General features: G+C 72.2%; 46 protein-coding genes (1 of these 46 cut by a window edge). 26 read left to right on the forward strand and 20 right to left on the reverse strand.

The window, feature by feature from the left end; all coding sequences use genetic code 11:
• From O0S08_RS39500 to O0S08_RS39520, 5 genes are all read right to left on the reverse strand, one after another.
• Positions 1 to 1,078 carry the 5' portion of a DUF4139 domain-containing protein gene (locus O0S08_RS39500; protein ID WP_269034652.1) on the reverse strand. 1,223 nt of this gene lie to the left of the window's left edge, so the window shows 1,078 of its 2,301 coding nt (coding positions 1-1,078); its start codon is at positions 1,076 to 1,078; its stop codon lies off the left edge, out of view.
• 196 nt (positions 1,079 to 1,274) lie between these two features.
• Positions 1,275 to 3,428: a catalase gene (locus tag O0S08_RS39505; protein ID WP_269034653.1), complete on the reverse strand. Its 2,154-nt coding sequence runs from the start codon at positions 3,426 to 3,428 to the stop codon at positions 1,275 to 1,277.
• 186 nt (positions 3,429 to 3,614) lie between these two features.
• Positions 3,615 to 4,676, reverse strand: a complete 1,062-nt coding sequence (locus tag O0S08_RS39510) for an agmatine deiminase family protein (protein ID WP_269034654.1) — start codon at positions 4,674 to 4,676, stop codon at positions 3,615 to 3,617.
• A 38-nt stretch (positions 4,677 to 4,714) separates the two neighbouring features.
• On the reverse strand, positions 4,715 to 5,131 hold the full coding sequence (locus tag O0S08_RS39515) for a molybdopterin-dependent oxidoreductase (protein WP_269034655.1): 417 nt from the start codon (positions 5,129 to 5,131) through the stop codon (positions 4,715 to 4,717).
• Between the two features lie 37 nt (positions 5,132 to 5,168).
• Positions 5,169 to 5,507 (reverse strand): hypothetical protein, encoded by a 339-nt coding sequence (locus tag O0S08_RS39520; RefSeq protein WP_269034656.1) that lies wholly within the window; start codon positions 5,505 to 5,507, stop codon positions 5,169 to 5,171.
• Positions 5,508 to 5,623: 116 nt separating this feature from the next.
• Between O0S08_RS39520 and O0S08_RS39525 the strand changes: the two genes are divergently transcribed.
• The 4 genes from O0S08_RS39525 to O0S08_RS39540 all read left to right on the forward strand — a co-directional run bounded on the left by O0S08_RS39525 (position 5,624) and on the right by O0S08_RS39540 (position 12,750).
• Complete coding sequence (locus tag O0S08_RS39525; protein WP_269034657.1) at positions 5,624 to 7,765, forward strand: hypothetical protein; 2,142 nt, start codon at positions 5,624 to 5,626, stop codon at positions 7,763 to 7,765.
• Between the two features lie 291 nt (positions 7,766 to 8,056).
• The gene (locus O0S08_RS39530; protein WP_269034658.1) at positions 8,057 to 10,201 is read left to right on the forward strand and encodes a hypothetical protein; all 2,145 of its coding nucleotides are present in this window, start codon (positions 8,057 to 8,059) and stop codon (positions 10,199 to 10,201) included.
• 287 nt (positions 10,202 to 10,488) lie between these two features.
• Complete coding sequence (locus O0S08_RS39535; protein WP_269034659.1) at positions 10,489 to 11,466, forward strand: YCF48-related protein; 978 nt, start codon at positions 10,489 to 10,491, stop codon at positions 11,464 to 11,466.
• Between the two features lie 78 nt (positions 11,467 to 11,544).
• On the forward strand, positions 11,545 to 12,750 hold the full coding sequence (locus O0S08_RS39540) for a cytochrome P450 (RefSeq protein ID WP_269034660.1): 1,206 nt from the start codon (positions 11,545 to 11,547) through the stop codon (positions 12,748 to 12,750).
• A gap of 327 nt (positions 12,751 to 13,077) precedes the next feature.
• On the opposite strand, the gene O0S08_RS39545 is transcribed toward O0S08_RS39540, so the two are convergent.
• From O0S08_RS39545 to O0S08_RS39555, 3 genes are all read right to left on the reverse strand, one after another.
• Positions 13,078 to 14,001: an MYXO-CTERM sorting domain-containing protein gene (locus O0S08_RS39545; protein WP_269034661.1), complete on the reverse strand. Its 924-nt coding sequence runs from the start codon at positions 13,999 to 14,001 to the stop codon at positions 13,078 to 13,080.
• Between the two features lie 124 nt (positions 14,002 to 14,125).
• Positions 14,126 to 15,130, reverse strand: coding sequence for a hypothetical protein (locus tag O0S08_RS39550; protein ID WP_269034662.1), 1,005 nt, complete (start codon positions 15,128 to 15,130; stop codon positions 14,126 to 14,128).
• 66 nt (positions 15,131 to 15,196) lie between these two features.
• Positions 15,197 to 16,603: an adenylate/guanylate cyclase domain-containing protein gene (locus tag O0S08_RS39555; RefSeq protein ID WP_269034663.1), complete on the reverse strand. Its 1,407-nt coding sequence runs from the start codon at positions 16,601 to 16,603 to the stop codon at positions 15,197 to 15,199.
• 144 nt (positions 16,604 to 16,747) lie between these two features.
• On the opposite strand from O0S08_RS39555, the gene O0S08_RS39560 reads away from it, so the two are divergent.
• The 3 genes from O0S08_RS39560 (at position 16,748) to O0S08_RS39570 (ending at position 19,690) form a co-directional block, all read left to right on the forward strand.
• Positions 16,748 to 17,932, forward strand: a complete 1,185-nt coding sequence (locus O0S08_RS39560) for a vWA domain-containing protein (RefSeq protein ID WP_269034664.1) — start codon at positions 16,748 to 16,750, stop codon at positions 17,930 to 17,932.
• Between the two features lie 253 nt (positions 17,933 to 18,185).
• A complete protein-coding gene (locus O0S08_RS39565; protein ID WP_269034665.1) occupies positions 18,186 to 18,773 on the forward strand; it encodes an OmpA family protein in 588 nt (195 codons plus the stop codon).
• Positions 18,774 to 18,847: 74 nt separating this feature from the next.
• On the forward strand, positions 18,848 to 19,690 hold the full coding sequence (locus tag O0S08_RS39570; RefSeq protein ID WP_269034666.1) for a BON domain-containing protein: 843 nt from the start codon (positions 18,848 to 18,850) through the stop codon (positions 19,688 to 19,690).
• A 54-nt stretch (positions 19,691 to 19,744) separates the two neighbouring features.
• Here O0S08_RS39570 and O0S08_RS39575 read toward each other — a convergent pair whose 3' ends face one another.
• Complete coding sequence (locus tag O0S08_RS39575) at positions 19,745 to 21,160, reverse strand: DUF4215 domain-containing protein (RefSeq protein ID WP_269034667.1); 1,416 nt, start codon at positions 21,158 to 21,160, stop codon at positions 19,745 to 19,747.
• Between the two features lie 275 nt (positions 21,161 to 21,435).
• Here O0S08_RS39575 and O0S08_RS39580 point away from each other — a divergent pair, with 275 nt between their 5' ends.
• A complete protein-coding gene (locus O0S08_RS39580) occupies positions 21,436 to 23,496 on the forward strand; it encodes a cation:proton antiporter domain-containing protein (protein ID WP_269034668.1) in 2,061 nt (686 codons plus the stop codon).
• Between the two features lie 29 nt (positions 23,497 to 23,525).
• Here O0S08_RS39580 and O0S08_RS39585 read toward each other — a convergent pair whose 3' ends face one another.
• Positions 23,526 to 23,777, reverse strand: a complete 252-nt coding sequence (locus tag O0S08_RS39585; protein ID WP_269034669.1) for a hypothetical protein — start codon at positions 23,775 to 23,777, stop codon at positions 23,526 to 23,528.
• Between the two features lie 127 nt (positions 23,778 to 23,904).
• Here O0S08_RS39585 and O0S08_RS39590 point away from each other — a divergent pair, with 127 nt between their 5' ends.
• The 4 genes from O0S08_RS39590 to O0S08_RS39605 are packed head-to-tail and all read left to right on the forward strand — an operon-like array spanning position 23,905 to position 27,662.
• Positions 23,905 to 24,984: a hypothetical protein gene (locus O0S08_RS39590; RefSeq protein ID WP_269034670.1), complete on the forward strand. Its 1,080-nt coding sequence runs from the start codon at positions 23,905 to 23,907 to the stop codon at positions 24,982 to 24,984.
• Positions 24,981 to 25,580, forward strand: a complete 600-nt coding sequence (locus tag O0S08_RS39595) for an RNA polymerase sigma factor (protein ID WP_269034671.1) — start codon at positions 24,981 to 24,983, stop codon at positions 25,578 to 25,580. Before O0S08_RS39590 ends, O0S08_RS39595 begins: the two co-directional genes overlap by 4 nt.
• Positions 25,564 to 26,334, forward strand: coding sequence for a tetratricopeptide repeat protein (locus tag O0S08_RS39600; protein WP_269034672.1), 771 nt, complete (start codon positions 25,564 to 25,566; stop codon positions 26,332 to 26,334). Before O0S08_RS39595 ends, O0S08_RS39600 begins: the two co-directional genes overlap by 17 nt.
• Positions 26,331 to 27,662, forward strand: coding sequence for a hypothetical protein (locus tag O0S08_RS39605; RefSeq protein WP_269034673.1), 1,332 nt, complete (start codon positions 26,331 to 26,333; stop codon positions 27,660 to 27,662). The genes O0S08_RS39600 and O0S08_RS39605 overlap by 4 nt, the downstream gene beginning before the upstream one ends.
• A gap of 86 nt (positions 27,663 to 27,748) precedes the next feature.
• Here the strand turns inward: O0S08_RS39605 and O0S08_RS39610 are convergent, their stop codons facing one another.
• From O0S08_RS39610 to O0S08_RS39630, 5 genes are all read right to left on the reverse strand, one after another.
• Positions 27,749 to 28,864, reverse strand: coding sequence for a hypothetical protein (locus O0S08_RS39610; RefSeq protein ID WP_269034674.1), 1,116 nt, complete (start codon positions 28,862 to 28,864; stop codon positions 27,749 to 27,751).
• On the reverse strand, positions 28,861 to 29,847 hold the full coding sequence (locus tag O0S08_RS39615) for a hypothetical protein (protein WP_269034675.1): 987 nt from the start codon (positions 29,845 to 29,847) through the stop codon (positions 28,861 to 28,863). The genes O0S08_RS39610 and O0S08_RS39615 overlap by 4 nt, the downstream gene beginning before the upstream one ends.
• A 302-nt stretch (positions 29,848 to 30,149) precedes the next feature.
• Complete coding sequence (locus O0S08_RS39620; protein WP_269034676.1) at positions 30,150 to 31,004, reverse strand: nucleoside phosphorylase; 855 nt, start codon at positions 31,002 to 31,004, stop codon at positions 30,150 to 30,152.
• A complete protein-coding gene (gene deoC / locus O0S08_RS39625) occupies positions 31,001 to 31,714 on the reverse strand; it encodes a deoxyribose-phosphate aldolase (RefSeq protein WP_269034677.1) in 714 nt (237 codons plus the stop codon). The genes O0S08_RS39620 and deoC overlap by 4 nt, the downstream gene beginning before the upstream one ends.
• A 5-nt stretch (positions 31,715 to 31,719) precedes the next feature.
• Positions 31,720 to 32,130, reverse strand: coding sequence for a hypothetical protein (locus tag O0S08_RS39630; RefSeq protein ID WP_269034678.1), 411 nt, complete (start codon positions 32,128 to 32,130; stop codon positions 31,720 to 31,722).
• Positions 32,131 to 32,214: 84 nt separating this feature from the next.
• On the opposite strand from O0S08_RS39630, the gene O0S08_RS39635 reads away from it, so the two are divergent.
• Complete coding sequence (locus O0S08_RS39635; protein ID WP_269034679.1) at positions 32,215 to 32,655, forward strand: hypothetical protein; 441 nt, start codon at positions 32,215 to 32,217, stop codon at positions 32,653 to 32,655.
• Positions 32,656 to 32,724: 69 nt separating this feature from the next.
• Here the strand turns inward: O0S08_RS39635 and O0S08_RS39640 are convergent, their stop codons facing one another.
• Positions 32,725 to 33,705, reverse strand: coding sequence for a hypothetical protein (locus tag O0S08_RS39640; protein WP_269034680.1), 981 nt, complete (start codon positions 33,703 to 33,705; stop codon positions 32,725 to 32,727).
• A 163-nt stretch (positions 33,706 to 33,868) separates the two neighbouring features.
• On the opposite strand from O0S08_RS39640, the gene O0S08_RS39645 reads away from it, so the two are divergent.
• The gene (locus O0S08_RS39645) at positions 33,869 to 35,239 is read left to right on the forward strand and encodes a tetratricopeptide repeat protein (RefSeq protein ID WP_269034681.1); all 1,371 of its coding nucleotides are present in this window, start codon (positions 33,869 to 33,871) and stop codon (positions 35,237 to 35,239) included.
• Positions 35,240 to 35,450: 211 nt separating this feature from the next.
• Positions 35,451 to 36,044 carry a hypothetical protein gene (locus O0S08_RS39650; protein ID WP_269034682.1) on the forward strand — a complete coding sequence of 198 codons (594 nt, stop codon included), beginning with the start codon at positions 35,451 to 35,453 and terminating at the stop codon, positions 36,042 to 36,044.
• Between the two features lie 12 nt (positions 36,045 to 36,056).
• On the opposite strand, the gene O0S08_RS39655 is transcribed toward O0S08_RS39650, so the two are convergent.
• Positions 36,057 to 36,890, reverse strand: coding sequence for a hypothetical protein (locus O0S08_RS39655; RefSeq protein ID WP_269034683.1), 834 nt, complete (start codon positions 36,888 to 36,890; stop codon positions 36,057 to 36,059).
• A 247-nt stretch (positions 36,891 to 37,137) separates the two neighbouring features.
• On the opposite strand from O0S08_RS39655, the gene O0S08_RS39660 reads away from it, so the two are divergent.
• The 10 genes from O0S08_RS39660 to O0S08_RS39705 all read left to right on the forward strand — a co-directional run bounded on the left by O0S08_RS39660 (position 37,138) and on the right by O0S08_RS39705 (position 55,184).
• Complete coding sequence (locus O0S08_RS39660; protein WP_269034684.1) at positions 37,138 to 41,019, forward strand: VIT domain-containing protein; 3,882 nt, start codon at positions 37,138 to 37,140, stop codon at positions 41,017 to 41,019.
• A 31-nt stretch (positions 41,020 to 41,050) separates the two neighbouring features.
• Positions 41,051 to 41,998, forward strand: a complete 948-nt coding sequence (locus O0S08_RS39665; RefSeq protein ID WP_269034685.1) for a tetratricopeptide repeat protein — start codon at positions 41,051 to 41,053, stop codon at positions 41,996 to 41,998.
• A 640-nt stretch (positions 41,999 to 42,638) separates the two neighbouring features.
• On the forward strand, positions 42,639 to 43,697 hold the full coding sequence (locus tag O0S08_RS39670; protein WP_269034686.1) for a prolipoprotein diacylglyceryl transferase: 1,059 nt from the start codon (positions 42,639 to 42,641) through the stop codon (positions 43,695 to 43,697).
• Positions 43,698 to 44,077: 380 nt separating this feature from the next.
• The gene (locus tag O0S08_RS39675) at positions 44,078 to 45,604 is read left to right on the forward strand and encodes a hypothetical protein (RefSeq protein ID WP_269034687.1); all 1,527 of its coding nucleotides are present in this window, start codon (positions 44,078 to 44,080) and stop codon (positions 45,602 to 45,604) included.
• A gap of 25 nt (positions 45,605 to 45,629) precedes the next feature.
• Positions 45,630 to 47,159: a hypothetical protein gene (locus tag O0S08_RS39680; RefSeq protein ID WP_269034688.1), complete on the forward strand. Its 1,530-nt coding sequence runs from the start codon at positions 45,630 to 45,632 to the stop codon at positions 47,157 to 47,159.
• A 15-nt stretch (positions 47,160 to 47,174) separates the two neighbouring features.
• Complete coding sequence (locus O0S08_RS39685) at positions 47,175 to 48,647, forward strand: hypothetical protein (RefSeq protein ID WP_269034689.1); 1,473 nt, start codon at positions 47,175 to 47,177, stop codon at positions 48,645 to 48,647.
• A gap of 489 nt (positions 48,648 to 49,136) precedes the next feature.
• On the forward strand, positions 49,137 to 50,819 hold the full coding sequence (locus tag O0S08_RS39690; protein ID WP_269034690.1) for a peptide chain release factor 3: 1,683 nt from the start codon (positions 49,137 to 49,139) through the stop codon (positions 50,817 to 50,819).
• A gap of 428 nt (positions 50,820 to 51,247) precedes the next feature.
• Entirely contained in the window at positions 51,248 to 54,046 is a 2,799-nt protein-coding gene (locus tag O0S08_RS39695; RefSeq protein ID WP_269034691.1) for a serine/threonine-protein kinase, read from the forward strand.
• A 60-nt stretch (positions 54,047 to 54,106) separates the two neighbouring features.
• Positions 54,107 to 54,586 (forward strand): hypothetical protein, encoded by a 480-nt coding sequence (locus O0S08_RS39700; RefSeq protein ID WP_269034692.1) that lies wholly within the window; start codon positions 54,107 to 54,109, stop codon positions 54,584 to 54,586.
• Positions 54,587 to 54,671: 85 nt separating this feature from the next.
• Positions 54,672 to 55,184 (forward strand): type II toxin-antitoxin system RatA family toxin, encoded by a 513-nt coding sequence (locus O0S08_RS39705; protein ID WP_269034693.1) that lies wholly within the window; start codon positions 54,672 to 54,674, stop codon positions 55,182 to 55,184.
• Between the two features lie 9 nt (positions 55,185 to 55,193).
• On the opposite strand, the gene O0S08_RS39710 is transcribed toward O0S08_RS39705, so the two are convergent.
• Genes O0S08_RS39710 through O0S08_RS39720 form a run of 3 tightly spaced genes read right to left on the reverse strand, consistent with a single transcriptional unit; the run spans position 55,194 to position 56,900 of the window.
• Positions 55,194 to 55,493: a TIR domain-containing protein gene (locus tag O0S08_RS39710; RefSeq protein WP_269034694.1), complete on the reverse strand. Its 300-nt coding sequence runs from the start codon at positions 55,491 to 55,493 to the stop codon at positions 55,194 to 55,196.
• On the reverse strand, positions 55,486 to 55,935 hold the full coding sequence (locus O0S08_RS39715; RefSeq protein WP_269034695.1) for a hypothetical protein: 450 nt from the start codon (positions 55,933 to 55,935) through the stop codon (positions 55,486 to 55,488). Before O0S08_RS39715 ends, O0S08_RS39710 begins: the two co-directional genes overlap by 8 nt.
• A gap of 20 nt (positions 55,936 to 55,955) precedes the next feature.
• On the reverse strand, positions 55,956 to 56,900 hold the full coding sequence (locus O0S08_RS39720) for a S1 family peptidase (protein WP_269034696.1): 945 nt from the start codon (positions 56,898 to 56,900) through the stop codon (positions 55,956 to 55,958).
• 119 nt (positions 56,901 to 57,019) lie between these two features.
• On the opposite strand from O0S08_RS39720, the gene O0S08_RS39725 reads away from it, so the two are divergent.
• Positions 57,020 to 57,508 (forward strand): redoxin domain-containing protein, encoded by a 489-nt coding sequence (locus O0S08_RS39725; RefSeq protein ID WP_269034697.1) that lies wholly within the window; start codon positions 57,020 to 57,022, stop codon positions 57,506 to 57,508.
• Positions 57,509 to 57,671: the final 163 nt, after the last annotated feature.

Here is a 57,671-nt window from a genome sequence, read left to right on the forward strand (position 1 = left end):
GCTGCGGGCTGATCATCCCGCTCTGCGTCCTCTCGGTCGGCATGTCGGCGAGCAGCGTGTCGATCTCCCCCGCGACCTCGCGGTCCCACTCGTCGCTGGGCGCCGGCTCGGACGCGGCCGACTTGCGCCTCGGCGGTCCGCCGCCGGCGAGGAAGCGATCGTAGTCGGCGTACAGCTCGCCCGCGCCGGCGGGAGGCGCCCGCCAGCCGCGGCGCTGCGGCGGAGGTTGACGGCGACCGATCCGCAGCGCCTGCATCTCCGGCAGCTCGACCCATCGCTGGGCGTCGGCGGTCGCCAGAGTGAGGCGCACGCCGGTCCAGTCCTCGCCGCTGTCCTGGGCCACCACCGCGCGCACGGCCACGGTCGCCCTCGCCATGTCGCGGGTCAGGCTCACCGCGTAGGCCGGGGCCCAGCGGGCGCCGGGCACCATGTACTCGAGGATCACGCGCACCGGCGCCGTCGGCACCTCGTGCGCGCGCAGGCTGATGAGCGCCGCCTTGCGCAGCTCGTGCGGCTTGGCCTGGCGCGCCTTCGAGGCCGCCTTGCGGCGGGCCTCGAGGTGTTCACGGCGCTCCTCGGCCTCGCGCTGGTCGACGCGGAGCTGCTGCAGCTGCCCGTCGAGCGCCGCGATCTGCTGCTGCTGGAACTCGATCAGCGACAACCTCGCGGCCGTCGGCGACGGCAGCGGTGGTTGGCCGCGCTTGTTGGCGGGGCGCTCGTACACCTGCAGCCGCTCGAGCCGGGCGCGCTGCGCCTCGAGGTGGGCGCGGCGGTCGGCGAGCGAGCGGACCTCGCGGCGGGCCTGCTTGAGCTCCGCGTCGTCGGGCGGCGGCAGGGCCGGGTCGGGCACCGCGAGGTCGAGCGCGATCCGCAGGTCCATCGCCACCGGCAGCTCGCCGCCCTCGCCCTCGACGCGCACGCGGACCGAGCCGTCGTCGAGGCTGAGCGGCAGCCCGAGCACCTTGACCTGCGGCGGCACCGGCTGCGCCGCCAGCAAGATCGCCGAGCGACAGACCAGCGCGCCCTGGCGATACACCGTGACCGAATCGATCCGCGAGGTCAGGACGGGGACGTTCATAGGCCGGCGGATTTTAGCCCCGTCTTCGCCGGCTCGCGCCGGCTCGCCGACGCCCCGCCCGGAGCCGCGCCGAATCGTCGTTCCCCGCGGTCTCACAGGCCTCGCGTGGGCGCGGCCGCAAACGCTCGCGGCGGCGCGCATCCGCCACGCGGGCGAGCGCGAGCCGCAGCGCGGCCGCGCTCGTCCGCGCCGGCGATCACGCCGGCACGCGCGCCACGTTCTTGCGGTCCCAGTGGCGGTGGGCCGCGATTGCCTTGACGAACTGCTGCGCCACCTGCTGCACGTCGGCCGGCTTGCGCGCGCCGACCACACCTGGCTCTTTGAGCAGGTCGGCCTCCGACCCGCCCGGCGGCACGATGCCGCTGGCGAGCAGCACGTCGAGGCCGTCGCCGGTGGCGGCGATCGCCTTGTAGTGGGCGAACGCCTCGGCCACGAAGTGGAGCGCCACGCCCTCCTTCTTCAGCGCGGCCGCGCTGTCGGCCCCGCCTGGCACGTAGACCGCGTCGTAGAGCACCGACGCCGCCGTGCGCAGCGACTGCTGGGGCGCGAGCGGCTTGCCGTCGCTGCGCTTGACCGGGGCCATCGTCGGCGCCACCACCTCGACGATCGCGCCGCCGGCGGTGAGGGCCGACTTGATCGCGTCGACCTGGGCGCCGTCGACCCCGTCGGCGACGAGCACGGCGATCTGTCGCGACTCGATGGTGTCCTTGACGGTGTCGGCCATGCTGAGCTCGGGCGCCTTGACGTCGTCGTAGTCCCGGCGCTGGCCGGGCGGCGAGGTCACGCCGTACTTGGCCCACTCGGCCTTGAGGCGCTTCATCGCCGCGGCCTGGTCGTCGACGGTGAGGCCGAGGTTCTTGGCCACGCGCTCGGCCAGCTGCACGTCGACCTGGGTCAGCAGGTCGACCATGCGCTTGCGGACCATCACCGCCTGGACCTTGCTGAGCTCGAAGCTGAACGCGTCGACGACGTGCTGCTTCTCGGGCTCCGACTGGTTGCGCCAGAACAGCTCGGCCTGGCCGAAGTGGTCGCCGAACCGCGGGCTGCGCTCACGGACCTTCTTGCCCTCCATCTTCTCGGGGTAGGTGTTGAAGCCCTTGGCGCCGGCGTGGAACGGGCAGCCCTTCGCCAGCGAGTTCGGCGAGTAGGCCACGGGCCCCTTGTTGATCATGTGGCGCATGTGCCCGTCGCGCTGATTGTTGTCGATCGCGTTCTCGGGGCGGTTGATCGGCAGCTCGTGGAAGTTCGGGCTGCCGAGGCGGGACAGCTGGGTGTCGAGGTACGAGAACAGCCGGCCCTGCAGCAGCGGGTCCTCGGAGAAGTCGATGCCCGGCACCACGTGCGACGGGCAGAACGCCACCTGCTCGGTCTCGGCGAAGAAGTTGTCGGGGTTGCGGTCGAGCACCAGGCGGCCGACCTTCTGCAGCGGCACCATCTGCTCCGGCCACACCTTGGTCGGGTCGAGCACGTCGAACGGGAACTTGCCCTCCTCGCCCTCGGGGATGGTCTGGACGGCGAATTCCCACTCGGGGTACTGCCCGCGCTCGATCGCCTGCCACAGGTCGAGGCGGTGGTAGTCGGAGTTCTTGCCGCTGATCTTCTGCGCCTCGTCCCACACCACCGAGTGCACGCCGAGCTTCGGCTTCCAGTGGAACTTGACGAAGTGGGCCTTGCCGTCCTCGTCGAGCAGGCGGAACGTGTTGACGCCGAAGCCCTCGACCATGCGCAGGCTGCGGGGAATCGCCCGGTCCGACATCACCCACATGAGCATGTGCATGCTCTCGGGGGTCAGCGACACGAAGTCCCAGAACGTGTCGTGGGCCGAGGCTGCTTGCGGGATCTCGTTGTCCTGCTCCGGCTTCACCGCGTGGATGACGTCCGGGAACTTGGTCGCGTCCTGAATGAAGAAGACCGGGATGTTGTTGCCGACCAGGTCGTAGATACCGTCCTCGGTGTAGAACTTGACCGCGAAGCCGCGCACGTCGCGGGCCAGGTCGGTCGAGCCGCGCGAGCCGGCGACCGTCGAGAAGCGGACGAACACCTTCGTCTTCTGCCCGACCTTGCGCAGGAACTTCGCGGTCGTCAGCTTCTTCAGCGAGTTCGTGACCTCGAAGTAACCGTGGGCCCCCTCGCCGCGGGCGTGGACCACCCGCTCGGGTATCCGCTCGTGATCGAAGTGGGTGATCTTCTCGCGCAGGATGAAGTCTTCGAGCAGCGTCGGGCCGCGGGCGCCTCCCCTCAGCGAGTTGTTGTCGTCGCCGACCGCGACCCCCTGATTGGTCGTCAAGTCGGGGCAATTGCCGGGGCCACGCGGCGCCTCGTCCTTCTCGTTGCGATCGTCCGTCGACATCTCGTCGTCCTCCCTTGGGCCGTCCGTGCTGCGACGCGACGGCCGCCCTCCTTAGCACCCCCGTCGATCGGTGCAACCGCGCCCGCCGCGAACGACGCCCGCCGAGACGCCCGACGCGGGCCTGCGAGGCGGCGCGCAGTCGAACGTCGGCGCCCGCCGACGACGGACGACCTGTCCTTCAGGACATCAGCCTGCAGTGGTGGGACCGACGACCAGCGGCCGCGGCAGCTGCATCGTCAGGCAATGGAGGCTGCCGCCCTGCTCGATGAGCGGCAGGCAATCGACGCCGACCACCTCGCGCCCGGGAAACGCCCCGGCGATGCGCGCCAGCGCCTCTTCGTCGGCCGGGTCGGCATACGTGGGCACCAGCACCGCGCCGTCGATGACGAGGAAGTTGGCGTAGGTCGCGGGCAGGCGCCGCTCGCCGCCGACGTCGAAGCGCGGGCGCGGCCACGGCAGCGGCACCAGCTCGTAGGGTTCCCCGGCCAGCGTGCGCAGCGCGGCCAGCTCGGCGGCCATCGCCTGCAGCTCCTCCCAGTGGGAGTCGGCGCGGTCGGTGCAGCTCTGGTACGCGATCGTGCGGGCGTCGCAGAAGCGAGCCAGGGTGTCGATGTGCCCGTCGGTGTCGTCGCCCTCGAGCCAGCCGCGGCGCAGCCACAGCACCCGCGACGCGCCGAGGTGGCGGCGCAGCGCCGCCTCGATCGCCGGCGCGTCGAGCCCGCTGCGGTGGTCCGACAGCAGGCAGCGCTCGGTCGTCAGGATCGTGCCGGCCCCGTCGGACTCGACGCTGCCGCCCTCGAGCACCAGCGGCACGATCTCGAGCGGCGCCGCGCCGAAGGCCCCGAGCGCGTGCAGGCGCTGCGGGATCACGTCGTCCTGGGCCGCGGCGAACTTGCCGCCCCAGCCGTTGAACACGAAGTCGAGCACCCGCGGCGCCCCGTCGACCATCACCGTCAGCGGCCCGTGGTCGCGGGCCCAGGTGTCGTCGCAGGCGACCGCGTGCAGCACCGCGCGGGCGTCGTCGACCCCCGCGCGGCGCAGCAGCCCGCGCACGTGGCCGGCCAGCGCCGCGTCGTGGCACGCGATCACCACCACCTCGCGCAGCGCCACCTGGCGCGCGATCTCGACGAACACCGGCTCGACCGCGCGGAGCGTCGGCCCCCAGTCGCTGCCCGCGTGCGGCCACGTCAGCAGCACCCCGGCCTGCGGCGCCCACTCGGCCGGCAGCACACGTGTCTCTTCAACCATGTCCCTTCGCCCCTGTCCCTTGAAACATGTCTCTTCGCTCAGAGGGTCGCCGCCGCCGGGGTCGCCCGCAGCGCCACGACCTGCTTGACCGACAGCCCCGGCGACCCGGGCACGACCAGCCGCAGCGGCCCCTCGCCGGGCGGCAGGCCGAGCGCGACGATCACGTCGTCGCGCCCGACGGTGGCCGCGTTCACCGTCTGCTTGTAGCCGTCGGCGCCGACCACCTCGACGTCGAACCCGGCCGGGATCCCGGCGACCAGCAGCGCCTCGCGCAGGAGCGGCCCGGCGTAGCGCCTGTCGCCGACGCGGACCTCGACCTGCGGCAGCTCGGCCAGGCGCGCGACCGGCAGCGACTCGGAGCGCGCGGCGGTCTGCACCTCGAGCGCGCCGGCCGGCGCGGCGGAGCAAGCGGAAGCTGCGAGCGCGACGGCGAGGACGAGCGAGGGGCGGAGCATCCGCGCGAGCATATCCGCGCCCCGCGCGCGCGACAAGTCAGTCGACGCGCTCGATCGCGGTGCAGTCGCTCGTCACCTGCGCCTTCTGCTTGCCCTGGATCGGCTGGTACGTCGCCAGCAGCTCGCCGTCCTTGCCGAGCAGGAAGATCTGTTCGGCGCCGCCCGTGATCGTCTCGCGCGCAGCGTTGAGCAGCAGGACCTTGCGCCCGCTGCCGGCCGCGGCACCGACCTCGACCGTGACGTCGTTGCCGCAGGCGTTGAAGATCGACACGTGGAACTCGCTGACCGCCGACGACGGCGGCGGCGCGCTCGTGGTGCTCGGCTTGTCGCACCCGAACACGCACAGCAGCAGGGGGATGATCAGGGCCAGTCGCATGGGTAGATCCTCTCGCGCCACACTCTATCAATTCGCCTCGCCGCGCGCTGGGTCTCGCAGGACCACCAGCCGCAGGCCCCTTGACGCCCGCCGCGCCCGCGCGTCTCTTGAGCGGCATGCATTCGTTACGGACCGTCGTACCGCGCCTGTCGCTCCTCCTGTGTCTCCCGCTCGTCGCCTGCGGCGACTCGAGCGGCAACGTCACCGACTCCGGCCCCGGCACCACCGCCGGACCTGCCACGCTCACCGAGCCCACCGGCCCCGGCCCCACCACCACCAGCGCCGGCCCCACCACCGACACCCCCACGACCTCGGCGAGCACTCTCGGCACCGACACCGCCACCGGCACCGAGACCGCGGCCGACACCGTCGCCACCGACACCTCGCCCGGCACCGACAGCACTGACGGCACCGTCACCGACACCACCGGCCCGCAGACCACCACCGGCACCGACACCGGCAACGGCGTCCTCGACATCAACCCCAAGGACATCACCCTCGAGATCATCGACGGCGCCATCATCACCCAGGCTTACACCGCCACTTACAACGGCGTCGACGTCACCGGCGACGTCGCCTGGAGCTACAACAAGCCCGAGATCGGCGAGATCCAGCTCAACGCCGAGTTCATCCCCACCGGCGCCATGGGCGGCACCGGCACCCTCAAGGCCACCTACCAGGCCGCCCAGGCCGAGACCTCCGTCTCCGTCAAGATCATCAAGAAGATCGACCCCGGCATGATGGAGCCCGGGTGGGGCAACCCCGTCGGCCCCGACCCGTCGATGACGATCGTCTACCCGTACAACGAGACGGTCTTCCCGCTCAAGGTCGCCGCCCCGGTCGTCCAGTGGAACAACGTGCAGAACGGCGACCAGTACAAGCTGCACATCAGCGAGCAGTTCTACGACTACACCATCTACTTCTCCACCAACGTCCCGGCGCGCCACCTCATCGACGCCGCCGAGTGGATCGCGATCTCCGAGTCCGGCCAGGGCGCCCAGAGCGACCCGATCAGCTTCGAGCTCCAGCGCAAGAGCGGCAACAACGTCTACGAGTCCGTCAAGCAGACCTGGCGCATGGCCCAGGCCCGCCTCCCGGGCCGCGTCTACTACTGGGAGCTGCCGAGCCAGTGCGGCGGCGGCAACGGCCGCGTCCTCAGCATCAAGCCCAGCGAGGCCCAGGCCAACGAGTTCTTCCAGCCCGGCTTCTGCTGGGGCTGTCACACCGTCAGCCGCGACGGCCGCACCGTCGCCGCGGTCGCCGACAACGGCAACATCCCGTTCCCGACCTTCACCATCGACATCTCGCAGGAGCCCGGCGTCTACGGCAACATCCAGCCGCAGCCCGGCCGCGGCGGCACCTTCAGCGCCTTCAACCACGACGGCACCAAGCTGCTGCAGTCCAACGACCCGATCGACGCCATCAACTCGGTGCTGCGGGTGATCGACACCATGAACGGCGCGATCCTCAACCCGAACGTGCTGCAGCCCGGCTGCGGCGAGCCGGCCTGGTCGCCCGACGGCCTCAAGATCGCCGCCACCTGCGGCTACGAAGACGCCGGCTGGACCTTCGACGCCAACAACGCCGACCTCGTCGTCGCCGACGTCAACCCCGACGGCATCACCGTCAGCAACCAGAAGGTCATCGTCCCCAAGGCCAACGGCGCCGGCCGCCCAGCCTACCCGAACTTCTCGCCCGGCAACGAGTGGCTGGTGTTCGGCCGCCCGACCCAGGGCTCGCGCTCGACCGGTAACGGCAAGCTGTTCCTCGTCGGCGTCGAGGGCAACGACCTCGTCACCCTCGAGAAGGCCAGCTCCGACAACAAGAGCTTCAACCCGACCTTCGCCCCCCTCCGCGCCGGCGGCTACTTCTGGGTCGTCTTCATGTCCCGCCGCGACTACGGCAACACCCTCGTCGGCGCCAACCGCCAGCAGCTGTGGATCACCGCCATCAACGATCCGCCGAACGCCGGCACCGACCCGTCCAACCCGCCCTTCTACGTCCGCGGCCAGGAGGACTGCGCCCTCTCCGAGAACGCCTACTTCGCCCCCGACCCCTGCATCGAGGAGCCCAACAAGGTCTGCGAGTCCGGCATCGACTGCTGCTCCGGCCACTGCATCCAGATGGGCGAGCTCAAGGTCTGCGGCGAGAAGGGCCCCTGCTCCGAGGCCGGCAACGCCTGCGAGTCCGACGCCGACTGCTGTGAGCCCGGCACCCCCTGCGTCGACGGCTATTGCCAGCAGATCTTCCCGCAGTGATAGGATATGTCCTTCGGGACATATCACTCCACCCGCGACCGTCGACGTGGGGACACGTCGACGGTCGCGCCCTGTCCCACCATCCCGGACCGTCGACGCCTGCGATGATTTCGCGCCCGCGCCGATCGAGGAAGATACCGTCGCCTACAGGTGGATCCTCTCGTCTGCGTGTGCCGTGTCGCCCGGTCACGCGCGCTCTGCGGGGCGGTTTCGGACCTGCGCCCGTGCACTGCCCCGAATAACAGCCGGCTCCGCTTGACGGCCGCTCGACCTACGCGTCTCTTGGGCGGCATGCATTCGTTACGGACCGTCGTACCGCGCCTGTCGCTCGTCCTGTGTCTCCCGGTCGCCGCCTGCGGCGATTCGAACGGCAACGTCACCGACTCCGGCCCCGGCACCACCGCCGGACCTGCCACGCTCACCGAGCCCACCGGCCCCGGCCCCACCACCACCAGCGCCGGCCCCACCACCGACACCCCCACGACCTCGGCGAGCACTCTCGGCACCGACACCGCCACCGGCACCGAGACCGCGGCCGACACCGTCGCCACCGACACCTCGCCCGGCACCGACAGCACTGACGGCACCGTCACCGACACCACCGGCCCGCAGACCACCACCGGCACCGACACCGGCAACGGCGTCCTCGACATCAACCCCAAGGACATCACCCTCGAGATCATCGACGGCGCGATCGTCACCCAGGCCTACACCGCCACTTACAACGGCGTCGACGTCACCGGCGACGTCGCCTGGAGCTACAACAAGCCCGAGATCGGCGAGATCCAGCTCAACGCCGAGTTCATCCCCACCGGCGCCATGGGCGGCACCGGCACCCTCAAGGCCACCTACCAGGCCGCCCAGGCCGAGACCTCCGTCTCCGTCAAGATCATCAAGAAGATCGACCCCGGCATGATGGAGCCCGGGTGGGGCAACCCCGTCGGCCCCGACCCGTCGATGACGATCGTCTACCCGTACAACGAGACGGTCTTCCCGCTCAAGGTCGCCGCCCCGGTCGTCCAGTGGAACAACGTGCAGAACGGCGACCAGTACAAGCTGCACATCAGCGAGCAGTTCTACGACTACACCATCTACTTCTCCACCAACGTCCCGGCGCGCCACCTCATCGACGCCGCCGAGTGGATCGCCATCTCCGAGTCCGGCCAGGGCGCCCAGAGCGACCCGATCAACTTCGAGCTCCAGCGCAAGAGCGGCAACAACGTCTACGAGTCGGTCAAGCAGACCTGGCGCATGGCCCAGGCCCGCCTCCCGGGCCGCGTCTACTACTGGGAGCTGCCGAGCCAGTGCGGCGGCGGCAACGGCCGCGTCCTCAGCATCAAGCCCAGCGAGGCCCAGGCCAACGAGTTCTTCCAGCCCGGCTTCTGCTGGGGCTGTCACACCGTCAGCCGCGACGGTCGCAGCGTCGCCGCGGTCGTCGACAACGGCAACTCCCCGTTCCCCGCGTTCACCATCGACGTCTCGCAGGAGCCGGCGGTCCAGGGCAGCATCGCCCCCCAGCCCGGCCGCGGCGGCACCTTCAGCGCCTTCAACCACGACGGCACCAAGCTGCTCCTGTCGAACAACACTGGCGGCAACGCCAACTCCTCGGTGCTGCAGATCCTCGACAGCATGAACGGGTCGGTCCTCAACCCGAACGTGCTGCAGCCCGGCTGCGGCGAGCCGGCCTGGTCGCCCGACGGCACCAAGATCGCCGCCACCTGCGGCTACCCCAACGGCGGCTGGACCTTCGACGCCAACAACGCCGACCTCGTCGTCGCCGACGTCAACCCCGATGGCATCACCGTCACCAACCAGAAGGTCATCGTCCCCAAGGGCGCCGACGTCGGCCGCCCGGCCTACCCGAACTTCTCGCCCGGCAACGAGTGGCTGGTGTTCGGCCGCCCGACCCAGGGCTCGCGCTCGACCGGCAACGGCAAGCTGTTCCTGGTCGGCGTCGACGGCAACGACCAGGTGATGCTCGAGAAGGCCAGCTCCGACAACAAGAGCTTCAACCCGACCTTCGCCCCCCTCCGCGCCGGCGGCTACTTCTGGGTCGTCTTCATGTCCCGCCGCGACTACGGCAACACCCTGGTCGGCGCCAACCGCCAGCAGCTGTGGATCACCGCCATCAACGACCCGCCGAACGCCGGCACCGACCCGTCCAACCCGCCCTTCTACGTCCGCGGCCAGGAGGACTGCGCCCTCTCCGAGAACGCCTACTTCGCCCCCGACCCCTGCATCGAGGAGCCCAACAAGGTCTGCGAGTCCGGCATCGACTGCTGCTCCGGCCACTGCATCCAGATGGGCGAGCTCAAGGTCTGCGGCGAGAAGGGCCCCTGCTCCGAGGCCGGCAACGCCTGCGAGTCCGACGCCGACTGCTGTGAACCCGGCACGCCCTGCATCGACGGCTACTGCCAGCAGGTCTTCCCGCAGTGATGATAGATGTCCTTCGGGACATCCAGGATGAATCCACGACACCGAGACCGCCGGCACTGCGCCGGCGGTCTCGGTGTCTTTAATATCCACAAAGACATGTCCAAATGGACAGTTGATAAAACGTCGGGCGCTCCTCACCGGCCGCTCACCGCCACGCAAGCGCGCTCGCCGGGCGCTGTCGACGGTCCCTCGCGGCGTCCTGGCGGGCCCTTGGAGGGACGGGCCGATCGTGCGAAGCTCTCCGATCGAAGGCCAGGCCCATGAGAAGCAAGCCGTCCGTCGCAGCCTTGTCCACGCTCCTGGCGCTTACCTTCGTGCCGGGCCTCGGCTGCGGCGGCGAGGACTGCGACTTCTGGAAATCCGCCTCGCAGGACCGGCGGATCCGCCTCGCCCGGGGGCCGCTGGCGCTCGGCACCGGCGGCGCGCTGTTCGTGCAGCAGCCCGTCGCGACCTCGCCGTTCGTGGAGTTCGCCGAGGTCCCGAGCGACATCGACGCCGAGCTGTTCGGGGCCTTCGTCCCCACGTCCCCGAGCCGGTCGCGGTGGTTCGTCGTGGGTGAGGCCGGCACCATCCGCGGGTCCGAGGACCACGGCGAGACCTGGCAGGCGCCCGCCACCGAGCCCATCGCGGAGGACCTCCACGCGGTGCGCTTCGCCTGTACCCGGCCGCGATTCGGGATGATCGCCGGCGACTCGGGCGCGCTGCTGCGGACGCTCGACGGCGGCACGACCTGGGAGCGCCTGGACAGCGGTACGGCCCTGCCCTTGCGCGACATCGCGGTGCTCGACGACCAGCTCGCCGTCGCGGTCGGCGACGGCGGCACGCTCTTGCGGTCGATCGACGGCGGCGCCGCCTGGGAGCCCGTCCCGCTGGCGACGAAAGCAATCTTGAGATCGCTCGACTTCGGCCCCTGCCTGAACCCGGAAAACCACACCGAGTCGACCGGCGTCGTCGTCGGTGACGCCGACACGGTGTTTTTCACCCGCGATCGCGGCGCGACCTGGGAGGCCGCCGAGTTGCCGCTCGCGGACTTTCCGCGACAAGTTCAGCTGCTCGACATGTATGCCGGCTCTCCGGTTTACGCGCGGCTCCTCGTCGGCTCCTCGATCCTCACCTGGGAAGTCGGCACCGCCCGGCTCACCACCCATCATCGCCTCCCGGGCGAGGTCCTGTCCTACGACGCGTTCGCCGACGAAGAGTACGCGATCGCCGAGGGCATGTTGTTCGTCCGTCCCGGACCCGAACACTGTCTCGGTCCGATCTGACTGCGAGCATCGCGTCCGCGAAAGTGCACCATCCCAGCCGCCGCCCGCGCGTCGTCAACTCCGCTACTCTCGGAGGTCATGCACGATCCGCTCGGTCTGTACGCCCCCGAGAACCGCGACGACCCCTACCCCGTGCTCGCGCGGCTGCGCCGCGAGGCGCCGCTGTACTTCGCCGGCAACGAGGGCGCCGGCTCGTTCATCGTCACGCGCTACGCCGACGTCGCGGCAGGGTTCCGCGACGCTCGCCTCTCGGCCAGCCGGGCCGAGGCGATGGCCAGGCGTCTGCCGCCCGAAGCGCGCGGGTGGGTCGCGCCGGTGATCGACAACCTGGCGCACTGGATCTTGCTGCGCGACCCGCCGGACCACACGCGCCTGCGCGGCCTGCTCAACCAGGCCTTCACGCCGCGGCTGATCGAGACCTGGCGCCCGCGGATCCAGCAGATCCGGGACGAGCTCCTGGCGGCGATCGAGCCCGGCGAGGTCGAGCTGGTGCACGCGCTCGCGGCTCCGCTGCCGGTGCTCGTGATCGGCGACATGCTCGGCCTGCCGCCGGAGGATCGCCACCGCCTCAAGGCCTGCTCCGACGCGATCGCCAGCTTCTTCGGCGCCGCGGCCATGAGCCAGGCGCTGCTCGCCGGCGCGCGCGCGGCGATCCTCGAGCTCGAGGAGTACTTCCGCAAGGCGATCGCCGAGCGCCGCGAGCAGCCGCGCCACGACCTGCTCTCGGCCCTCGTCGCCGCCGAGGAGCAGGGCTCGGTGCTCAGCGAGCAGGAGCTGCTGTCGACCTGCACCGCGATCCTGTTCGGCGGCCACGAGACCACCACCAACCTGATCGCCAACACCGTCTACACCTTGCTGCGCTTCCCCGACCAGCTGCAGCGGCTGCGCGCCGAACCTGGCCTCGTGGCCAGCACCATCGAGGAGGTCCTGCGCTTCGAGTGCCCCGTCTCGCGCATGGGCCGGGTCGCGCGCGTCGACTTCGAGTGGCACGGCCAGCAGGTCAAGACCGGCGACCGCCTGTTCCTCTCGTTCGCCGGGGCCAACCGCGACGAGGCCCAGTTCCCCGAGCCCGACCGCTTCGACATCGCCCGCGCCGACAACCGCCACCTCGGCTTCTCGACCGGCCCGCACTACTGCATCGGCGCCGCCCTCGGCCGCCTCGAGGCGCGCCTCACCCTCGAGGCCCTGCTCGAGTTCCCGCGCTGGGAGCTGCGAGAGAAGCCGGCCTGGCTCGACAACCTCACCGTGCGCGGCCCCTCGACCCTGCGCGTCGCCCTCGCCTGATTCGTTCCGCCCGGCAGTGATATCCCCCGGACCTCACCGCCGGCGATCGTCCGCAGCACGTCTCTTCGGCCGGGTGAATCGAAGACCGGCGAAGCTCGGACCGCGTGACCGTCGCCGGCGCCTCGCCGATCCGCGCGAGCTACACATGTCCCTTCGGACACATCGCGCCTCCGTCGCGGCAGTCTCGCCGATTCGCGTGAGCGCTACATGTCCCCTCGGCCACCTCGCGTCACCGTCGCCGTCGCCTCGCCGATTGCGCGGACGCCACAAATGTCCCTTCGGACACCTCGCATCACCGGCGCCGCCGTATATGTCCCTTCGGCCACCTCACCGTCGCCGGCGCCACGCCAACCCGGCGATCACCAGCCCGAACAGGCCCGCCCCATCGCCCCCGCCGCCGCGGCAACCGCAGCCCTCCTTGCCCGTGTCCGTGGCCCCGCCGTCCGTACTCGCCCCGCCGCTCGTGGTGGTGTCCGGTGCCTCGCTCGGCCAGCTGTCGGCCGAGCTGATCTCCGACGTCGACTCGCTGTCACTCGTCGAAGTCGTCGACTCTCCGCTCGTCGCCTCGCCCGTCGTCGTCGGCAGCCCCGTGCTCGTCGCCTCGCCCGTCGTCGATTCGCCGCCCGTGTCGCTCGTGGTCGTCCCGGGCTCGCCGGTCGTCTCCCCGGTCGTCGACTCCCCGCCCGTCGTCTCCTCGCCGACCGGCGCCGGCGGCTCGTACGTGCTGCCCGGCTCCACCAATGTGATGACCATGCGGACCTCGGTCGGCATGTACAGCGCCGCCGTCTCGGGCCCGACGTTGTCGGCCGACGGCTTGCCGTTCATCGTGTCCTTGAGGATGCACGCGAACTTGTTGACGCCCTGCGTCCAGTCGACGAACTCGTTCGGCGGCGACCAGAACTGCGCGAACGTCGACTCCCACTCGTACACCCCGACCTCGGTGTACGTCGGCGACTGCAGCGTGCACGCGTAGGTCGGGTTGGCCTCGAAGCACACCTGGAACCGGGTCTCCTGCGTCGTCGGCTTGGTCAGCACCTCGAGGTGGACCCACACCGAGCCCTGCGTCCAGTCGATCGGGCTCGTCCAGTCCTCCGGCACTCCCATCATCGGCGTCACGCGGTAATGCGAATCAGCCAGGTCGGGCGCGTGCACCCACGTCTCGTCCATCACCACCAATTGCCCGGCCCGCGCCTCCCAGCCCGCCGCCGCGACGAACAGCCCCACCGCGACCGCCAGTCCCTTCGTCCTCATGCGGGCCAAAATATCGGCCTCGACGGACCGCAGCCACGGCGATCGGCGTGCGACCGGACGGGGCCGCGGCCCCGACGCGTGGGGGCGGCGATCGACTCGGCGATCGCCGGACCCGCATGCGCGCTCACACGCGCTTGTACGTCAGCGCGTACTTGAGCGGGTTCGGCAGCCGCTCGGACGTGATCGTCACGCTCATCGTCAGCTTCGCGCCCGACTCGTCGAGCGTGAACGTGCTGCGGCGCCCGCCGTCGTCGGCCTTGTAGTCCATCACCAGGCGGCCCTTGACCAGCGAGAACGCGACCGTGAGCGGGCTGCCGCTGTCGCTGGTCCACGCCACCGGCGGCCCGCCGATCGTCCCCGAGATCGTGCGCCCCGCCGCGAACGTCGCGGTCACCTTGGTGCCGTCGACCACGAACGTCATCTGATCGCGGATCGGGTTGGCCTCGGTCAAGCGCTTGCGGCCGATCCCGCGGATCAGCGCGTTCAGCTGCTGCACCGCCGTCTCGATCGCGTCGGTGAGGTTGGTGCGCTGCGCCTCGCCGCCGGCGTAGCGGAACGTCCCCGCGAAGCGCGCCTGGTCCGGCTGGGCCGGCGCCGCCGGGGCCGGTGCGGGCGTCGGCGTGGCCACGGGCGCGGGCGTCGGCGCGGGCGCAGGCGTCGGTGCGGGGCTGTCCGCAGGGACAGGTGCATCGGGGGCCGCCGGCGTCGGTGACTTGTCCTTCGGGACAGGTTGCGCCTCGGCCGTCGGCTTGGCCTTCTTCGCCGCCGCCTTCTCGCCCCCCGACTTGGCCTCGGTCCCGGCCGGCTTCGCCGCCTCGCCTTCCGCCATCGCGCTGGCCGGCTTCGCAGCTTCGCCCCCCGCCACGGCCTCGTCCCCCGCCACAGCCTCGCCCGGCGCCGCCACACCCGGCTCGGCCGGCGCCGCCGTCGGCTGCGCCAGCGCGATCACCGGCTCCGCCTTCGCCTCGTCTGCCGCGACCTCGGCCTTCGTCTCCTTCGCGTCCTCGGCGAACGGATCGTCGAACTCCTCGGGGGCCGCCGGCGCCGGCTCCGGCGGGGCCTCTTCACCGCATCCGACGGCGAGGACGGTCGCGCACAACAGGGCCCTGCGGAGCTGAACGGCGAGCATTGTCGCCACCATACAGCGAACCCGCGATTCGTGTCACCCGATCCGGCGGTCCGCCGTGCGCGGGCTCTAGCGCCCGGGGGTCGCCGTGATTTCCTTCTTCGCCAGCCAGGGGTTCGAGTCCCCCGGATGCACGCTCTGAATCGTCTCGCCGATCGCCGTCGAATCGGCGGCCTGGGCCAGCGCCAGGATGCTCTCGTGGTCGCGCAGCCAGATCCCCTCGAGCGCGCCCGCCGACGGATCGAACACCGGCAAGAACACGGTGAGCGGCCCGCTGCGCCCGCGGATCGGCACCTCCGGCGCTTGCACGAAGCTCACCGGCCCGCGGATCCGCGAGCGCGTCGTCTCCGACACCACGATCGGGCTCGCCAGCTGCTTCGTCAGCGCCTCGAGCCGCGACGCCACGTTGACCACGTCGCCGATCGCAGTGTACTCGCGGCGGCGCGGCGAGCCGATGTCGCCGACGATCACGCGCCCGCTGTGCAGCCCGACCCCGATCTTCAGCGGCGGCACCCCTGCGCCCTCGCGGCTGAGGTTGAAGCGGTGCAGCGCCTCTTGCATGTGCAGCGCGCACCACATCGCCCGGTCGGCGTGGTCGGCCTGTTCGATGGGCGCGCCGAAGTACGCCATGATCCCGTCGCCCATGAACTTGTCGAGCGTCCCGCCGGCCGCGAAGATCACGTCGACCATGCAGGTCAAATAATCATTGAGCAGGCGGACCACCGCCTCGCTCGGCATCGACTCGGCGAGGCTCGTGAACCCGCGGATGTCGCTGAACAGCACCGTCAGCTCGCGCGACTCGCCGAGCGCCTGCTGCTCGCGCGCCTGGCTGAGCAGCTCGGCCACCGCCGGCGAGAAGTACCGGCCCATCCGATCGAGTCGCAGCTGGTCGCGCGCCGTCGTCTCGATCAGGAAGCGGAACCGGCCCATCAGATAGGCGCAGGTCGCCGCCACCAGCGACAGCAGCAGCACCGTCGCCACCATCGCCCCCACGGTCACCCCGGCCGTCACCTGCAGCACGATCTCGAGCGCGCTGCCGACCACCGCGCACGCGATCACCAGCGACCGCTGCAGCGTGATCGCCGACAGGATGATGAACAGCGCGAACACCCCGACCGCGAACCCGGCCGTGCCCGCCGCCGAGCCGGTGCCCATCGTGCTGTAGAGCAGGACGAAGATGAACGGCACGTCGACCAGCGCGATCGCCATGCCGAGTAGGGACCCGCGCCCGCCGAGGCGCCGGCCGCCGACGAACAGAGAACCGGCCACGAACCAGTAGCCGGCCACAATCCACACCCCGCCCGCGCCCCACTCCGCCTGCCGCAGCAGCAGGTCGAGCACCATGTAGAGCGCGAGCAGCCCGCTGGCGCCGGCGAAGCGGATGGCATTGACCCGGCGGACGCTCTGCTCCTGCTCCCGGCCGATCGCCGAGGCCATCGCGCTCTTCTGCCGCTTGCCGAGCCGTGACCAGATCATGGCAGCCGCCGCGGATGATACGCCGACGGTCCACGCCTCGATCGAAAGTCTTTGCTCGCGCACCCGCCCGGGCTCCGGTCAAGGTTGTGTAAAAGCCCACACCGGCCTGCGGCGAGCTCGCCGCCTCGCGCGTAGCGTGCAGGCATGCGTCACCGCCCCATGGAAGTCCTCGCCGCCAGCGCCATCGCCGTCTGCTGCCTCGCCCTGGCGATTCACCCCACGCTCCGCAGCCCCGCCGAGGTCGTCCCGGCGCCCGAGGTGACGACGACCCAGCTCCAGGTCGCGTCGCCGGTGCAAGCACCCGCGGCCACGCGCCCCCGGATCGATGTCGTCTTCGTCCTCGACACCACCGGCAGCATGTCGGGGCTCATCGAGGGCGCGAAGCAGAAGATCTGGGCGATCGCCAACCGCCTCGCCTCGGGCGAGCCGCGACCCGACCTGCGGATCGGCCTCGTCGCGTATCGCGACAACGGTGACGAATACGTCACAAAGCGGTTCGACTTCTCGGGCGACATGGACGCTGTCTACGCCGAGCTGCTCGGCTACGAGGTCGGCGGCGGCGGCGACCATGCCGAGCACGTCGGCCGCGGCCTCGAGGACGCGCTCGACCGCATGCAGTGGAGCGACGGCGACAAGGTCCTGAAGCTCGTCTTCCTGGTCGGCGACGCCCCGCCGCACGACGACTACCAGGACTCGCCGACCACGGCCGAGCTGGCCAAGCGGGCCGCCCAGCGCGGGATCGTCATCAACACAGTGCAGTGCGGCCTCTCGCCCGAGGCCGAGGTCGCGTGGCGCAGGATCGCCGGCGCCACCAACGGCGAGTACAGCCAGATCGCCCAGAACGGCGGCGTCGTCGCCGTCGCCACCCCCTACGACGGCCGCCTGCAGGAGCTCAATAACCAGCTCTCGGCCACCGTGCTGACCTGGGGCAGCCACGGCGACAAGCTCAACGCGGCGGTCAAGCTCGGCCACCGGACGGCCATGTCGGCCAGCGCCGCCGCCGAGGCCGCCAGCTACAGCGCCAGGATCGGGCGCATGAACAGCGAGGACCTGCTCGGCGCGCTCGACGGCGGCCAGGCGCTGACCGACATCCCGACCGACCAGCTGCCCGACGCCATGCAGAAGATGACGTTCGAGCAGCAGGTCGCGCACGTCGCCGAGGCTCGCCGCCAGCGCGCCGCCGTGAACGAGCAGATCCGCGAGCTCTCGGTCCAGCGCGACGCCTACCTCCGCAACGCCGAGCCGGCCGCCGGCGCCGGCGCCGGCTTCGACGCCACGGTCACCGCCACCCTGCGCCGCCAGGCCGAGTCGATCGGCGTCTCGTACTGATCCTCATACAATATACAATGTCTTTACAAACATGTCCAAAAAGACATGTCCAAAGACACATCCGATGGAGAGCGGACGACCGGGCGGCCCGCCTCTCTGTCCCGAGAACATTTTTGTCATGATTAAAAGAACTGGCCGCCCCACGCGCAGCCGTGGCGGGCGGACGGGCGCACGCCGGGCGGGCGCGGCTCGTCGCTCGCGGATCAGCACGCCCGGCTTGACGGTCGCGCGCGCTCGCCAATCCTGCGGGCCCATGAGAGCCGTCCATGTGTCCCTCTGTGTAATTCTGGCGTCCGCGGCGGGCTGCCACAAGACCTCGGCCGACCGCCCGGTCGAGCACCCCGAGGACGTCGCCGAGCGCGTCGACGAGGCGCTGATCGCCGAGGCCGAGGAGCGGGAGGCCTTGCCGCCGGCGGCCGCCGTCGAGGCCGAGCCCGCGAGCGAGCGGCCCCTCGAGATCACCGGCGTGTTCATCGACGTCCCGCTCGCCACCGCCTGCGGGATCCCGCTGTCGCCGGAGGCCTACTTCGAGTTCGACGTGGCCGCGCTCGAGCCCGAGGACAACATCCTGCTGCGGCGCGTCGCCGAGTGCCTCACCACCGGGCCGCTGCGCGACCGCAAGGTCGAGCTGCGCGGCCACACGCCTGGGGGCCGCGACACGTACGACGACAAGGTCGGCATGTCGCGCGCCGATTCGGTCAGCGAGTTCCTCGCCACGCAGGGCGTCGACCCCGAGAGCATCGTCGTCCGCCCCGCTGGTGAGGCCGGCGCCGCGCCCGATGCACCGAGTGATTGGCCCTACGAGCGTCGCGTCGACGTCGTCTTGCTGCCGGTCGATTGACGTCGCGGCGAGCGCCGCCGCTTGCCCGCGCCCTGACCATGAACAAGACTTGTGGCGCGGAGGTAATCAATCCGATGACCCGGCGCAGACTACCCATCGAGGACGGATTTCGTCACCCAGGCGATTTCGGCCAGGGACCGCGTTTCCCCCTGGGATTCGCGGAATCTCGGGCCCCCCTCGCCGACGCCTCGTACCAGGGCTACGGCGCGTACGCCACGCTCGACGGCACGCGCGTCGACGAATCGGAGTACGCCGAGCTCGACTATACCGGCCTCGAGCTCGAGCCCGAGCTGACCCCACCCGACCACACCGGCCGCGGGCCGCGCGGCTACCGTCGCTCCGACGAGTCGATCCGCGACGACCTGCACGTCATCCTCACGGCGCACGACGAGATCGACGCCAGCGACGTCGAGGTCCTCGTCGAGCGCGGCGAGGTCCTCCTGCGCGGCCGAGTCCGACGCCGCGCGACCAAGCGGCTGATCGAGGACATCGCCTACCAGATCGCCGGCGTCCGCGACGTCACCAACCTGCTGCGGATCGGCCCGCACGCGCTCGCCCCTCGGACGGAGCCCGAGCAGTTCGCCGACGACAACGTCGAGAGCAAGCCCCGCAGCACCCGCAAGGACGACCACCCCTCGCGTCGCGACGCGTGGATCAGCGAGCACCTGCGCGACCGCGGCTCCTCGCAGGACGCGGCCCTCCGCGCCATCGAGCGTCGCGACCTGCGCAGCCACGACTACACCGGCCCGCGCGACACCTCGGCCGACGAACGCGTCGCCGCCCCCGAGCGGCCCCTCATCGTCCCCGATCCGCGCTGGCCCGCGCCCGAGCCCGTCGACGAGCAGGTCGAGCTCGACAACAAGGACCTCGACGCCGAGGAGCTCAAGCTCGAGGACATCGACCAGGACGAGACCTGATGTGGCCCTTCGGGCATGCTCTCTCGAGCATGCCCGAAAAGCCATGTCCGATCGTCACGGCCCGTACTTGCGGACCCACACGTCGCTGTTGATGTCGGGCGCCACAGTGACGGTCCCCGTCACCACCACCCCGCCGTCGGGCGTGAACGCGACGTCGGTGGCGGAGTCGACCCCGCCGTTCATGCCGGCGACGACGTCGGTCCAGATCTCGCCGCCGTCCGCGTCGTAACGGCGGATCCACAGGTCGACGTCGTCCTCGCCCACGGCCGTGCCGCCGGCGGCGACGAAGCCGCCGCCGGCCACCGCCGCGATCGCGGTGGCCTCGTCGCTCTGGCCGAACGCCCCCACGAACGTGTCTGTCCACAGCACCTCCCCGGCGCCGTCGTACTTGCGCAGCCACGCGTCGGCGAAGCCCCCGCCGGTCTCGACGCGGCCGGCGACGTAGACGACCCCGTCCAGCCCCCAGTCGTTGCCGCTCACCCCGCCGTCGACCGTGTCCATCCACCCGGGCGCTCCGTCGGGCCCGTATTGCAGGATCAGGAGGTCGAACCCCTGCGTGTCCGTCGATTCGCGCCCGACCGCGTAGACGTTGCCCGCGCCGTCGACCGCCACGCCGCTCAGGCTGTCGAGCCCGCCGCTGGCCCCGACGTGCACGCGCGACCAGATCTCGCCGCCGTTCTCGTCGAACTTGCGCACCAGGCCGTCGGTGTCCTGGGCCTGCTTGATGTTGCCGACCACCACGAAGTCGCTGCCGGCCATCGCGATCGCCGCGCCGGCGACCGGCGCGGCGTCGGTGAATTGCCACACCAGCTGACCCGTCGGCGTGCACTTGCTGAGCCAGAACAGACCGGGCTGCCCCTGCGCGATCGTCTGCCGGCCGACCGCGACCATGAACCCGCTCGGCTCGGCCGCCAGCCGGATCGCCGAATCGGCGGCGTTGACTCCGCCGTCGTATTGTTGAGTCCACTGGCTGACCCCGCTCGGGTCGAATTTCTGGATCCGCGCGTCGGGCCCTGCCGCCATGTCGACCACGCTGGCGGCGATGTAGATCTCGCCGGCCGCGTCCACCGCGATCCCCCCGGCCAGGTCCTCGCCGTTCTTGCTGCCCTCGACGATCGCCGTCCAGCACACCTGCCCCGGCTCCGGCTGTCCTTTGGTACAGGCGGTCGTGCAGCAGTCGTCGTCGACCTGGTTGCCGTCGTCGCACTCCTCGTCGCCCGAGACGACGCCGTCGCCGCACACCGGCACCGGCGGCTCGCTCGTGCTCGTGGTCGTGAACGTGGGATCGAGCGTCGGATCTTCCGTGGGATCGGCCGTCGGATCGACCGTGGTCGCGGGGCCGACCGTGGTGGGCCCCACGGTCGTCCCCTCCGTCGTCGTCGTGCTCTCGCCGTCGCCGCCCGGAGGCGTCGGCTGACAGGCGACGAGCGGCAGCAGAGCGACGACCGGGACGCAGGCAAGCCAATTCATGATCGCCGACTTTAGACCACGGCTTTCGCCCGCGAAAGCCGGCCCGGCCGCGCGCTCGCGCCCCCGGACCGCGATCCGGCACCTGCGGCGGACTCAGCGTCCAGGCCCCTCCGCGCCGCGCCGCCACGCGCTCCGGCTCGCATGTCCGAAAGGTCCGCCGACTGCGCGCCCGTTCGGCCGTCTCGTCGGTCGCCGCCGTCGATCCACGGCGCCGAGCGCTGCGCCTCGCTGCGGCGCGCTCGCCGACCTGCGGCGCTATACCTCGCCACCCTTTCATGGCCGGCGACGTCGTCCATTACATTCAGGATCTGAGCGTCATCCTGGCGACCGCCGCGATCACCAGCATGCTCTCGCAGCGGCTCAACCAGCCGCCGGTCCTCGGCTACGTGCTCGCCGGCGTGCTGATCGGCCCGTACGTGCCCGGCATCGAGGTCGGCCGCGACAGCGGCTTGCTGACGCGCGACCTCTCGGAGTTCGGGGTCATCATGCTGATGTTCAGCATCGGCCTCGAGTTCAACCTGCGGAAGATCGCCCGGATCGGCCCCGCCGCCGGGCTCACCGCGCTGTTCGAGGTCGCGCTGATGATGACGCTCGGCTTCGGCTGCGCGCGTCTGTTCGGCTGGGATCGCTTCCAGGCGCTGTTCGTCGCCGCCTGCATCTCGAGCTCCTCGACCATGATCGCCGCCAAGGCGTTCGAGGAGCACCGCCAGCGCGCCGACTTCGTCGACCTCGCCTTCGCCATCCTCGTGTTCGACGACATGCTGACGATCCTCGTGTTCGCGCTGCTCACCGCGGTCGCCGGGGGCAGCGGCGTGTCGGCCGGCGACTTCGCCTGGTCCGTCGGCCAGCTCATCGCGTTCTTGCTCGCCCTCCTGGCCCTCGGCCTGCTCGTCATCCCCCGCTTCATCCGCCGCGCCGCCGCCCACGAGCGGCCGGAGACCCTGCTGATCGCCAGCGTCGCCGTCTGCTTCATCATGACCTCGCTGGCCGCCGCCGCCGGCTACTCGATCGCTCTCGGCGCCTTCATGGCCGGCATGCTGGTGTCCGAGTCGGGCGAGGGCCACAAGCTCGAGCCGCACGTGCTGCCGCTGCGCAACATCTTCGGCGCGGTGTTCTTCGTGGCCGTCGGCATGCAGTCCGACCCGCTCGAGATCGCCACCCAGTGGCCGCTCGTGCTCGCGCTGACGGCGGTGGTCGTGGTCGGCAAGATCGTCGGCGTCTCGACCGGGGCCTTCCTCACCGGCAACGGCCTCGGCAACGCCGTGCGCGCCGGCCTCGGCTGCGCGCAGAACGGCGAGTTCTCGTTCATCATCGCCGCCTTCGCCGTCGCCAGCGGGATCCTCGACAAGAGCATCTTCCCGGTGGTCGTCGGCGTGTCGCTGCTGACGCAGATCAGCACGCCGCTGCTGGTGCGCCGCTCGGAGCGGATGGCCGACGCGCTGCAGCGGTGGTTGCCGGGCCGCCTGCAGACGTTCGTCGACTTCTACGAGTCGTGGATCGAGCAGCTCCGCACCGCGCCGCGGGCGGTGACCGTGTGGAGCCGGGTGCGGCGGTCGGTGATCCTGCTGGTGGTCGACGCGGCGCTGCTGATCGCCAGCGCCGCAGGCTCGCGGCTGATCCACTGGGACGTGGTCAAGTTCTTCGCCGACCGCTTCCACCTGCCGCCGTCGCTGGTCGACGTCGTGTGGGTCGCGCTGTCGCTCGTGGTCGTCGGCCTGTTCTTCCTCGGCGTGCTGCGCCACCTGCGGGCCGTCGCGCGCACTCTGGCGCGCATCGTCGTGCCGGCCCACGTCGACGACGGCCCCGACCTCGGCGCCGCGCCGCGCCGCGCCCTCACGGTCGCCCTCGAGGTCGCCCTCAGCCTCGCCGTCAGCGGCCCTCTGGTGGCCATCGCCCAGCCGTTCGTGCCGCTCAGCACGATCCTGTTCGTGCTCGGCCTCATCGCCGTGGTGCTCCTCTACGACGGCTGGCGCAGCCTCGCCAACCTGCAGGGCCACGTGCGCGCCGGCACCGAGCTCATCGTCGCCATGCTCGCCAAACAGAGCCACGAGGGCAGCGACGAGCATCGACAACTGCCGGGCGTGCGCGACCTGCTGCCCGGCTTCCCCGACCTCGCGCCGCTGCGCCTCGACCCCGGCGACTTCGCCGTCGGCCGCACCCTCGCCGACCTGCAGCTGCGACAGCGCTCCGGCGCCACCGTGATGGCGATCCGCCGCCGCTCGACGCCCGACACCTCGCCCGCCCCGCACGCCCCGCTCGACGAGGGCGACGTGCTCGCCCTCGCCGGCACCCCCGAGGCGATCGCCCGCGCCCGCGAGATCCTCGAGCGCGGGTGATCTCTTCTTCTCTTCTGAGCGAGAGAAACTTACGACGGCTCGCACTCAGGCGGCGGCCCGTCGCACCACACGCTGCGATACGCGCCGCAGTTGTCGACGCCCTCGTCGCACATCGGCGAGGTCTCGAAGCACACCTCGCCGCGCGTGTAAACGCGGCGGGTGTTCTCGTCGACCAGCCCGGCGATGACGTCGACGACCTCCAGATACGCGCAGTCCACCTCGGCGGTCACCGGGTGCTTGCCCCGCGTGATGTGAACCGCGCCCGCGTCGCTGTTGATCACCCGGCCACCTGGCCTTTTCGCCATGTCGCTCCTGCGCCCGACGGCCGGGCGGGAGTCCGCCGCTCGGACCTGCCCATGATCCGCCGAGGCGTGCAGACGGCCGTCGGACTCGTTACTCTCCGCCGTGGTGCCGGCCCCCGTCCTCGCTCTCGGCCTCGCCGCCGCGCTCGCCCCGGCGGGCGTCGACCTCGAGTGGCAGGCCCCGGAGGGCTGCCCTCCCGCCGGCGACGTCGCGGCCGCCACCGCGAAGCTCCTGGGCCGCCCCCTGAACCCGGGAGAGGCCGGCGAGCGCGTCCACGCCCGCGCCACCGTCACGCGCGAGCCTCGCGGCTTCCGCCTCGACCTCGAGCTGCAGAGCCAGGCCGGCCGCGACCGCCGGAGCCTCCGTGATCGCCGCTGCCAGGTCCTCGCCGACGCCGCGGCCGAGATCCTCGCCACCGCCGTCGACCCGAGCCTCGCCCCCGCGGTCCCGCCCCCGCTGCCGCCCGAGTCCGATGGGACATGGCCTGAAGAACCTGAATCTTCAGACATGTCCAAAACGACTCCAGCGCCGACTCCGACGCTCTTCAGCCCCGTCGCCCCGCCCCCTGCCGCGCCCGCGCCACCTGCCGCGCCCACGCCTCCCGGCCCCGGCGCGGACGACCCCCTCGACGCCCCGCCGCCCACGCCCGCACCGGCCCCGCCGCCCGATCCCTTGCGCGCTTCCCTGCGCCTCACCGGCGTGTTCGATCAGGGCAGCCTGTCCGGGCCCACCGGCGGCCTCGGCCTCGCTCTCGGCGTCATGCGCCGCCGCTTCCGCGTCGAGCTCGGCTTGTCCGGCCTGGCGCCGCGCGAGGCCCGGCTCGACCCGACCCAGCCGCCGGGAGCACGCCTGTCCTTGTGGACAGCTTCTCTCCGCGCCTGCGGCGTCGCCGGCTTGCGGCCGCGGCTCGAGCTGGCCGGCTGCGGCGGCCTCGAGGCCGGGGCCTTGCTGGGGGCCGGCTTCGGGGTCGAGGACGCGCGCACGCGCGCGCAGCCGTGGCTCGCGATGGTCGTCGGGCCCGAGCTGGCGGTGCCGGTCGCGCGGCGGGTCGCGGTCACCCTGGGGGTCGACGCGGTGGTCCCGATCGTGCGGCCGCTGTTCGTCCTGGACGGCATCGGACCGGTGTTTCGCGCCAACCCCGCCGCCTTCCGCGCCGTCCTCGGCGTGCAGCTGCGAATTCCATGATGGACCGGACGCGCGGCGGCCAATCCCCGCTCGACATGCCTCCGCTCGCCGCGCGGTCCGGTCCTTCGGGGGTCGCCTCCGAGTTCGCCGTCGTCTTCCGCGAACACCACGACTTCGTGTGGCGGGTCCTCCGCTACTTCGGCGTCCCCGCCGAGGCCGTCGACGACAAGGTCCAGGACGTCTTCCTCGTCGTCTATCGCCGGTGGGACGACTTCGACCGTCGCAGCTCGATGCGCAGCTGGCTCTACGGCATCGCCCGCCGCGTCGCCGCCGATCTCCGCCGCGGCACCGAGCGCGCCGAACGGCGGCTGCGCGCAGTGCCCGATCGCGCGCCGGCCGTCGAGCCCGACCAGGCGCTCGCGCAGGCCGAGGCCGCCGCGTTCGTCGAGCGCTTCCTCGCCACCCTCGACGACGACAAGCGCGAGGTCTTCGTCCTCGCCGAGCTCGAGTTCCTCACCGCGCCCGAGATCGCCGCCGCCACCGGCGCCAACACCAACACCGTCTACTCGCGACTTCGTGCCGCGCGCGCCCTGTTCGATCGCGCGGTGCGACGCTTCGCCCCCGAATTGCGGAGGACCCATGGCCAGCCACGATGACGACTCGCGCGATGTCCTGCTCGCCTATCGCGCGCGGCACAGCCCGCCGGCTCGCGCCGCCGCCGACAACTGGCAGCAGCTCGTCCGGCGCATCGACGCCGGCGAGCCCGCGCCCGTCCTCGGCCTCACCCGGCCGCCCGCGCGGCCTGCCTCCTCGTCGGCGCGCGCCTGGACCTTCGGCCTGCTCGCCGCCGCCGCCGTCGCCCTGCTCGCCGCCCGCCTCGTCTGGCCCGAGCAGTTCTCCGCGCAGGGCCGCGACCTCGGGGCCGCCGCGCCCTACCAGCACGAACCCGACGCCCGGCCGCGCGCCGTCGAGGTCCCGACCCCGCCGCCGGCCCCGACCGCCGCGCAACCTGTCTCTACGGACATCTCCTCGCTCGCCCCGCCGACCGCGCCGAGCGTTCAGCGACCTGTCTCTTCGCCCATGCCCGAAAAGACAGCCTCCGACGTCGACCTGGCGAGCGAGCTCGCCACCGTCCGCGCCGCCGCCCAGGCGGTGCGAGCCGGCGACGGCGCCGGCGCCCTGCGCCACGCCGACGCCTACCTCGCGGCCCACCCGCGCGGCTCTCTGGTGCCCGAGGCGCGCCTGCGGCGGCTCGAGGCGCTGTGCCTGCTGGGGCGGGCCGACGAGGCGCGCCGCGAGGTCGACGCATTCCTCGCCGACTACCCACATTCACCCCTGCGCGAGCGGGCCGCGGGTGCCTGCAATTCGTCCGACGATTCCGGCGACCCGCGGCCATTGCCCGGTCGATGACACGCCTACCCTTCACCCTCTCGTTGCTCCTCCCCCTCGTCACCGCCTGCGAGCTCAAGGGCATCACCCTCACCGGCGGAGACCCCGACGAAGAGACGACCACCGGCGAAGGCCCGGGCAACTCGAGCAACAACCCGACCACCAGCGTCGAACCCTCCACCGGCACCGACGGCACCACCGCCACCGACACCACTGACGGCACCACCGGCGAACCGCCCGCGCCGGTCACCGCCGTCGACATCCTGTTCGTCATCGACAACTCCGGCAGCATGGCCAGCCGCCAGAGTCAGCTGGCCTCGAGCATGCCCGCCCTGCTCGCCGACCTCGACGACCTCGACCTGCGCATCGCCGTCACCACCACCGACATGGGCAATCCGCGCTGCTCTCCCGCCCAGACCAAACCCGCGGGCGGCAGCTTCGTCCTGCGCAGCTGCGTCGAGGCCGTCGCGGAGGGGCTGTTCTCGTTCAACGGGGAGGACTTCTCGAGCGCGTGCACCAACAAGTGCGCGCTCCCGGACCTCGCGATCACGCCCACGACCACTGCCCTCGACCCCGAGCCGCGGCCCCGTCGCTGGCTCGAGCGCACGGGCGGCAGCCTCAACGTCGACGCCGACCTGGTCGACGCGCTCGCGTGCGCGTTGCCGCAGGGCGTCGCCGGCTGCGGCTTCGAGTCGCCGCTGGAGGCGATGGCGAAGGCGCTCGAGCTCACCGGCTTCGCCGACAGTCTGTCCAACCACGGCTTTTTGCGCCCCGAGGCCGACCTGCGCATCATCTTCGTCACCGACGAGGCCGATTGCAGCTACGTCCCGGAGTTCGCCGACATCTTCACCACCAACAAGACGTTCTGGCCCGATCCCGAGTCGCCCGGGCCCTCCAGCGCCGTCTGCTTCAACGCCGGGGTGAAGTGCGAGGGCGCCGGCCCCACCTACTCGAGCTGCGAGTCGGCCGACTTCGCCAGCGACGGCGCCCTGACGCCCGACCCCGAGCAGGCCGTGCTGCGGCCGGTGTCGAACTACGTGCAGGTGCTGCAAGACATCCAGGCGACCAAGACCGGCGGCGCCTCCGTGCAGCTGTTCGCCATCGCCGGCGTCCCGATCGGCTTCGAGACCGGCAACGTCCCGCTCGTCTACGCCGACGACCCCGACCCCTCGCAGCAGGAGCTGTTCGGCATCGGCCCCGGCTGCGTCGTCCCCGACGAAGTGGACGGCGGCGCCATCCCGCCGAGCCGCCTGCTCGACTTCGCCGCGGCCGTCGGCACCCCGCGGTTCTATTCGATCTGCGACAGCAGCTACGACGCCGCCATGGCGGCCGCCGGCGCCGCGCCGTAGGAGCCCTCGCATGCATCGGACATGGCCTCCGCGGCTGTCCGAGAGGCCATGTCCAATTCGCGGCGAGCGCTCCGCGGCCGCTCCTGTCAATAGAACACGCGCACCGTCACCGCGAAGAACAGGGCGAAGCTGACGGGCCAGTAGGCCAGCTTCGGCAGCAGCACGTCGCGGTACGCGATGAAGCGCGGGTGCGGCCCCGGGGTCGCGGTGATGTACACCACCACCGACACTGCGAGGATCATGAAATAGGCGACGAAGTAGAAGTATTCGATGTAGAGGATCTGCGGCGTCGACACTTCCTCGCGGATCCGCAGGTGGCCGACCAGGGCGACGAACAGCAGCGCCGCGTTGGTCGCGTAGGCGGCCGAGCTGGTGAAGCCGTGGTGCTCGGCCTTCTCCTTGTCGAGGCTGGCGGTCATGAGCACGCCGAACAGCAGGGTGGCGACGATCATCAGCGGCAGCAGGTTCGAGACGAACGCGTCGGTGAAGTTGCGCGTCAGCCGGACCTCGAAGCCGAGCTCCGGCGCCTCGCCCTCGCCGGCGAACCCCGGCAGGCCGAAGCCGGTCCGCCGCTCGGTGGTCGCCAGCGAGAACTCGCTGGTCTCGACGCTCCAGCCCGGCACCTGCAGTCTGTCCCTCAGGCCAGGTTGCAGCGCGGGGAACATCGCGTGGTAGGCGGCGAAGTTGGGCACCAGCACCACATCCTCGGTCGGGTCGGCGTGCCACATGCGCAGGACCACGCGGCGCTCGTCGATCGGGAACTTGGCGTAGTCGAACCGGCGGTACAGGGTAGTGCGGAAGTACCAGCCGATCACCTCGCCGCGCGGCGTATCGACCCGCCAGGCCCGACGCATCACGTCGTCGTCGACCGGGACCGCGTCGGGGAACACCACCCCGCACTTCAGCTTGCGCGGCGCCGCCTTCGGATAGAGCTGCCAGATGTGCCCGGTCAGGATCACGTCGTGCGGCCCCGGGAACACGATCGCTTGCAGCTCGATCCCCGTCTCGATCCGCGTCGGCGGTGGAAGTCCCGTCCGGCCGGTGCGGCGCGCCAGCTCGGCGACGAACCGGTCGACCGAGTCCGTGTCGAACACCGGCGTCGCGTGCGACGGGTCGACGCCCTCGAGCTCCAGCCGCCACACGAACACCACGCCGACGGCGAACGGCAGCGTGGCCGCCACCGCCAGCCACCACGGACTCATCGCCGACCTCCTGTCAGCAGCAGCGTCGCGGTCGCGGTCAGCGTCGCCAACACCGCGACGACGATGTCGATCTGGCGCCGCCGCAGCGACGGCTCGGCGGCGACGATGTCGTCGCGCAGGATCACCGCGATCAGCGACCCCCCCGAGGCCGGGATCGGCGCCTGGATCATCACCGCCGCCCGGCCAGTCAGCGGATCGGCGGCTTGCAGACTGCCCGCCTCGCCCGCGGCGGCTCGCCGGCCGAGCTCGCGCAGCCGCGGGTCGCCTGTCTCTTCGGCCAGCTCGTCCGGCGTCCTGGCCGCGCGCACCCAGTCGACCTTCGGATGCGACAGCGAGCGTCCCTCGCGCGACAGCAGCCACGTATAGCCGAACCGTCCGGCGGGCAACGACTGCCGCAGGGCCTCGAGATCGTGCAACGACAGGCTGGCGCACACGTGCCCGCGCGCGCTCGGGCGGCCTGGCGGCGACCAGGGCCCGCAGAACAGCGCGAGGTAGTGCCCGGACCAGGTGCCGCGGACCGGCCCGCCCCAGGCCGGCTCCGTCTGCGCGGCCGCGAACGCGTACCAGTCGGTGCCAGGGACATCGACGGAGCGATCGAGGCGCACGTGCGTCCTGCCCTTCACCCCGCGGATGTCGGCGGGGACCAGCAGCGCGCCGCCGGAGCCCGGGAACACCACCACCACGCCGAACAGGTGCGGATGAGACGCGGCCTCGTGCGCGAGCCGGCGCTCGACGTCGGCGAACGACAGGCGACCGGCGGCGAGGTCGGCGATGAGGCCCTGGACCGCGGTCATGCACTCGCGCTGCGCCGCGTCGAGGTCGGCCGCCGCGGCCCGTGTGGCGGCCGCGACGTCCTCGTACACTGCCTGCAGCAGCGACGCGCGGGCGCGGAAGAACTCGCGGGCCTGCAGCGCCACCAGCACGAGCCCGAGCGCCAGCACCAGTTCGGCCGCGACGGCGCTCCTGGGACTGCAGGGCGACATCCGCCCAAGCCTTACGCGCGCCTGCGGCGTCGGCCACGCGAGGCGGGCGATCGCGCGGCTCCGGTCCGCGTGCAGAGCGATCGTCGGCCGCGCGCACGGGCGCGGGCGCGCGTGCGCGGCTCTCGTCCGATCGCGCCCGCGCCGCCCGCCGCGGCTAGCCCCGCGACCAGGGCATTTCGACCCCTCCTCGCGCCGCGATCCGGCAGCGCGAGGAGGGCGCATATCGGAAGATGTAACTGACGAAGAATGCAGCCAGCGTGACGGAGCACAAGCGAGGGAGGGCCGAAACGGCCCGGTCGCGGCTACGTGCCCGACTGGTTCAGACCGAGGCCGGGGTGCCAGATCGGCCGCGCCCCGCGGGCCCGCTCCATCGCGTCGAGCAGGTGGAGCGCGCCCAGGCCGGTGGCGACACATGCCTTTTCGGCCATGTCCTTCTGGTCATGTGAAATGAACACGTCGTCGGCGCGGGTGGCATAGACCGCGCACACCGCCCCGGCCACGAACCCGCGCAGGGTCGCCAGCGTCAGCAGGCACGCGGTCTCCATCTCGAGGTTCTTGACGCCCTGCCTGGCCAGGCGCTCGACGATGTCGGGCTCGCGCGGCGGGAAGCCGGCGATCGACCGGCCTTGGCCGGCGTAGAAGCTCGGCGAGGTGGCGGTCACGCCGACGTGGTAGCGCTGGCCGATCGCGTCGGCGGCGGCCGCCAGGGCCATCACCGCCTGCGGGTCCGCGACCGCCGGGTAGGAGTCCTCGACGTAGAAGCGGGTGGTGTTCTCGAGCCGCAGCGCCGCCTGGGAGATGACCAGGTCGCCGAGCGCCATGCCCGGCTGGAGCGCGCCGGTGCTGCCGCAGCGGATCATCACCGGCCGCTCGACGCACTGGCACAGCTCGACGATCGCGATCTCGGTGCTGGCCGCGCCCATGCCGGTGCCCATCACGCTGACGCGCAGGCCCTGGTGGCGGCCGGTGATCGTCACGTACTCGCGGTTCGAGCGCTCGAGCTCGACCACCTCGAAGTTTCCGGCGACCCGGCGCGCGCGCTCGGGGTCGCCGACGAGGATCACGTGGCGGGCCACCTCGCCGGGCTTGAGGGCGATGTGATACTGGCGGCCCTCGGCGTCGCGGACGACCGTGGCGGACTCGTAGCCTTGCGTCATGCTTGCTCCTGACCTGTCCCGACGACCCTGTCGAAGGGGACATCTTCGTCCCAGCCGGCGACGATCGCCGGCGACGCGCTGGCGCCGAGGCGCGACGCGCCGGCGGCCAGCATGGCGCGGGCGGTCGCGGCGTCGGCGATCCCACCGCTCGCCTTGACCCCGAACGCCGGGCCGACGGCCGCGCGCATGCGCTGGACCGCCGCCACCGTCGCGCCCCCCGGACCGAAGCCCGTCGAGGTCTTCACGAAGTGCGCCCCTGCGGCCACGCTGAGGCGGCAGGCGACGTCGATCTCCTCGGGGGTCAGCAGCGCCGTCTCGAGGATCACCTTCGTGAGGTGCTGCCCGCCGCCCGCGCCGACCACTCCCTGGATGTCCGCGAGGACAGCCGCCTCGTCGCCGTCGCGCAGGGCCCCGAGCGCGATCACCATGTCGAGCTCGTCGGCCCCGTCAGCCACGGCCTGGACCGCCTCGGCGGCCTTGATCGCCGGCGTGTTGGCGCCGAGCGGGAAGCCGATCACGGTGCAGACCTTCGTGCTCGCGCCCAGCGACGCGAGAGCGCCGCGGGCCAGCGCGACCCGGCACGGCTGCACGCACACGCTGAAGAACCCGTGCTCGTGGGCCTCACGGCACAGCTGCTCGATCTGCGCCGCGGTCGCGGTCGCGCGGAGCAGCGTGTGGTCGATGATCGCGGCGAGCTCGGCGCGGCGCATGGGCTTCAAGTGCGGCACTCGAGCAGCTCTTGCTCGATGTCCCCCGGCAGATCCGGGCAGTCCTCGAGGTCTTCGGCCGCGTCGAGACCGCAACCCAGGCGAGCGAGGTCGGTGCAGCTCTTGCTGTTGAGGCAGCTGGCGAGGCGGTTGTTGACCGCGGTGCGGCAGTCGAGCTGGGACTCGTAGTTGGCCTCGGCGTTCTTGAACAGCGCCTCGATGCAGGCCTGCTCGCCGGCGGTGGGGGGCGCCTCCGCGCGGCACTCCTCCTCCGACGAGTAGCCGACGTGGCCGCAGGGGCACCCGGCCACTGCCGCGGCGACCAGGGACTCGTTGTAGTCGTCGACGTGCGGGCCGACCCCGCAACCCGCGGCGAGCGCGACCAGAACGGACACGATGGGCATGGAGAGGCGCTTCATGGGCAGTTCGCTCCTGCGGCCGAGACGGCCGGCGGGCGGACCATAACAGCAGGGACCGCGTGCGACAACCGCGTTGTCTACCCGATGACCGCCGGCGACCTGGTACATTGCGCGCACGTGATGGTCGGTCGCTGGTTCTGGTCCTTCGCCTTCACCCAGCTGGTGGAGGTGCCGATCTACCTGCGCGCGCTGGGCGGGCCCGACCGCGTGCCGACGCTCGCGTGGCCGCAGCGGGTGGGGCTTGCCTTCCTCGCCTCGGCGCTGACGCACCCCTACGTGTGGTTCGTGTTCTTCGGGGTGTTCTACTCGCGCGCCTACGAGGACCTCGGCTACCGCTGGCCGTTCCTCGAGGTCCACCGCTACACCATCTACTTCATCGTCGCCGAGACCTTCGCCGTGGTCGTCGAGGCCCTGCTGCTGCGCGGCTGCGGCCTCCGGCGCGCGTTCCTGTGGGCCCTCCTGGCCAACGCCACCAGCGCCGGCCTCGGCTTCTTGAGCCGCTACTACATCGGCTGGCCCGGGTGACATGCGCGAGAGGACAGATCCATTTGGACATGTCCTCTCTATCATGCCCTTCAGGACATGCTCGAACGCTCAGTAGCGACGGGCCGGCGGCGGCGGGGCGTACTGGTTGTGGCGCTCGCTGGTCGCCGGGAACGGCCGCGGGTCGTGCGGCGGCGGCGGCGAGAAGTACGGGTCGACGATGATCCCGCGGGCGCGCAGGTTCTCGGCGCTGTCGTAGTAGACCGTCATCATCACGTCGGGCCGGCGCTTGCTGCGGCGCTCGAACGTCACCTCGCGCACCGAGCTGTGGGTCGTCTCGCCGTACTGGGTGCCGAGCCGCGGGCTGCGGTTGTACTCGGCCGCAGCCTCGCCCTGCGCGTAGCCGCCGGGGCCCGGGGACGCGCTCTTGGCGGCCGGCGCGTCGGCCGGCGCGGGCGGCGGGGCCGGACGCGCCTCGCTCCCGGCCGCGCGCCCGCCGGCGTCGTAATCGCCGTAGTACGGCTCGTAGTAGGGCCGCGTGGCGATCGGCGGCGGCGGCTCGCGCCGCAGCTTGCGCGGCTGGTGCTCCTTGAACACCGCCACGCCGATCACCCCGACGTGCTGCGGCGTGCCCCAGCGGCCCGAGTAGCTGTTGCCGACGTCGGTGAAGCGGAACGCCGCCACGTGGTCGAGCGACTGGCGGAAGCCCTCGATCAGCACCGAGCCGTACGGCTCGAGCACGTAGCCGCGCTGCGTCTTGTAGTTGCCGAGCTGCCCGCTCACCACGTCGCGCCCGTCGACCGTCACCACCGCCTCGACGCGCTCGCCCGTGTTGTTGCGGACGCGGATGTTGTAGCGCTCGCCCATCTGCCCGGCCACGAACATCGAGCCGCCGTGCTGGTAGGTCGGCAGCGCCCCGCCGTACCCGCTCTCGATCGACAGCGACACCTCTTGCCCCCACGGCGCCACCGTCTGCCCCGCATCGGTCCACGGCCGGTGGGCCTCGGCGACGCCCGGTCCGCAGGCGAACACCGCCGCGCCGAGGAGAAGGGTCGCAATCAGGCCGAAGGACTTGCTGCTGGGTCGTCGCATGATCGTCTGTCTCCGCAGGCCCCGAGGGGCCCGTTCCGGCCGTTTGCCGGCCTCGCGCCCCGAACGCCCCCCTGGCGCCGCGACTTACAGCCGGGCCCTCCGTGAAGATCGTCACGCCTCCGGCCCCGAGGTCGCGAGCGCCCGCGCGCTACCCTTCGCAGCCGTGTCGCCCCGCCGCTCCGCCCTCGCAGTCGCGCTCGCCTTTGGCCTGTCTCTCGGGACAGCTTGCAAGGGCCGCCCGTCCGCCGGGCCCGAGCCCGGCGCCGCGCAGGTCGCCATGGGTTCGTGGCCCGAGTGGCTGACGCTCACCCCGCTGGTCGAGGCCGCTCGCTCGCACGCCGGGCCCACCACCGTCGCCGCGCTCGAGAACGCCAGCAAGCTGCTGAAGGACGGCAAGGCCCGCACCGCCGACGATGCCCTCGCCGCTCTCGCCGACAGCGAGGGTCGCCACTGGATCACCGTCGCCCGCGCCGATCTGGCCGCGCTCTACTTCACAGTGTGCATCCGCGGCGTCGCCTGGCGGCTCGTCGACCTCGACGAGAAGACCCCGCCCACGCGCAAGAGCGACTACAGCGAGAACACCAAGCTCGGCCCCGGCGACATCGCGGTCGAGGCCATGCTGACCAACCTCGACGCCGCGATCGTCGCCAAGGAGCCGATCCTCCAGACCCAGGCGCGGATCGCCCGCGCCCGCGCGACCGCCTACGTGTCGCGCTGCCCGGCCTCCAAGGAGGTCGCCGAGATGGCCCAGGGCGTGCTCAAGGGCGACCTCGCCGCCCTCGCGGCCGAGAACCACCTCACCCCCGACCTCGCGTTCCTGTGGGCCGGCGTGCAGATGGGCGAGTACTCCGGCGCCGCCGCCAAGCCGTTCCTGCTGCTCGCCCGCGAGGGCGGCTACGACGAGCCGACGATCTCCACCATGCTCGCCGTCATCGCCCTCGAGCAGCGCGAGTTCGCGGCCGCCGACAAGCACGCCGCCGAGGCCGAGGCCAACTACAAGAAGCTCGGCGACGTCGAGCAGCAGGCCCAGGCGCTGTTCCTCCGCGGCGAGGTCGCGCGCAACAAGGGCGACCTCAAGGCCGCGCGCGGCTTCTACGAGGCCGCGCGCAAGCTCGACGGCTCGCACCTGCCGTCGCTGATGGGCCTCACGCGCATGACCCTCGCCGCCGAGGGCCAGAACGCGGCGATCCGCCAGCTCCAGGCGGCCTTCCCGTCGATCCTCCTCGAGGGCCCGCTGGTCACCGACAAGCTCGAGCTCGCGCTCGACAACCTCGAGGCCTATGTCACCCTGCCGCAGGAGAACGACCTCATCACCGTCTGCCGCGACGCCCTCCTCGCCGACGTCGAGCTCGAGAAGGACCTCATGCGCCGCGGCCTGCGCTACTTCTTCGCCGCGACCATGGACGCCCGGCTGGCCGAGTACGACCACGCCCGCTCGCACGCCGTCCTCGCCCGCGACGAGTTCGACACCGCCAAGATCCCGCCGCCCATCGACATCAACGCGTTCCTCGAGCGGCTCGATCGCGTACAGTGACGGAATGCGCCGGCGCACCGCCGGATACCTCGGCGACACCATCGCCATCGACGAGGCCTGCCCCGGCGAGCTCGACGACCCCTGCGTCAGCCTGCCTGCGGGCTGCCGCCACCCGCAGGGTTGACGTCCGCCTGAACGCTGCTCCCCACCATCGTAGCCCCAGGCGAGGCCGCTCGCCTGCGCCGCGGCGAGGCCGTGTTAGGATGCGGCCATGCGACGTCTCGCGGCCCTCTCGCTCCTCGCGGTCGCCTGCATCATCGGCGAAGATCCGGTCGAGGAGATCAACCCCAAGCGGCTCACCGACCAGAGCGGCGCAGTGTTCGCCTGGGACTGCACGCAGTACACCGGCTGCGAGGTGCGGCGGATCGAGGGCTCCGCGCCGCTGCCGAGCTGCGACGACGGCTACCGGGCCTGGTACGGCTACTCGTGGTCGCGCTTCCTCTCGATCGACGGCGCCTGCGTCGTCCCGAACGGCTACGGCGCGTGGGAGTTCGTCGACGAGTGGAGCCGCATGGTCGTGTGCGAGGCCGACAGCGACTGCCCGCAGCTCAACTTCTTCCTCGACCCCGACGGGTTCGAGTGCCGCGCCGGCTTCTGCCAGAGCAACGACCGCGCCGCCTACCCGCCCGGGGTGTTGCCGCGTCGCTTCGAGATGATCGACCTCTGCCTCGGCGACGTCGCCCGCGAGGACGGCTGGGACGACGGCGAAGAGTTCTGGGCCGCGCTCGACGAGGCGTGTCCGTCCGACGACCCGCTCGAGCCGTGCGCGTCGCTGCCGCCCGGCTGCCCCGACACCCGCGAGTGACTCGCCCGCGGCTCAGGCGATGAGGCCCGAGCGCGCGTCCTCCGGCAGGTGCTCGAGCGCCGACGCCAGCTGGTCGCGCACCGCCGCGGCGATCTTCTTGAGCAGCGCCTGCGCCTGCTCCTTGTTGCCGCCGGCGTCGACGAACGCGTCGTACTCGAGGCGGGCGAACTCCAGCATCACCACGGGACCTGGCTGAAGAGACAGGAGCGGCCACGAGTAGCGCTCGACCGAGTGCTCGGCGTTGGGCGACAGGCGCCAGCGGTTGGCCAGCATGAAGCGGTCGTGGCCCTCGAGCGCCGCGGCGAGCGGCCCGCCGAGCTTGGCGATCACCGCGTCGCGGCTGGTCAGCAGGCGGTGCTGCAGCTTGAACGCCTCGAGCCGCTCGCGGCGGTCGTGCGGCGGGTAGCGCGGGTCGTCGCGGCGGAACGCCAGCCACGACAGGAACTCGTGGTTGTGGCGCCACGCCAGCCGCTGGGCCTCGATCTCGGCCACCAGCTTGGCGATGCGGTTCGAGTGGCGGCGCTTCAGCGACACCCCGGTCTCGGTCATCATCTCGCGGATCTCCCGCGAGAACAGCGACAGCGAGGTGTGGCTGCGCGTCTCGTCGATCGCCTCGAGCGCGAGGCCGACGCCGAGGCCGACGTGCGCGGCGATCTGGATCGTCGTCACCACGATGCGCTCGTACAGGATCGGCATCACGTGCTTGAGCTCGTCCTGCGCGACCGTGCGCGCCTTCTCGAGCGCCTCCTGCTTGGCCGACGTCAAGCTGCGGCGGAGCTCCGCCACCGTGGGGTCGTACGCCGGATTGTCCGCGTGCGCGAGGAAGACTTCCTTCGCCGAAGCCATGGGGCGCTAACAGTAAGCAACATCGCCGCGCCTGGCTATAACTTGGCGAGATCCGCCGCGGATCATCGACGCGGCGCAGATGTGGGCGGCCACGCGCGAGCCCGCCCGGCCGTGCGCCCCCCGCGAAGGCCCCCCGCGGCGCTACCGACTGTGTAAGGATGGCCCGCTGCCCCGCGTTTTTCGGGCCGAGCGCCGGGCGAGACCACACCCCAACCCAGGGACGTTCCCCGCCCCGCCGGAGCCACCCATGCCGCACGCGCGACGCCTCCTCTGTTCGACCCTGTCCCTCGCGCTCGTCACCGCCTGCAACCCGCCGGCGTCCCCCGCCACCGAGGGCCCGGTCGGCCCCGGAGGTACCCCCGTCGCCCCTGCAGACCCCAAGGGCGAGGCCGTCGCCGAGCTCACCAACTTCTCCGGACCGGTCGGCGCGCGCACCGAGGACCTGCCCGAAGGGACATTCCTCGGCCCCGGCGCCAAGCTGCGCGGCGGCCAGATCCTCGTCGTCCCGCGCGGAACCATCGTCGAGGTCCGCCTCACCGGCGGCACTGTGCTGCGGATCAACGAGGACACCCGGCTCACCCTCCCCGAAGCGCCCACCGCCCGCGCCCTCGACCTCGACCGCGGCGAGCTCGTCGCCATCGTCGCCGCCGACCAGCCGCCGCTGGCCCTGCGCGCCGGCCCCGACACCTTCGACGTCTCGAGCGGCGAGGCCCGCGTCCTCGCCCGCGGCGACCGCCGCAGCTACGACGTGGTCTATGGGTCAGCCCGCCTGCGCACCGCCGGCCAGGACGTCCCGCTCGGCCCCGGCGCCCACGTCGACACCCCGCTCGCCCCGCAGCAGCCGGCCCGGCCCGAGGTCAGCCTGCGCCCGCTCGAGGACACCGCCTGGTCGCGCGCCTTCGAGGCCGCGGCGCGCCTGGCCGACGCGGTGCCCGCCGGCGTCGGCAGCTTGACCGCGCGCCGCGCCGGCAGCCAGACCGAGCTCTACAAGCTCGCGCTCGTCGATCAGAAGGTGAACGTCGCGATCTCCGGCCGGATCGCGCGCACGGAGATCGAGCAGACCTTCTACAACGAGGCCGCGGAGGTGCTGGAGGGCACGTACCGCTTCCCGCTGCCGGCCGACGCCTCGATCTCGGGCCTCCAGCTGTTGGTCGGCAACACGTGGATGAGCGCGGAGATGCTGGAGAAGCAGCGCGCGCGCGAGATCTTCCGCCAGATCGTCGACGCCACCATCCCGCGCGACCCGGCCCTGCTCGAGTGGGAGCGCGGCAACATCTTCAAGCTCAAGATCTTCCCGATCCCCGGCCGCGGCGAGCGCAAGATCCGTCTCAGCTACACGCAAGTGCTGCCGGTCGTCGGCGACGACCTGCGTTACCGCTATCCGATGACCGGCGCCAGCAGCGGCGCCAGCGGCACCCAGATCGAGAACTTCGAGTTCGCCATCGCGGTCGACAAGTCGGAGCTGCCGGCCAGCGGCGAGCTGGTCACGCCGATGGCCGCGCTGCAGCGGCGCGACCTCGGCGACCGCGTCGAGCTGGCCACCCGGTCGCAGCGGTTCCGCCCGGTCCACGACCTCGGCGTCGACATCCCGCTGCCCGAGGGCGACCGCCGCGTCCACACCGAGACGCACCTCGACCGCGACGGCCAGGCTTACTTCATGCTGGCCTTCAAGCCAGATCTCAAGCTCACCGCCAGCGACCGCCCGCGCCACGTCGCCTTCGTCCTCGACCGCAGCCACAGCACCACCCCCGACCTGTGGACCGTCGCGCGCAGCCTCGTGCAGTCGACCGCCGCCACCTTGCGCGACGGCGACCGCATGACCGTGCTCGCCTGCGACGCCGCCTGCGACGTCGCCCCGGGCGGCCTCGGCCCCGCCAACGGCGCCCACCTCGCCGAGGCCGAGCGCTTCCTCGACGCCCAGACTCTCGCCGGCGCCAGCGACCTCGGCGGCATGATGCGCGCCGCGGCCACCGCTCTCGGCGGCGACTCGGCGGACCCGAAGGCCAGCCAGGCCGAGCGCGTGATCGTCTACCTCGGCGACGGCAGCCCCAGCGCCGGCGCGCTCGCCCCCGACGAGCTGCTCCGCGACGTCGAGCGCCCGCTCGCCGGCACGCGCGTGCAGGCCGTCGCTCTCGGCGCCCGCTCCGACCTCACCGTCCTCTCGGCGCTGGCGCGCAAGACCGGCGGCGACCTGCTGCGCGCCGACGCCAAGGACGACCTCCGCGGCCTCGCGCGCGAGCTCGGCGTGCGCGCGGCCCTGCCGGTCGCCCGCAACGTCGACCTCAACCTGCCGCAGGGCATGGTCTACAGCCACCCCGAGCAGATCGCCGGCGTCCGCCCCGGCGAGACCATCACCCTGGTCGGCAAGCTCAGCCAGCCCGTCCACGGCCCGCTGACGATCCAGGCCACCGGTCCCGACGGACAGGTCGTTTCGGACAGCATCCAGGTCGACCTCGAGGCCGTCCCGGGCCCCGACGCGTCGCGCCGGGCCCACCTCCCGCGCACCTGGGCGCGCGAGGAGATCGAGGCCCTCACCGCCGGCCGCGGCCACGCCGCGCGGGCGGAGATCATCGACCTGTCGCGCCAGTACACCGTCCTGTCGCGCTACACCGCCCTGCTCGTGCTCGAGAACGACGCGATGTACCGTGAGTTCAACGTCGTGCGCCAGTCCGGCCGCACCACCGGCTGGACCGGCAAGATCGAGCCCGGCACGGTCGACGCCAAGGGCACGGTCGCCCCGACCGGCGGCGTGCCGGTGACCACCGCCCCGGCGCCCGCGCAACCTGACCCGAAGGACATGTCCTCCATCGGCCCCGACACCAAGGCGAGCGAGGCCCCCGAGCCGGCCCCGCCGCCGGCGCCGATGGCCGACGCCGCGAGCAGCACCCGCCTCAACAAGGACAAGAACGCCGAGGGCGAGCTGTACGACTCGCTGACCCAGGAGCAGGAGCGCGACGAGAACCGCCGCGCCCGCGGCGAGACCGAGGCGACCCCGCCGTCCGAGCCCGACGCGCCGATCGACCTCGACGACGCGCCCGCCGAGGAGAAGGCCGCCTCTCGCCCCGCCCCGACCTCGCCCGCCCCCGCCCCGGCCAAGAAGGAGGCCGCCAAGGCCAAGACTGACATCTCGCTCGACGACATGCTCGCCGGCAGCGGCAGCAGCAGCGGCGGCTACAGCCCGGGCGACGGCGTCGGCCGCGGCTACGGCGGCCCGCGCCCGCGCCACCCCAAACCTGTCTGGAAGGTCAGCCCCGCGACCGCGCCCACCGCCTCGACGCTCGCCAAGATCGACGCCCTCCGCCGCGGCGTCGACCTCGACCCGACCAGCCGCTCCGCCCACCGCAAGTTGGTCCAGGCGGCCATCCGCGCCGGGGCCACCGACTCCTTCACCTACGCCCGCGCCTGGGCCGAGGCCGACCCCGACCACGCGCCCGCGCTGATGGCCGTCGCCGACCTCCTCGCCGCCCGCTCCGACCCCGCGGCCGCGCGCGCCTACGCCTCCGCCGCCGAGGTCAAGCCGTTCGATAGGGCGCTGCACCAGCAGCTCGCGCAGGCCTTCGCCAGCAAGGGCGACCTGGCCCGCAGCTGCGCCCACCGCCGCGCCCTCGTCAGCATCGACCCCGCGCGCCCCAACTACCGCGTCGACCTCGCGCGCTGCCTCTCGGGACAGGGTCAAACGGACATGGCCCGAGAGACACTCACCGCCGCACGCGCCCGCACGCCCGAGATCGCCCGGGCCATGCGCGACCTCGACCTCGGGTCCTTGCGGCCGCAGATCCCGGACCTGCCCGGCGCGGGCGACCTGCGGGCCAGCCTCGTGTTCACCGGCGCCGGCGACGTCGACATCGCCGTCGTCGACGCCAGCGGCCGCCGCCTCAGCGCCTTGCGTCCCGACGACATCCTCGTCGCCGAGACCGCGAACGCCGAGGAGCTGATCTACCGCAGCGTCCGCAAGAGCCTCGCCCTCGAGGTCTCGCGGATCTCCGGCCAGGGCGCGGTGACCGGCCAGCTGACTTTGCGCACCCCGAGCGTCACCCGCACCTACCCGTTCACCCTCGACCAGGGCAGCTTGCGCCTCGCCACCGTCGGCTACAGTCTCAATTACGGCCGCGTGTACTACTACGAGTGACGCACGACCGAACCTCCGCCGACGTACCGCCGTGCTCGCTCGCCTCGCCCTCGTCCTCCTCCTCGCCGCCGGCCTCGGCGGCTGCAAGACCACGGCGCGCGCCGGCAGCACCTCGCCTGCCGTCGTGCTCGATCCTTCGGGCCCCGAACCGACCGCCATCGGCGACCTGCCGATCCTCCGCCAGAAGGCCGCCATGGGCATGGTCGACGTCGTCCGCGCCGAGCTCGTCCCGCGGCTCGCCGAGGCGGCCGAGGCCGGCCCCGACCCCGGGCGCGACGCCCTGCGCGCCCTCGCCATCGAGCTCGCGCTGCGCCAAAACGACCAGCCGGCCGCGCTCGAGCAGCTGCAGGTCCTCGCCCGCGACCTCGATCGCCTCGGTCCCAGCGCCAGCGGGGCCGAGCGGGCCCGCTGGCACATCCTCCACAGCGCCCTGCTGGGCGCCCAGCAGCGCCACGCCGAGGCGCGCGGCCAGAGCCTCGAGGCCCTCGCGGCCATCGACCTCAAGCTCGAGCCCGGCCTCGCCGGCGACGCCTTCCGCGGGCTCGCGCGCGAGCAGCTCGCGCTCGGCCAGGCCGACCGGGCGCTCGAGTCGGTGCGCCGGGCCATGGCTGTCCACAAGGACAGCCTCGCCCTGTTCGAGGACGGCGTCCTCGCCGTCGACATCCTGCTCGCCGCCGACCAGCCGGTCGAGGCGGTGATCGCCGCCGGCAAGCTCTACGACGACGCGATCGCCACGGTCGGCCCCTCCACCCTCGCCCACGCCGAGGCCCTGGCCGCCGCCTCGTCCGCCACCTTCGCCTCCGGCGACCTCGACGCCGCGATCACCTTCCTCACCGACGCTCGCAAGATCTGGGGCGAGCTCCAGGCCGCCCGCAGCGACCCCAGCCTGCCGCTCAGCGCTCACCTCGAGCGCCGCCTCGGCGAGCTCGACGTCGTCACCAAGCGCGCCGCCGCCAACTCCGCGCCCGCGGCCAAGTAGCCGCGGCCGCCTCCGCCGGCGAGGGCGGCGAGCCCCGCCCGCGTCGCCCCGCGCACCCACCGGCGCGCTCCATGGACATTCGAACATGTCCCCGAGGACATCCAGATCCTCGCCCCGCCAGCATGTCCCCGGGGACATCCAGCGCCTCACGCCGCCGCGGCGACGAGCCGCCCCGGGCGCGATGCCGGCCGCACGAGCGCGCCACTCGAACCGCGCGTCCTCAGCAGCACGCGCTCGATCGGCGCGCCGAGCCCGGCCGCCAGCCCTGTCTCCGATCCGCACCACATGTCCCCAGGGACATTCACGCTCACCTGTCCCTGAGGCCATCTCGCAACCCGCCGCGCTCGCCGCCGCCTCTGCATGTCCCGAGGGACAGCTCATGGCGCGCCATTTTGACCCGGGGCGTGGCCGCGCCGATCGGGCTTTTTGGACAGGCGTATAACAACCGGAGGCGGTGACCGAGGTCACTCGCGCATCTGCGTCCGCGTGACGCGTTCGCGACGAATTTCGCCGGATGCGGGCGACGTCGCGGGAATAAAACGCCGCCGTGGATCGTGGGCCTCAGGGGATCCCCCGACGAAGGCACACTTCGGTCGTGGACTTGAGCCGAGCGGCGTGGACGGGTACCTTGCCGCGGACCATGTCCGGGACCACACGCCACGCAAGCGTCGAGCTCGAGGCCCCGCGGACCGGGCTTCTCGCCTTCCTCCGCGACTTCCACAACAAGACGATCTTGTTCCGCTTCGGTGACTGGATCATCGTCACCTACGGCATGATCGCCGGCCTGGCGTTCCTCGTCGGCGTGTCGACTGCGACCTGGTACATGGGCATGGTCGGCGCCGACACGGCGCAGATGGCCGCCTTCTACCTGTTCTTCGCCATCCCCTCGATCCTCATGGTCTCGCGCCTGACGAGCATCCTGCTCGAGTGGCGCGAGCTGTTCAAGAAGCCGCTGCAGACCCTGCTCAAGCCGGGCTACATGCTGCACGGCGGCATCTTCGGCGGCATGATGGCGTTCGGCGGCTACGCGCTGTTCACCAACGTCAGCCTGCTGTCGATGCTCGACGCCGCCGGCTTCTGCATGCCGCTGGGCGAGGCCATCTGCCGGCTCGGCTGCTACGTGTACGGCTGCTGCTGGGGCCGCCCGACCGACAGCCGGTTCGGCGTCGCCTACACCAGCCCGCACTCCAAGGTGCTGCGCTTCCGCCCCGACCTCCAGGGCGTGAAGATCCACCCGACCCAGCTCTACGCGTTGACGGCCCACCTGATCCAGTTCACGATCTTCTACGCGCTGCTGCCGTTCAAGGTGTTCGACGGCATGTTCGCCGCGCTGTACCTCATCACCCACCCGGTCATCCGCTTCGCCCTCGAGCGGTTCCGCCAGGACGATCGCGGCCAGGTCGGTCGCTGGACGCACACCAACATCTACAGCCTGATGATGATCGGCTTCGGCCTGCTGGTCCTGGTGTTCGGCCTCGCCACCGGCGCCACCAACCTGCCGATCAACCTCCAGCTGCGCTACGTCCACGTCATCGGCAACCCGGCGTCGATCGCCTACTTCGCCTTCATCTTCCTCGCGGCCTGCGCAGCCTTCGGCGTCCACTACAAGTCGGTCGGCTCGTGGCTCAGCAAGCCGTCGGGTGGCATGAAGGTCGACATCAACGAGATGGGCCTGGGCGCGAACGACCGCGATCGCTAGCCTGCTGGCCATCCAGCCGCCTCACGGCCCGCACCCGCGAGGGGCGGGCCGTCGTCGTATCTGGGGTTGTTCCCCACACTCGCGGTGGGCCCGGGCGAACGCGCGCACTTGCCTGGCGGAGCCCGGCGGGTAAACCTCGAAGTGTGCGTTCGTCGACCCGTCTGGCTCGCCTGCGCCGCGCGGCGTCTCCATCCGCCGGCGCATCGGCGATCGAGCGCGGCCGATCCTCAGTTGCGGCCAAGCGAGTGATTCGGCCGGCCGGGGCCTGGCCCGTCGGCCCGACCGCGATCATGCCTCGATCGGGCCCCGCGATCGCGTCTGCTCCATATCCGACGTGTAGGCCCGCCTCCGAGCTCGATCTGACACCTGACCGATCGACCATGTCCCTTGGGTTCATCACCGTCGCCCTCGCCGGCAGCCTGCTGGCCGGCTGTCGCGAGCCCGCGAGCGGCGAGCCGGACGTGCTGGCCGAGGCGTGCGAGATCACCGAGCCCACGCGCCTGGTCGCCGTCCCGCCCGGCTTCGTCGCCGATCCCGAGGCCTGGTACGGCCTGTACGTCTTCGGCGATCACATCCTCTTCACCTTCGATCGCTTCGACGACCCCGACCGCGTCTACTGGCGCTTCGATCGCTGCACCGGCGAGCTCGCCCCGTTCTCCTCGCTCGCGCCCGGCCTGCACAACCCGTTCGCGATCACCACCGCCGACGGCCCCGTCGTCTACGCCAACGACGGCCTCGGCAAGAAGTACGTCGTCGACCGCCTCGACGTCGCGGGCGACGACCAGGCCAGGCCCGTGAAGGGCCTGCCCGAGCAGCTCGGCGGCTTCCCTGCCACGGGCCTCAGCCAGTCGCCGTTCGTCCTCTTCTCCGAGCCGCATCCGAGCGACAAGGGCGCCTACGCGGCCGGCATCGGCGGCACGACCACCACCTGGTACCGCCACGACGGCGATCCCCACGTCGCCGCCGTCGAAGTCGGCGAGTTCGTCCTGTTCCAGCGGATCGTCGGCGACGATCCGCACTACTACGCCCTCCGCGACGACGGCGAGCTGCACCGCCTCGACGTCCTCACCGGCGACAGCGAACCACTCCTCGCCGGCGTCCGTCACTTCCAGGCGCTCGCGCAGCAGAACAAGATCGTCTGGCAGGAGCTCGGCGACGACCTCGCCGAGACGATCTACGTCCACGACTTCGCCACCGGCGACGACCTCGCGATCGCCGTCAACGACTTCGCCCAGCGGTCGTGGTTCCGCGACCCGGAGCAGGGCGACCTCGGCAGCGTCCAGGTCGGCGCCGACGGCGACCTCGTCGCCCAGCCGGGCCCGGACCGGGTGCTCGTCACGGTCGTGCGCACCACCGACGCCGAGACCTTCGCCGTCCCCGAGCACCTCCGGTTCATCGGCTTCGCCGGCGACCAGATCAACCTCCTCACCGAGGACGACGCCGAGCGTGCCCTCTCGCTGTGGGACCCGGTCGGCGGCGGCGTCCGCGAGTGGTACCGCGGCCCGCGGGTCAACGTCATGCTGCGCCGCGTCGACGGCGACCGCGTCGAGTACTTCCAGGAGGACCCCGGCGACACCGGCACGGGCACCATCTGGCGCGTCGATCGGACCACGGGCGAGCGCGAGCAGCTGCTCTCGCGCTCGAACATGGTCCCCCTCGAGCTCGCCGACGGCCGCTACTTCCTCTTCTTCAACCGCAAGAGCCTCCCCGGCCCCCCGCTGTCCGGCTCGAGCTTCCTCGCCGCCGTCGCCCGCGACCTCAAGCTCTTCGATCCCGCGAGCGGCCTCTACACCGCGATCGCCGACGACGTCACCGCGTACGGCATGGTCCCCGCCGAGGGCCTCGTCTACCTCGACTCGCAGGGCCCCGCCCCGGGCGTGTGGGTGCACCCGCTCCCGCTGAAGTAGCTCCCGCCAACAAGTCCCAAAGGCCATGTCTCTCCGACCATCCCACCTCGCCGCCCTGCCGCTGCTGCTCGCAGCGTGCGGCGAGGATGTGGTCGCGCCGGAGAGCTTCGCCTCGGCCTGCCCGCTGGTCGAGCCCGTGCGCCTGGCCGCCCCGCCCGCCGGCTGGCAGCCCGGGGCCTCTCGCGTCTACCCGTTCAAGCAGCTCGGCGATCGCCTGCTCTACAGCTTCGACGGCCCCTCCGACCCCGACCCCGGCTACTGGCTGGTGCACCGCTGCGGCGGCCCCCCGCAGCGCTTCCCCACCTTCACCCCCGGCACCGTCCTGCCCTTCGCGCTCGCGACCGCCGAGGGCACCCTCGTCTACGCCGTCGACCGCGAGGGCCGGCACGTCGTGCTCGACCGCCTCGACGTCCCCGGCTTCGACGTCCCGCGCGCCATCGACGGCCTGCCCGGCTACGACATCCCCGGCGGCGCCCCGCACGAGGCCGGCTACGCCCTGTTCGCCCGCGCCAACCGCCCGCTCGGCGCCGCTCGCCAGGCCGCGGGCGTCGACGCCGGCACCGCCGTCGTCCACACCCACGACGGCGACCCCGACGCGCCCGCCCTGCACCTCGGCGACGACGTCGTCAGCCTCGCCCAGCACGGCGGGCAGCTCCTCGTCCTCGACGACGCCGGCGAGCTGCGCAGGGTCGACCCGTTCACCCGCGAGGTCGAGCCCGTGCAGAGCGGCGTCCGCTACTTCACCCTCGCCGACGACGGCCGCCACCTGATCTGGCAGGCCCTCGGCGACGACGACGTCGAGCCGGTCTACCTGCGCGACCTCGAGGTCAGCGCCCGGCTCGCAGTCGTCAAGCCCGGCCTCGATCGCGAGATCGGCGTCAACGACTTCGCCGCGCGCTCGTGGAACCGCATGCCCGACCAGGGCCTCGCCGTCGGCCGCTGGACCTGGACCGAGGACAGCGCCGCGGCCGCGCTCGTCGGCCCCGACGACACCTTCGTCGCCGCGGTCCGCAGCGACACCGGCGAGTCGCTGAAGATCCCCGAGCACCGCCAGCAGCGCGGCGCCCTGGGCCAGGACTTCGTGCTCGTCATGCCCGACGTCGACACCCTGGTGCTCGCGCTGTGGCGCCCGACCGACGGCGACCTGCGCGTGTGGTACCGCGGCCCGGCCGACGCGACGGTCGAGCCCCGCGCGCGCGTCGGCGACGAGCTCGAGTACTTCCTCGCCGAGCCGACCGACGAGGCGACCGGCAGCCTCTTGCGCGTCCACCTCCGCACCGGCGAGCTCACCGAGCGGGCCCCGCGGATCGGCCGCGAGTACCGCCAGCTCGACGCCCGCCGCTACTTCACCGCCGTCCACGCCGAGCCCGTGCAGGCCGGCGCCGACATCAAGTGGACCTACGACCTGCTCGTGTTCGACGCCGACACCCGCGTCTACACCACCATCGCCGAGCGCGTCGACGACTTCCTCCACTTGCCCGACCAGGGCGTCCTCTACCTCGACAGCCGCGGCGACGAGCCCGGGCTGTGGGCCGCGCCGCTGGTCTCCCATTGAGTCGCCCTGTCCGTCATGTCCTTAAAAACATGTCTTCTTAGACATCTTCCCCTCGCCGCGGCCCTGCTGGCCTGCGGCCCGGAAGACGTCGGCCCCGTCTCGACCTGTCCGACGGGCCAGGTGACCCGCATGGCCGCCCCGCCGCGCGGCTGGCAGCCGGTGGCCAACCGGCGGATCTCCTTCCAGACCTTCGGCGACCACGTGTTCTACCGCTTCGATCGGTACGACCACCCCGCGCCGACCTACTGGCGGATCGACCGCTGCGGCGGCGAGCCCGAGCGGTTCACCCCCGCGACCGTGAGCACGTCGCGGTACACCGGCCTCGAGACCGACGAGGGCTGGGTGCTCTACGCCCAGGACGGCGACCGCCACCTCGTCCTCGACCGCCTCGACGTGCCCGGCTTCGACGAGACGCGCCCCGTGCCCGGCCTCCCCCCCGGCAAGTTCGCCGCCACCCCGACCGCGCGCGGCATGTACTTCTCCAGCGTCCCCGCGGCGCCGAACTCGCTCGCCAACGTCGCCGGCATCGGCACCTCGGCCCACGCGATCTACATGCACCACGGCGACCCCGAGGTCCCCGCCGTCAAGTTCGGCGACGCGATCGTCAGCCTCCAGAACCTGGACGACCGCATGCTCGCGCTCGACGACGACGGCGACCTCCGCGCCGTCGACCCCGTCACCGGCGCCTCCGAGCTCCTGCTCGCGGGCGTGCGCCGCTTCGGAGTCAGCAGCGAGGTCCGCCGGTTGATCTGGCAGCAGCTCGGCGACGACCTCAGCGAGCCGATCTTCCTCCGCGACCTCGACACCGGCGAGGACACGCAGATCGCCGTCAACGACTTCACCGCAGTGTCGTGGAACCGCCCCGGCGACGACGAATCGCGCAACACCGGCACCTGGCAATTCGCCGAGGACGGCGCCCACGCGGCCCTCTACGGCCCCCGCCACACCCTCGCCGCAGTCGTCCGCACCGCCGACGGCGCCCCCATCGACCCGCCTGCCGGCGCCCGCCTGCGCGGCTACCTCGGCCGCGACTTCAGCTTGTCGCGCGACGACGGCGACGACACCGTGTTCATCCTCTGGAACCCCGAGACCGACGCCCTGCGCGAGTGGTACCGCGGCCCCGCGAGCGCCCCCCCGCCGCAGGCGTTCTTCGTCGAGGACGACTTCATCGACTACCTCGTCCCCGACGACAGCGGCTTCTCCGGCGTGCTCTGGCGCACCGATCACCGCACCGGCGAGGCAGTGATGCGGGCCCCGCGGATCGGCATCGGCACGACCGTCCTCGCCGACGGCCGCTACCTCACCGCCTTCCCCTCGTTCGCCTACTACCCCCTCGACGTGGTCCTCTTCGACCCCGACACCTCGCAGTACACGACGCTCGCCGCCGCGGTCGACGACTTCCACTTCCACCCCGACCAGGGCCTCGTCTACCTCGACGGAAGCGACGACGGCCCCGGCCTGTGGGCCGCCCCGATCCCGCCGAAGTGAGTTCTTTCGATATGCTCCATGGAGCATGTCTTAATAACCATGGTTTTATGAACATGCTCTCTCGGACACTCGTGGCGACGCCGCTCGGCACCGTCGCCCCGAACGCGGCGCCGTCGGCGAGCCGATGCGCGGCGGGGAGGCTCGCGCCGGATCCGGCGAACCGTCGAAGGTCCCGCGGCTGGCGTTGACGAGCGCTGACAGAAGTCGTTGACCCGCAGCAGTTGTTCACTGCCCCGTCTCGAGGTCGCGGAGGTCCACCGGCTCGGCGACGAAGTCGTCGCTCGTGATCTGGGATCCTCTCACCGACGCGTAGCACCGCTGGCCGCCCCGGCTTCCTCGCCTACGACGGCGAGGGCCTCCACGGCCCCGAGCCGGGCCTGTGGGTGACGCCGCTGCCGCCGAAGTGACGGTGCGCCCGCGCGCCGTGCGCGACCTCGCTCGTTGCGGGGCTGGCGGTGATGCGTCACCTCTGCTACCTCCCCGCGGGCAGTGAACGAGCTCGCCGCCGAAGTCGCCCGTCGTCGGACCTTTGCGATCATCAGCCACCCGGACGCCGGCAAGACCACGCTGACCGAGAAGCTTTTGCTGTACTCGGGCGCGATCCAGCTGGCGGGCGCGGTGCGGGCCAAGAAGGCCGGGCGCGCCACCACCTCCGACTGGATGGAGATGGAGCGCGAGCGCGGGATCTCCGTCACCACCTCGGTGATGAGCTTCGAGTACCCGCACCCCGAGCTGCCGGCCGACGCGCCGCCGGTCCAGGTGAACCTGCTCGATACGCCAGGTCACGCCGACTTCGGCGAGGACACCTACCGCGTGCTCACGGCCGTCGACGCCGCGCTGATGGTGATCGACGGCGCCAAGGGCGTCGAGGAGCGGACCGAGAAGCTGATCGAGATCTGCCGCCTGCGCGACACGCCGGTCGTCACCTTCATCAACAAGCTCGACCGCGAGTGCCTCGACCCGCTCGAGCTGATGAGCGACGTCGAGAAGAAACTCGGCATGACCTGCGCGCCGCTGACCTGGCCGATCGGCATGGGCAAGCGCTTCAAGGGCGTGTACGACCTGCTCCACCACCGCCTGCACCTGTTCCAGGCCCAGGGCCACGACCGCATCCAGCAAGGCATCCGGGTCGAGGGCCTGCACGACCCGCGGCTCGACGAGATCCTCGGCGAGCAGGTCGAGGAGCTGCGCCAGGCCGCCGAGCTGCTCGGCGAGGCCAGCGCCCCGCTCGACCGCGACGCCTTCCTCGCCGGCAAGCAGACCCCGCTGCTGTTCGGCTCGGCGATGAACAACTTCGGCGTCCGCGAATTGCTCGAGGCCTACATCCGCCTGGCCCCCGGCCCGCTCGCGCGCGAGGCGATCACCGGCTCCGCCGCCGCCACCGCGCCCGCGCCCGGCGAGCCGGTGCCCACGCGCATGGTCGAGCCGACCGAGGAGGCCTTCACCGGCTTCGTGTTCAAGATCCAGGCGAACATGGACCCGAACCACCGCGACCGCATGGCCTTCCTGCGCGTCTGCTCCGGCGTGTTCGAGCGCGGCATGCGGGCCTACCACTGCCGCCTCGGCCGCGAGGTCGGCCTCGGCAACGCGACCATGTTCATGGCCCGCGACCGCGAGATCGTCGAGGCCGCCTACGCCGGCGACATCATCGGCCTGCCCAACCACGGCACCATCAAGATCGGCGACACCTTCACCGCCGGCGAAGTGCTCCGCTTCACCGGGATCCCCAGCTTCGCCCCCGAGCTGTTCCGCCGCGTCCTGCTCAAGAGCCCGCTCAAGGCCAAGGCCCTGGCCAAGGGCCTGCACCAGCTGGCCGAGGAGGGCGCGATCCAGGTGTTCAAGCCGCTCGTCGGCAGCCTGTTCGTCGTCGGCGCCGTCGGTCAGCTGCAGCTCGAGGTGATGAAGCACCGCCTCAAGAGCGAGTACGACGTCGACGCCGACTACGAGAGCGTCGAGTACACCACCGCCCGGTGGGTCACGCCCAAGCCGACCACGAAGAGCAAGATCGAGGTGCAGAAGCTGCTCGAGGGCTTCCAGCACAAGAACCAGGGCAACCTCGCCCACGACAGCCACGGCGACCTGGCCTACCTCGCGCCCAACAAGTGGAACCTGGCCAAGGTCGAGGAGCGCTTCCCCGACCTCCGCTTCAGCGCCACCCGCGAGCACACCTGAGCCGGCCCGGCGTCGCGCCGTCGTCGGGACGTCCGCGCCCGCTCCCTCGCGCGCCGGCGCAGAGACAAAATGTCCCCGGGGACAGGTCCCCCCGGGCCGCCGCACCGTCGAGCTCTTCGGCCGCGGCCGGAGCGCCGTGAACGACGCCGCCAGGGCCGGCGCGCAGAGGATGTCCCCGGGGACAGGTCGCACGCCGCGCCTCCGCGCCGGGATGTCCAGTTCGACATGTCCCTCGAGACATCCCCGAAGGTTCGGCCGCGCCCGCCGCTCGCCCGGCCCCGCGGCCGCATGTCCCCGAGGACAGCTCGGCGCCGCGCCCGCCGACGCCCTCTCCACCCGCGCCGCGAGCGCCCGCGCCCGGGCCGCCGTCACCCTCCTCACGATCTCCCGGTGATCCGCCGACCCCCTCGCGGTCGCTCATGAGGGCCATGCCCGTCCAGCCCGGGATCGACGGCGACGCCGACACCCTCTGCGCCGACGTACTGTCGGCGCCGTCGCGCCCCGATCCGACCAGCGAGATCGGCGGCGAGTCCGCGCTGAGCACCGAGGCCGCGGGCGAGCTCGGCACCCGCCGCGGCCGCGGCCCCGTCCCCGGCGACGAGATCGGCGACTTCACCCTGCAGCGCCGCCTCGGCGAAGGCGGCATGGGCGTCGTGTTCGCCGCGTGGAGCCACAAGCTGGCCCGCCGCGTCGCCCTCAAGATCCCGACCCGCAGCCTCGACGAGGTCGTCCGCGCCCGCATCATGCGCGAGGCCCAGAGCCTGGCCCAGGTCGACCACCCCAACGTGGTCCGGGTGTACGAGATCGGCGAGGAGGGCGAGAACCTCTTCATCGCCATGGAGCTGGTGGAGGGCGTCACCCTCCGCAAGTGGCTGTCGGAGGCGCCGCGCGGCTGGCGGGAGATCGTGCAGATGTACCTGCAGGCCGGTCGGGGCCTGGCGGCGGCGCACCACCAGGGGCTGCTCCACCGCGACTTCAAGCCGAGCAACATCCTGGTCGACGGCGACGGCCGCGTGCGCCTGATCGACTTCGGCCTCGCGCGCATGCGCGACTCCAGCCGCGACATCGCCGCGACCTTCGAGGGCGACGAGCCCTCGGGCCCCGAGTTCGTGCTCACCAGCCGCGCCGGCACGCCGCGCTACATGGCCCCGGAGCTGTACGACACCGGCGCGACCGTCGACGCGCGCAGCGACCAGTACTCGTTCTGCGTCGCCCTGTGGGAGGCGCTCTACGGCGAGCTGCCCGACTGGCGCCGCACCGCGCCCCACCCCCGCGCGGTGCCGGGCTGGCTGCTCGCGGCCCTGCGCCGCGGCCTCGCGCTCGACCGCGAGGGCCGCTTCCCCACCATGGACGACCTGCTGGCCGAGCTGACCGCCGGCCTGCAGCCGCCCCGACGCCGCCCGCTCGCGGTCGTCGCCCTCGCCGCGGTGCTCGGCGCCGGCGTCGGCGCGGCGCTCCAGACCGCCGGCCCCGCGTCCGCCTGCGCCGACCCGGCCGCCCTCGCCGACGCCCTGTGGCCGGCCGACCAGCGCGCGGCCCTGCGCTCGGCTGGCGAATCGGGCATGTCTGTGGAGACATGGTTCTCGGAACATGTCCTCGAGTACACAAAGGCCCGCGCGACCGCCTGCCGCGACGGCGCCCGCTGGGACGAGGCCGCCCGCGCCCGCGCGGCGACCTGCCTCGACGAGCGCGAGCGGGCGCTGCGCGCGGTCGCCGGGACGCTGGCCGGCGCGCCCGCGGGAGAGCCGACCGCCGGCGCCGTCGCCAGCGGCAGCCGCAACCGCCCCGGCGCGCTCGCCGATCCCGCGCCCGGCCGCCGCTGGGACGGCCGCCTGGCCCTGTGGGACCGCGCCCTGACCCCCGCCTCCGACTGCGTCGACCCGCGCCGCCTGGCCTTCACCGTCGAGCCGCCTGTCCATATCGACCTGTCTGAAGCGACATGGCTCGAAGAGCAGCTGCAGTCGGGGGCCGCGCTGGCGCTGGCGGGCGATCCGAACGCCGCGGCTGCGCGGCTGCACCCGGCCCGCGTGCGCGCCGAGCAGGCCGGCGACCGCTGGCGCCAGGCCCGGGCCGACCTGGCGCTCGGCATCGCCGCCCTCGACCGCGGCGACGAGGCCGGCGCGCGCCGCCGCTTCGAGGCCGCGGCCAGCGACGCCGGGGCCGTCGGCGACGACTTCCTGGTCGCCGACGCCTGGCGCTGGCTGGTGTTCGTCGACGCCGCCCGCGACCCCGACCCGGAGCACGCGCTGCTGCTGCTGCCGCACGCCGAGAGCACGCTGTACCGGATCGGTCAGGCCACGGGACCGCGCATGGTCGACCTGCAGCTGTCGGCCGCGTGGGCCGAGCTGCGCCGCGGCGACCTCGACGCCGCCCACGCCCGCCTCGCCCGCGCGCTCCAGGGCGGCAGTGGCGTCGACGAGGCCCTCGCCGCCCGCGTCCTGCGTCACCACGCCGAGCAGGCCCACCAGCGCGGCCAGCTGCGTCCGGCGGTCGACCTCGCCCGCCAGGCGCTGAGCCTGCAGCTGCGCCGCGAGGGCCCCGACTCGCGCAGCGTCGCCGACACCCGTCAGAGCCTGGCCCGCTACCAGCTCGCGGTCGGCCAGTACGCCGAGGCCGAGGCCAACCTGCGCGCCGCGCTGACCGTCGCGGCCGACGACCCCGACGCGCGCGAGCGCGCCAGCCTCGAGCTCGACCTCGCGGTCGTCCACTACTCCCGCGGCGACCTGGCCGCCGCACGCACCGCCGCCGAGCGCGCCACCACTGCCTTCGCCGAGGTCGCCGATCCGCTGGCCGGCCGCGCCGACCGGATCGCCCTCGCCAAGCTGCGCGGTGACCTGTCCCTCGGGACAGATAACCCCGCCGCCCTGCGCAGCTACGAGGCCGGCCTCGCCCTGGTCGCCGCCGGGCCCGACCTGCCGGAGACGCGCGACAACGCGGTCGCCATGCGCGTCGGGCTCGCGGCCGCGCGCCAGGGCATGGGCGACCTCGCGGGCGCCGCCGACGCGATCGAGCGCGCGCTCTCGCAGGTCGGCGGCGTCTCGCCGGACGTCGCCGCCTACGCCTGGGGCACCGCCGCGGAGCTCGAGCTGGCCCGCAATCACCGCCGCGAGGCCGAGGCGCACTGCCGCCGCGCGCTCGCGCTGCTGAGTGACGATGACGCGATGGCCCGCGAGTTGCGCCAGCTGCTGGTACGGATCCGAGCCTCCGCGAGCGGCCGGCGGAAATAAATCGGACGACGTCGGATCTGCATGATCCGATCGACCTCGTCGCGCCACCCATATGCGCCGATGTCGACCCGAATGACCCTCGTCCGCAGCACCCGTCCGCTGATCGCGTCGTTCGTCCCCGTGACGCTGCCGGACGGCCTCCTCACCGTCCGCTACGGCGCGAGCGGCAGCCTCCCGGTGTTCGAGTGCGCCGGTCAGCGCGTCACCGGCGGCCTCATCAACCTGTCCCGAGAGACATGGATCGCCTGGCAGGACCGCGGCATCGACCTGGTGGTCGAGCCCGGCGCGCCGAACCCGGCCCGCACCGTCCGCGTCACCGCCACCAGCGGGCGCAACCTGCTCACCACCGCCGGCGACGCGGTCCCGCTCGTCGCCACCGCGCGCCTCGGCGCCCGGCTCCTGTTCGACGGCGACGCCGGCATGAGCCTCAAGATCGCGCTCGACGGCCTCGGCGCCGTCGAGATCGACCTCTGCGACGTCAGCAGCCACATCCGCCCCCCGCCGCCCAAGCTGCCGCCCGACGCGCCCAAACCCAACTGAAGTCGAACTGACGCCGAGCCGGCACGGACCTGTCTCAAGCGCCACGTCTTGACGGCCGCCCGGCGCGCGGCTATTCGCGAGGGCGATGCCCCGCCGCGTCCTCCGCGTCGTCCTCTGGCTCCTCGGCGTGTTCGTGTTCATCTACACCTGCGGCCTGTTCATGCCGCGGGAGCACCTCGCTATGGAGACGGTGGTGCTGCCCGCCGCGCCCGAGGCCGTCTACGCCGCGGTGCGCGACGTCGAGTCGCAACCGAGCTGGCGCTCCGACCTCCAGCGCGTCGAGCTCCTGCCTGACAAGAACGACCGCCGGGTCTACCGCGAGATCGGTGACGACGGCGCGACGACCTTCGAGGTCACCGAGGACGTGCCGAACGAGCGCCTCGTCACCCAGATGGTCGACCCCGGCCGCTCCTTCACCGGCCACTGGGTGTTCCAGTTCGCGCCCGCCGAGGGCGGCGGCACGCGCCTCACCCTCACCGAGGTCGGCGACGTTCCCAACCCCGCGCTGCGCTTCCTCGCCGGCGCCCTCTTCGGCTGGGAAGGCTCGACGCGCCGCTACCTCGCCGACCTCCAGGGCCACCTCGGCAACAAGTCCTGAGGCTCGCCCTCACAGCAGCGCCACGCGCTCGACGGGCACCCCGCAGCGGCGCGCCGCCTCGACCTCGAAGCGCACCCACCGTGACAGCCGGCTGTGCGGCGTCGCCACGTAGAGGACGCGGTCGGCCGAGCGCACCCACTCGGCGATCGTGCGCTGCGCCGACGTCGACCACCGCTGCGGGTAGTCGAGGAACACGAACTCGTCGCAGTCGCGCAGGCGCTCGAGGTGGGCGCGGGACAGCGGCAGGTCGCGGACCGCGTAGCTGATGAAGGTGCGCCGGCGGTCGAACCGGCGGAGCGGATTAAGCATGGTGCGTCAGCGCCAGGGCGACGAGGACGCCCACGCCGATGTAGAAGTAGAACAGCTGCGACGCGTTGAGCAGGCTCGACAGCACCGAGCCGACGGCGTCCTTCTCGAGCCCGAGCGGCGACATCGAGTTGCCGAGCCCGCGGGCCACGCGAGCCCGCCCGAGCGCCGCAGCGATCCCGCGCCGGGTCTTGCGCTGGTAGTAGAAGTTCTGCGCGTCGGCCAGCCAGAAGAACAGCAGCAGCGCGAGGGCCAGCGCCGCGCACTCGACGAAGCGCGTGTCCTTGTCGGCCAGCCAGACCACCAGCGCCGCGCACAGGGCCACGCACAGCTTCTTCAGCTCGAGGCACTTGCCGGCGAACTGCAGCGTCGCCGCGTGCAGCTGGTCGACCTCCTTCCAGGCCACTTGCTCCTCGAAGCGCCGCCGCTCGGCGGCATTCTCCACGGCGCGGGACGGCTCGGGCTTCATCGGCGAGGACAACGAGTCTGCCGCCTGCGCCGCGCGAACACCAGCAGCGGCAGCGCCCACGCCAGCGACTCGCGCTCGCGCGAGATCGCGCAACCCGTGGCCGGCTCGGCCATCACCAGGCAGCCGCCGTCGGGGCAGTCGTCGGGCAGCAGGTCGGCACCTGTCTCTTCGCGCAGCCAGGTGAGGATCGGGTACGGCGCCCCGTACACGCTGTCGCCGGTGCCGCACGGGCGAACCCCGCGGGACGTCACGCCCGCCAGGCGGTACTCGCCGCTCGACAGGCGCACGAACGCCGGCCCGCCGGAGTCGCCGCCGCACGCGTCCTGGCCCTCGCCGCCGGCCCGGAACTCGCGCCGGCTCTTGCTGAACGTGTCGATCGGCGTGGTCATGATCCGCTTGTGACCGACGTCCGCGGTGGTCTGCAGCGGGTCCTCCTCCGCGTCGTGGACGGTGCCGAAGCCGACCACGTGGATCTCGTCGCCCACGTGCATCGTCTCGTCCCACTCGTCCTGCGTGGTGAGCGGCGGGATGATGTCGACGCCGTACGCGTCCTGGGCCAGGATCACATAGCCGAAATCCCACGCGTCGGACTTGCAGTCCTCGACGCAGGCCGTGGGGTAGATGCCGTAGCGCTCGACCCCGGCGATGCGCCGCTCGTCGTCGGTGTAGATCGAGTCGCCGAACACCACCGCCATCTCGGACAGCTTGGGCTCGTGCGACAGGCAGTGAGCGGCCGTCAGCACCACCCGCGGGGCCACCAGAGTGCCGGTGCACAGGCTCGCGGTCGACACGGTCTCCTGGCTGAGGATCGCCACCACCGAGGTCCACTCGTCGACCGGCACCTCCTCGCCGCCGACGATCGGCACCGGCCGCGGCGCCCCCGCGCCGAGCGGCAGTCCGCACAGGACGGAGAGCAGCGCCGCGGTCGGAAATGCGAGCATGGCCGCCAGCATATCACTGCAACATCGTCCGCGCCCGCTCCGCGACGTCCGGGTTCGGCCCGGCCCCTTGCGGGCGGCCGCGCTCGCGGGTACTAGGCCTTCACTCCAAGGAGCGTCCCATGTCCGTCGCCGTCGGCAGCCCCGCCCCCAACTTCGACCTCTTCGACAACGCCAAGCAGCGCGTCGGCCTCGCCGGCCAGCGCGGCAAGACCGTCGTCCTCGCCTTCTTCCCGGCCGCCTTCACCGCCGTCTGCGAGAAGGAGCTGTGCTCCTTCCGCGACTCGCTGACCGCCCTCAACGACCTCAACGCCGCCGTGTTCGGCGTCTCGGTCGACGCGCCGTTCGCCAACAAGGCGTTCGCCGAGAAGAACGGCCTCAATTTCCCGCTGCTGTCCGACTACGCCCGCGAGGCCGTGCGCGCCTACGGCGTCGCCCACGACGACTTCGCCGGCATGCCCGGCTACACCGCCGCCAAGCGCTCGGTGTTCGTGATCGACCCGCAGGGCGTGGTCCGCTACGCGTGGGTCGCCCCGAACCCGGGCGTCGAGCCGAACTACGACGAGGTCAAGGCCGCCGTCGCCCAGATCGGCGCCTCCTCGGCCTCCTGACCCGAGCGCGAGCCCGCCGGCGCCCGCGACGGCGCCCCCCGCCCGCTCGCGGCCCCGGCGCGCCTCATCCCTCCGCGCGGCCGGGTCGACCTCGGACGCGCCGCTCGGGCCCCGCCCCGCACACCGCCCAGTCCTTCGTCCGCTCGGCCTCCTGGCCCTGTCG

Origin of the sequence: Nannocystis punicea (genome assembly GCF_026965555.1) — a bacterium.
Classification (GTDB): Bacteria; Myxococcota_A; Polyangia; order Nannocystales; family Nannocystaceae; genus Nannocystis; species Nannocystis punicea.

Coding starts and splice junctions, on each gene's coding strand:
- O0S08_RS39505 (WP_269034653.1), bottom strand. CDS start 3,428: ATGTCGACGGACGATCGCAACGAGAAGGACGAGGCGCCGCGTGGCCCC.
- O0S08_RS39510 (WP_269034654.1), bottom strand. CDS start 4,676: ATGGTTGAAGAGACACGTGTGCTGCCGGCCGAGTGGGCGCCGCAGGCC.
- O0S08_RS39515 (WP_269034655.1), bottom strand. CDS start 5,131: ATGCTCCGCCCCTCGCTCGTCCTCGCCGTCGCGCTCGCAGCTTCCGCT.
- O0S08_RS39520 (WP_269034656.1), bottom strand. CDS start 5,507: ATGCGACTGGCCCTGATCATCCCCCTGCTGCTGTGCGTGTTCGGGTGC.
- O0S08_RS39525 (WP_269034657.1), top strand. CDS start 5,624: ATGCATTCGTTACGGACCGTCGTACCGCGCCTGTCGCTCCTCCTGTGT.
- O0S08_RS39530 (WP_269034658.1), top strand. CDS start 8,057: ATGCATTCGTTACGGACCGTCGTACCGCGCCTGTCGCTCGTCCTGTGT.
- O0S08_RS39540 (WP_269034660.1), top strand. CDS start 11,545: ATGCACGATCCGCTCGGTCTGTACGCCCCCGAGAACCGCGACGACCCC.
- O0S08_RS39545 (WP_269034661.1), bottom strand. CDS start 14,001: ATGAGGACGAAGGGACTGGCGGTCGCGGTGGGGCTGTTCGTCGCGGCG.
- O0S08_RS39550 (WP_269034662.1), bottom strand. CDS start 15,130: ATGCTCGCCGTTCAGCTCCGCAGGGCCCTGTTGTGCGCGACCGTCCTC.
- O0S08_RS39555 (WP_269034663.1), bottom strand. CDS start 16,603: ATGATCTGGTCACGGCTCGGCAAGCGGCAGAAGAGCGCGATGGCCTCG.
- O0S08_RS39560 (WP_269034664.1), top strand. CDS start 16,748: ATGCGTCACCGCCCCATGGAAGTCCTCGCCGCCAGCGCCATCGCCGTC.
- O0S08_RS39565 (WP_269034665.1), top strand. CDS start 18,186: ATGAGAGCCGTCCATGTGTCCCTCTGTGTAATTCTGGCGTCCGCGGCG.
- O0S08_RS39570 (WP_269034666.1), top strand. CDS start 18,848: ATGACCCGGCGCAGACTACCCATCGAGGACGGATTTCGTCACCCAGGC.
- O0S08_RS39575 (WP_269034667.1), bottom strand. CDS start 21,160: ATGAATTGGCTTGCCTGCGTCCCGGTCGTCGCTCTGCTGCCGCTCGTC.
- O0S08_RS39580 (WP_269034668.1), top strand. CDS start 21,436: ATGGCCGGCGACGTCGTCCATTACATTCAGGATCTGAGCGTCATCCTG.
- O0S08_RS39595 (WP_269034671.1), top strand. CDS start 24,981: ATGATGGACCGGACGCGCGGCGGCCAATCCCCGCTCGACATGCCTCCG.
- O0S08_RS39600 (WP_269034672.1), top strand. CDS start 25,564: ATGGCCAGCCACGATGACGACTCGCGCGATGTCCTGCTCGCCTATCGC.
- O0S08_RS39605 (WP_269034673.1), top strand. CDS start 26,331: ATGACACGCCTACCCTTCACCCTCTCGTTGCTCCTCCCCCTCGTCACC.
- O0S08_RS39610 (WP_269034674.1), bottom strand. CDS start 28,864: ATGAGTCCGTGGTGGCTGGCGGTGGCGGCCACGCTGCCGTTCGCCGTC.
- O0S08_RS39615 (WP_269034675.1), bottom strand. CDS start 29,847: ATGTCGCCCTGCAGTCCCAGGAGCGCCGTCGCGGCCGAACTGGTGCTG.
- O0S08_RS39620 (WP_269034676.1), bottom strand. CDS start 31,004: ATGACGCAAGGCTACGAGTCCGCCACGGTCGTCCGCGACGCCGAGGGC.
- deoC (WP_269034677.1), bottom strand. CDS start 31,714: ATGCGCCGCGCCGAGCTCGCCGCGATCATCGACCACACGCTGCTCCGC.
- O0S08_RS39630 (WP_269034678.1), bottom strand. CDS start 32,130: ATGAAGCGCCTCTCCATGCCCATCGTGTCCGTTCTGGTCGCGCTCGCC.
- O0S08_RS39635 (WP_269034679.1), top strand. CDS start 32,215: ATGACCGCCGGCGACCTGGTACATTGCGCGCACGTGATGGTCGGTCGC.
- O0S08_RS39640 (WP_269034680.1), bottom strand. CDS start 33,705: ATGCGACGACCCAGCAGCAAGTCCTTCGGCCTGATTGCGACCCTTCTC.
- O0S08_RS39650 (WP_269034682.1), top strand. CDS start 35,451: ATGCGACGTCTCGCGGCCCTCTCGCTCCTCGCGGTCGCCTGCATCATC.
- O0S08_RS39655 (WP_269034683.1), bottom strand. CDS start 36,890: ATGGCTTCGGCGAAGGAAGTCTTCCTCGCGCACGCGGACAATCCGGCG.
- O0S08_RS39660 (WP_269034684.1), top strand. CDS start 37,138: ATGCCGCACGCGCGACGCCTCCTCTGTTCGACCCTGTCCCTCGCGCTC.
- O0S08_RS39670 (WP_269034686.1), top strand. CDS start 42,639: ATGTCCGGGACCACACGCCACGCAAGCGTCGAGCTCGAGGCCCCGCGG.
- O0S08_RS39675 (WP_269034687.1), top strand. CDS start 44,078: ATGTCCCTTGGGTTCATCACCGTCGCCCTCGCCGGCAGCCTGCTGGCC.
- O0S08_RS39680 (WP_269034688.1), top strand. CDS start 45,630: ATGTCTCTCCGACCATCCCACCTCGCCGCCCTGCCGCTGCTGCTCGCA.
- O0S08_RS39685 (WP_269034689.1), top strand. CDS start 47,175: ATGTCCTTAAAAACATGTCTTCTTAGACATCTTCCCCTCGCCGCGGCC.
- O0S08_RS39695 (WP_269034691.1), top strand. CDS start 51,248: ATGCCCGTCCAGCCCGGGATCGACGGCGACGCCGACACCCTCTGCGCC.
- O0S08_RS39700 (WP_269034692.1), top strand. CDS start 54,107: ATGTCGACCCGAATGACCCTCGTCCGCAGCACCCGTCCGCTGATCGCG.
- O0S08_RS39705 (WP_269034693.1), top strand. CDS start 54,672: ATGCCCCGCCGCGTCCTCCGCGTCGTCCTCTGGCTCCTCGGCGTGTTC.
- O0S08_RS39710 (WP_269034694.1), bottom strand. CDS start 55,493: ATGCTTAATCCGCTCCGCCGGTTCGACCGCCGGCGCACCTTCATCAGC.
- O0S08_RS39720 (WP_269034696.1), bottom strand. CDS start 56,900: ATGCTCGCATTTCCGACCGCGGCGCTGCTCTCCGTCCTGTGCGGACTG.
- O0S08_RS39725 (WP_269034697.1), top strand. CDS start 57,020: ATGTCCGTCGCCGTCGGCAGCCCCGCCCCCAACTTCGACCTCTTCGAC.